The sequence below is a fragment of the Thermoprotei archaeon genome (genome assembly GCA_038881895.1).
GTDB lineage: Archaea > Thermoproteota > Thermoprotei > Gearchaeales > WAQG01 > JAVZOV01.
Genome location: JAVZOV010000004.1, coordinates 115343 through 160554, shown reverse-complemented (window position 1 = coordinate 160554; position 45212 = coordinate 115343). Strand labels below are relative to the sequence as shown.

39 protein-coding genes, 2 tRNA genes and 1 pseudogene (1 of these 42 cut by a window edge) are annotated in these 45212 nt (G+C 35.4%); 19 read left to right on the top strand and 23 right to left on the bottom strand.

Annotation, left to right across the window (positions count from 1 at the left end; genetic code table 11):
- From QW128_08250 to QW128_08240, 3 genes are all read left to right on the top strand, one after another.
- Window positions 1-212: hypothetical protein (locus QW128_08250; protein ID MEM3833555.1), on the top strand; the 212-nt coding region annotated here is incomplete at its 5' end.
- Window positions 209-334, top strand: coding sequence for a hypothetical protein (locus tag QW128_08245; GenBank protein MEM3833554.1), 126 nt, complete (start codon window positions 209-211; stop codon window positions 332-334). The genes QW128_08250 and QW128_08245, both read left to right, overlap by 4 nt.
- A 93-nt stretch (window positions 335-427) precedes the next feature.
- Window positions 428-733 carry a twin-arginine translocase TatA/TatE family subunit gene (locus QW128_08240; GenBank protein ID MEM3833553.1) on the top strand — a complete coding sequence of 102 codons (306 nt, stop codon included), beginning with the start codon at window positions 428-430 and terminating at the stop codon, window positions 731-733.
- A gap of 76 nt (window positions 734-809) precedes the next feature.
- Here QW128_08240 and hypE read toward each other — a convergent pair whose 3' ends face one another.
- From hypE to nikR, 4 genes are all read right to left on the bottom strand, one after another.
- Entirely contained in the window at window positions 810-1829 is a 1020-nt protein-coding gene (gene hypE, locus QW128_08235) for a hydrogenase expression/formation protein HypE (protein ID MEM3833552.1), read from the bottom strand.
- 3 nt (window positions 1830-1832) lie between these two features.
- Complete coding sequence (locus QW128_08230; protein MEM3833551.1) at window positions 1833-2129, bottom strand: HypC/HybG/HupF family hydrogenase formation chaperone; 297 nt, start codon at window positions 2127-2129, stop codon at window positions 1833-1835.
- Window position 2130: 1 nt separating this feature from the next.
- A complete protein-coding gene (gene hypD / locus QW128_08225; protein MEM3833550.1) occupies window positions 2131-3327 on the bottom strand; it encodes a hydrogenase formation protein HypD in 1197 nt (398 codons plus the stop codon).
- A gap of 72 nt (window positions 3328-3399) precedes the next feature.
- Window positions 3400-3825 carry a nickel-responsive transcriptional regulator NikR gene (nikR, locus tag QW128_08220; GenBank protein MEM3833549.1) on the bottom strand — a complete coding sequence of 142 codons (426 nt, stop codon included), beginning with the start codon at window positions 3823-3825 and terminating at the stop codon, window positions 3400-3402.
- A 102-nt stretch (window positions 3826-3927) separates the two neighbouring features.
- On the opposite strand from nikR, the gene QW128_08215 reads away from it, so the two are divergent.
- The 4 genes from QW128_08215 to QW128_08200 all read left to right on the top strand — a co-directional run bounded on the left by QW128_08215 (window position 3928) and on the right by QW128_08200 (window position 6592).
- Entirely contained in the window at window positions 3928-4614 is a 687-nt protein-coding gene (locus tag QW128_08215) for an energy-coupling factor ABC transporter permease (GenBank protein MEM3833548.1), read from the top strand.
- A gap of 95 nt (window positions 4615-4709) precedes the next feature.
- Window positions 4710-4889 (top strand): hypothetical protein, encoded by a 180-nt coding sequence (locus tag QW128_08210; GenBank protein ID MEM3833547.1) that lies wholly within the window; start codon window positions 4710-4712, stop codon window positions 4887-4889.
- Between the two features lie 15 nt (window positions 4890-4904).
- On the top strand, window positions 4905-5720 hold the full coding sequence (cbiQ, locus tag QW128_08205; GenBank protein ID MEM3833546.1) for a cobalt ECF transporter T component CbiQ: 816 nt from the start codon (window positions 4905-4907) through the stop codon (window positions 5718-5720).
- On the top strand, window positions 5714-6592 hold the full coding sequence (locus QW128_08200; protein ID MEM3833545.1) for an ATP-binding cassette domain-containing protein: 879 nt from the start codon (window positions 5714-5716) through the stop codon (window positions 6590-6592). The genes cbiQ and QW128_08200 overlap by 7 nt, the downstream gene beginning before the upstream one ends.
- A gap of 277 nt (window positions 6593-6869) precedes the next feature.
- Here the strand turns inward: QW128_08200 and moaA are convergent.
- The 3 genes and pseudogenes from moaA to QW128_08185 form a co-directional block, all read right to left on the bottom strand.
- Window positions 6870-7805 (bottom strand): annotated as a pseudogene (moaA, locus tag QW128_08195) (GTP 3',8-cyclase MoaA).
- Window positions 7806-8102: 297 nt separating this feature from the next.
- Window positions 8103-8378: a hypothetical protein gene (locus QW128_08190; protein MEM3833544.1), complete on the bottom strand. Its 276-nt coding sequence runs from the start codon at window positions 8376-8378 to the stop codon at window positions 8103-8105.
- 660 nt (window positions 8379-9038) lie between these two features.
- Window positions 9039-10091 carry an asparagine synthetase A gene (locus tag QW128_08185; protein ID MEM3833543.1) on the bottom strand — a complete coding sequence of 351 codons (1053 nt, stop codon included), beginning with the start codon at window positions 10089-10091 and terminating at the stop codon, window positions 9039-9041.
- A 367-nt stretch (window positions 10092-10458) separates the two neighbouring features.
- Here QW128_08185 and QW128_08180 point away from each other — a divergent pair, with 367 nt between their 5' ends.
- On the top strand, window positions 10459-11670 hold the full coding sequence (locus QW128_08180) for a winged helix-turn-helix transcriptional regulator (GenBank protein MEM3833542.1): 1212 nt from the start codon (window positions 10459-10461) through the stop codon (window positions 11668-11670).
- 49 nt (window positions 11671-11719) lie between these two features.
- On the top strand, window positions 11720-11974 hold the full coding sequence (locus tag QW128_08175) for a hypothetical protein (protein MEM3833541.1): 255 nt from the start codon (window positions 11720-11722) through the stop codon (window positions 11972-11974).
- 96 nt (window positions 11975-12070) lie between these two features.
- On the opposite strand, the gene gyaR is transcribed toward QW128_08175, so the two are convergent.
- The 7 genes from gyaR to QW128_08140 form a co-directional block, all read right to left on the bottom strand.
- Window positions 12071-13081: a glyoxylate reductase gene (gene gyaR / locus QW128_08170; protein MEM3833540.1), complete on the bottom strand. Its 1011-nt coding sequence runs from the start codon at window positions 13079-13081 to the stop codon at window positions 12071-12073.
- A gap of 467 nt (window positions 13082-13548) precedes the next feature.
- Complete coding sequence (locus QW128_08165; protein MEM3833539.1) at window positions 13549-15759, bottom strand: elongation factor EF-2; 2211 nt, start codon at window positions 15757-15759, stop codon at window positions 13549-13551.
- Window positions 15760-16549: 790 nt separating this feature from the next.
- A complete protein-coding gene (locus tag QW128_08160; GenBank protein ID MEM3833538.1) occupies window positions 16550-16750 on the bottom strand; it encodes a hypothetical protein in 201 nt (66 codons plus the stop codon).
- 183 nt (window positions 16751-16933) lie between these two features.
- On the bottom strand, window positions 16934-18997 hold the full coding sequence (locus QW128_08155; GenBank protein ID MEM3833537.1) for a TRAP transporter fused permease subunit: 2064 nt from the start codon (window positions 18995-18997) through the stop codon (window positions 16934-16936).
- 1 nt (window position 18998) lies between these two features.
- Window positions 18999-19310 carry a hypothetical protein gene (locus QW128_08150; protein ID MEM3833536.1) on the bottom strand — a complete coding sequence of 104 codons (312 nt, stop codon included), beginning with the start codon at window positions 19308-19310 and terminating at the stop codon, window positions 18999-19001.
- Between the two features lie 110 nt (window positions 19311-19420).
- Window positions 19421-20473: a TAXI family TRAP transporter solute-binding subunit gene (locus QW128_08145; protein MEM3833535.1), complete on the bottom strand. Its 1053-nt coding sequence runs from the start codon at window positions 20471-20473 to the stop codon at window positions 19421-19423.
- A 169-nt stretch (window positions 20474-20642) separates the two neighbouring features.
- Window positions 20643-21788 carry a CoA transferase gene (locus tag QW128_08140; protein ID MEM3833534.1) on the bottom strand — a complete coding sequence of 382 codons (1146 nt, stop codon included), beginning with the start codon at window positions 21786-21788 and terminating at the stop codon, window positions 20643-20645.
- 395 nt (window positions 21789-22183) lie between these two features.
- On the opposite strand from QW128_08140, the gene QW128_08135 reads away from it, so the two are divergent.
- Window positions 22184-23386, top strand: coding sequence for a pyridoxal phosphate-dependent aminotransferase (locus QW128_08135; GenBank protein ID MEM3833533.1), 1203 nt, complete (start codon window positions 22184-22186; stop codon window positions 23384-23386).
- Window positions 23387-23457: 71 nt separating this feature from the next.
- Here QW128_08135 and QW128_08130 read toward each other — a convergent pair whose 3' ends face one another.
- On the bottom strand, window positions 23458-24588 hold the full coding sequence (locus QW128_08130) for a hypothetical protein (protein ID MEM3833532.1): 1131 nt from the start codon (window positions 24586-24588) through the stop codon (window positions 23458-23460).
- Between the two features lie 443 nt (window positions 24589-25031).
- Here QW128_08130 and QW128_08125 point away from each other — a divergent pair, with 443 nt between their 5' ends.
- The 4 genes from QW128_08125 (at window position 25032) to QW128_08110 (ending at window position 27807) form a co-directional block, all read left to right on the top strand.
- A complete protein-coding gene (locus tag QW128_08125) occupies window positions 25032-25343 on the top strand; it encodes a hypothetical protein (GenBank protein MEM3833531.1) in 312 nt (103 codons plus the stop codon).
- Between the two features lie 694 nt (window positions 25344-26037).
- Window positions 26038-26754 (top strand): HAD family hydrolase, encoded by a 717-nt coding sequence (locus tag QW128_08120; protein MEM3833530.1) that lies wholly within the window; start codon window positions 26038-26040, stop codon window positions 26752-26754.
- Window positions 26751-27284, top strand: coding sequence for an archaemetzincin family Zn-dependent metalloprotease (locus tag QW128_08115; GenBank protein ID MEM3833529.1), 534 nt, complete (start codon window positions 26751-26753; stop codon window positions 27282-27284). Before QW128_08120 ends, QW128_08115 begins: the two co-directional genes overlap by 4 nt.
- A 100-nt stretch (window positions 27285-27384) precedes the next feature.
- Window positions 27385-27807 carry a thioesterase family protein gene (locus QW128_08110; protein ID MEM3833528.1) on the top strand — a complete coding sequence of 141 codons (423 nt, stop codon included), beginning with the start codon at window positions 27385-27387 and terminating at the stop codon, window positions 27805-27807.
- On the opposite strand, the gene QW128_08105 is transcribed toward QW128_08110, so the two are convergent.
- A complete protein-coding gene (locus tag QW128_08105) occupies window positions 27804-28568 on the bottom strand; it encodes a hypothetical protein (protein MEM3833527.1) in 765 nt (254 codons plus the stop codon). The genes QW128_08110 and QW128_08105 overlap by 4 nt on opposite strands.
- Before the next feature lie 108 nt (window positions 28569-28676).
- Here QW128_08105 and QW128_08100 point away from each other — a divergent pair.
- Window positions 28677-28751, top strand: a tRNA-Gly gene (locus QW128_08100).
- A 488-nt stretch (window positions 28752-29239) separates the two neighbouring features.
- Here QW128_08100 and QW128_08095 read toward each other — a convergent pair.
- The gene (locus QW128_08095) at window positions 29240-29992 is read right to left on the bottom strand and encodes a TatD family hydrolase (GenBank protein MEM3833526.1); all 753 of its coding nucleotides are present in this window, start codon (window positions 29990-29992) and stop codon (window positions 29240-29242) included.
- Between the two features lie 147 nt (window positions 29993-30139).
- Here QW128_08095 and QW128_08090 point away from each other — a divergent pair.
- From QW128_08090 to QW128_08080, 3 genes are all read left to right on the top strand, one after another.
- A tRNA-Glu gene (locus QW128_08090) sits at window positions 30140-30217 on the top strand.
- A 99-nt stretch (window positions 30218-30316) separates the two neighbouring features.
- Complete coding sequence (locus QW128_08085; protein ID MEM3833525.1) at window positions 30317-30715, top strand: PaaI family thioesterase; 399 nt, start codon at window positions 30317-30319, stop codon at window positions 30713-30715.
- A 144-nt stretch (window positions 30716-30859) separates the two neighbouring features.
- Window positions 30860-31996, top strand: a complete 1137-nt coding sequence (locus tag QW128_08080) for a TGS domain-containing protein (GenBank protein MEM3833524.1) — start codon at window positions 30860-30862, stop codon at window positions 31994-31996.
- 6 nt (window positions 31997-32002) lie between these two features.
- Here the strand turns inward: QW128_08080 and QW128_08075 are convergent, their stop codons facing one another.
- The 3 genes from QW128_08075 to QW128_08065 form a co-directional block, all read right to left on the bottom strand.
- Complete coding sequence (locus tag QW128_08075; protein MEM3833523.1) at window positions 32003-32251, bottom strand: hypothetical protein; 249 nt, start codon at window positions 32249-32251, stop codon at window positions 32003-32005.
- Between the two features lie 331 nt (window positions 32252-32582).
- A complete protein-coding gene (locus tag QW128_08070) occupies window positions 32583-33740 on the bottom strand; it encodes a glycosyltransferase family 4 protein (protein MEM3833522.1) in 1158 nt (385 codons plus the stop codon).
- A 12-nt stretch (window positions 33741-33752) separates the two neighbouring features.
- Window positions 33753-35012 (bottom strand): adenosylhomocysteinase, encoded by a 1260-nt coding sequence (locus tag QW128_08065; GenBank protein MEM3833521.1) that lies wholly within the window; start codon window positions 35010-35012, stop codon window positions 33753-33755.
- A gap of 148 nt (window positions 35013-35160) precedes the next feature.
- Between QW128_08065 and QW128_08060 the strand changes: the two genes are divergently transcribed.
- On the top strand, window positions 35161-38910 hold the full coding sequence (locus QW128_08060) for a S8 family serine peptidase (protein ID MEM3833520.1): 3750 nt from the start codon (window positions 35161-35163) through the stop codon (window positions 38908-38910).
- A 250-nt stretch (window positions 38911-39160) separates the two neighbouring features.
- On the opposite strand, the gene QW128_08055 is transcribed toward QW128_08060, so the two are convergent.
- The 3 genes from QW128_08055 to QW128_08045 form a co-directional block, all read right to left on the bottom strand.
- The gene (locus QW128_08055) at window positions 39161-41953 is read right to left on the bottom strand and encodes a right-handed parallel beta-helix repeat-containing protein (GenBank protein MEM3833519.1); all 2793 of its coding nucleotides are present in this window, start codon (window positions 41951-41953) and stop codon (window positions 39161-39163) included.
- 91 nt (window positions 41954-42044) lie between these two features.
- The gene (locus QW128_08050) at window positions 42045-42959 is read right to left on the bottom strand and encodes a hypothetical protein (protein ID MEM3833518.1); all 915 of its coding nucleotides are present in this window, start codon (window positions 42957-42959) and stop codon (window positions 42045-42047) included.
- Between the two features lie 1184 nt (window positions 42960-44143).
- A protein-coding gene (locus tag QW128_08045) for an RNA-guided endonuclease TnpB family protein (protein MEM3833517.1) crosses the window boundary here: on the bottom strand, window positions 44144-45212 show its 3' portion. 83 nt of this gene lie beyond the right edge of the window; the window shows 1069 of its 1152 coding nt (coding positions 84-1152); its start codon lies off the right edge, out of view — the gene reads right to left on this strand; its stop codon occupies window positions 44144-44146.

Genomic DNA, 45212 nt, shown 5'->3' with positions numbered 1-45212 from the left:
TAGGAAGTCATGCTTCCAGAGCAGAGGGGACACTAAAACGTATGAGCAAACCATATTTAAACCTATCTGCTCTGAAAATACTGACAAAGGCAGCTAAACGCTGCCTCTTTGAGAGTGTAAAGCTTCTCCATCAAGAAGATATTATGGCTTATGTCTATTTAACTCCATCTATTTTGAAACTGTTTTTTAAGGCGAAGCTGGAGTTGCCATGAGCAGGGCAATAAAAAATATGGTCTTTCAAGGAAAATTAAAATCGTTAAAGAAAATTAAAATCATTGCATATGGAGGAGAAGCGTTAAGAGAACTCATCAAAGAAATCGACGAACAATTGTGAAATAATTACATTGAAAAATGATGTTTTTTGTTATGTATATTACCTTAAAAAACTTATAAGATACACTGAATTATATTATTTAGGTGAAAAGTAATGGCATTAGATCCTATTGAAACACTTATGATAGGTATTATTATTTTAGCATTAATAATATGGGGCCCAAGTAAAATACCAGAGCTGGCTCGTGCGTTAGGTCGCGCAAAACGGGAGTATGAAAAAGCATCACGCGGATTAGAAGAAGAGATAAGCAAAATAACACAATCATCATCCACTGAAAGCTCACAAACAGTATCAAGTGATGACAAGCTCATAGAGGTTGCAAAGAGTCTTGGTATTAGTACTGAAGGCAAGACTAGAGATGAAATTGCAAGGGAGATAATAGAAAAAGCAAAAAGTTAATAGTTCTTTAATCCTTAAGGTTTCATAGTGCATTAGCGTGAGATTAACTAGGTCACACGCGATTGTTTAATTATGTTTAGCATATTCTGGGTACAATGTCTCCTGTGGGCATTTCAAGAATTTTGGCTCCACCTATAGCTGTTTTTGTGATTACGATTCCTCTGTTTTCCCAATTTTTTGGTTCTGTTACGTATCCTATAATTGCGGGTTGGAAATTTAACGATTCGAGGTCTTTTATTATATCTTTTTCTATATCCGGGCTTACGGAAAGAACTGCAATTCCTTCATTTGCTAGAACAAATGGATCAAGTCCGGTTATTTCAGTAATGGATTTGACTTCCTGAAGTATTGGTATTTTATTTTCTTCTATTATTATCATTTTTTTAGTTAATTGTGCCCATTCGTTTAATGTTGATGCGAGCCCTCCTCTTGTGGGGTCTCTTGCAGCATGTATTTTGCCTTTGTATTTATTAAAAATCTTGAGCAATGGTAATAAGGGTTTTACGTCACTTTTTAGGGAAGTTTGGATTCCATATTGCATTGCAGCTATGATTGCTCCGTGCGTCCCTATTGGGCCAGTAACTATTATTTTGTCTCCAGGCACTATTGCATCTATTATTGGATTTTCGGTGGTACCAATGCCTACTGTGTTTATTATTATTCCTTTCATCGAATCTGAGGGCATTACTTTAAAATCTCCACCTATTAATGGTATGTTGTATTCCTTTAGAATGTTTAACATGGATTCGAGGATTTTCTCTAGATCATTTATGGAGAAACCTTCACTAACTACTATCGAATCTAGCATGGCAATTGGTGATGCGCCCATCATAACCAAATCGTTAATTGTGCCTGAAATTGCCAATGTTCCGATATCTCCTCCAGGAAAGAATATAGGATTGACTGTGTATGAGTCTGTTGTGATGACTAATTTGTTTTTTTCTAAATTTATTACAGCTCCATCATCAGGATAATTTATTCCTATTCCTCCGATTGTTTGTTTTAATTTCTCAGGTACTTTTAAAAAAATTATTTGCTGAAGCAAAAGTTGTGTTTCTCTTCCTCCATTACCATGAGAAATAAGTATTGTGTCCATATTCTATTCACCCAAAATTTTCATTGCCATATTAAGAAATTCTTTGACTGCTTTATCTGCATCTTCTCCAGTCATTAATGCTGTCTCCCTTATTTGTTCTGCAATAAAGTTTATATTTTCTATGACGTCCTCTTTTGTTATTTTAGATATTATAACACCAGCGTGAACAATGACAAAATCACCAACCTTTAAATCATCTACTCCTATTACAACCTTTTTAAGAGTGCCGCTTAGAAAATCAACCGTTGCTGTTACATCAGAATCTATTGATATGACTCTAGCAGGGACTCCCCAACACATCTTATCTTACCTCGTCCATAATATTTAATACCTTTTGAACAGATCCAAATCGTGCCCATACAGAACATGCTCCTTCCATAGATACCATACATGGTCCCCAAGGTTTTGCAGGAGTGCATGCTTTCATAAACATTGGGCAGTCTGTAGGATACGCCATTCCAAGTGTTACCTCTGCGCATTTGCAATTTGGGGGCAAATCATAATCCCATGGCACATCTTTTATGCCGAGTTGTTCTTTAGCATCGTATTTTGAATATTTTTCTTGTAGAGCAAGCCCACTTTTAGGTATTAAGCCTATTCCTCTCCATATCGCATCTGTAACCACAAAAACTTTATTTATTGCATTCTGTGCATATTTGTTTCCCTCACGAGTAGCAACTCTTTTGTATTCAAGCTCTGTATAAGATATATTTTCAGTATAAATCATTTGTAGTATTTTGAGAATACTGGCAATGACATCCATAGGTTCGAAACCTGTAACGACTGCAGGAATTTTATATTCTTTAGGTAAAAAGTCCCAACTCATAGCACCAATTATAGTAGATACGTGTCCTGGGGCTATAACTCCTGAGATAGGAATACTCCCCTTATCTTTGTGTAATTTGATGGCGTATTCAGCTGCAGGTGCTGTAAGCCTTAATGATGAATAGAAGAGAAGGTTCTCTGGTACTTTATTCCTTTCAAAAAGGATGGCATAACTCGGTGCTGTTGTTTCGAAACCAATCCCCATAAATATGGAAGGTTTCTTATTATGCTTCGCATCGTCAACAGCATCAATAAAACTATAAACTATTTGAACATCAGCATTCATAGACTTTGCCACTGCAAGACTTCCTACCTCATCTTTCTTATAATGTTTCACTGTTGGTAGCTTAAAAACATCACCAAACGTATATATTCTAAAACCTTCCATTGCTAATTTTATTATATTCTCTATATCACTAGAGGGTGTTACACATACTGGACATCCAGGTCCAGGGATCAGTTCTATTTCTTTTGGTATCATGTATCTTAAACCATAATGCGTAGTAGTCCATTCATGAGAACCACAAAAATTCATAATTTTTATTCTTTCTCTCTTCAATTTTTGCATAGCAAGAGGGGTGATTTGATATATTTGCGAAAGAATTGATTTTGCCAGCAAAGAATTTTCTCTAAACACGGCCTCTATTTGCTTAGGAAGAAGTGAAAAATCCATGATCGAAGATCCCTCATCCTTACTTATGATTTACTTCTATTTAAAGAAGACCTTCTAAGTTAAAATTTAACACTATATTCCAATTGCGATAGTGGTTAATTTGAGCTGTTTAACACCCCTCATGCGCATTAATTCCTTTGCTAAATTTTTGATGGCTTTTATTTCTCCCTTCACTGCTATTACTAAGAGACAGTTTCTGTCATCAATATGAATATGCATATTCGAAATAATGACGTCACGCTGAAGATGCTGCACATCCGTTAAATTTTCCTCCAACCCTTTTACTTCATGATCATAAATAAGTGTTATTGTTCCTGCAATAATGCCTGTCTCTTCATATTCCCATTTATATTCAGTCAAAAAATTGCGCATTGTGAGTTGAATAGCTTTAGATCTATCATAGTCCATTCGTTTAATTATCTCATCAAACTTTGTAAGCAATTCAGGAGGTACAGAAACACTAAATCTTGTAACGCCCCTTCTAGTTTTAATCTTCATCACCTATTTTCTAAATATTCATAGAAAAATATAAATAATTCATAGAAAAATATAAATACTGGTAATACTAATTTAATAATTAGTATTACGAGGTGAACAAACTTGCATATTCCTGATGGATTTTTGGATTTGCGTATTTGTGCCTTGATGTATTTTGGTACTCTTATTTTTTGGATTTTTGCTTTTCGAAAGTTAAGACAAGGTTTAGATGAAAGGCAAGTTCCTTTGATGGCTACTTTAACGGCTATGTTTTTTGCTGCTCAGCTGATGAATTATCCTATAGTCGGCGGCACAACTGCACATTTGATTGGAGGACCTATTTTAGCTATTACCTTAGGACCCTATACTGGATTAATATCAATGACCATTATTCTCTTAATTCAAGCATTGCTTTTCGGTGACGGCGGCATTACAACTTTTGGTGCAAATGTTTGGAATATGGGAATCATCGACGTTTTCATTCCATATTTAATATTGCTCTTGGTTACAAAAATATTAAGAAGTAAGAAAGGAATGTTAGTTGGAGTTTTCATAGGAGCACTGATAGGTGATGATCTGGCTGCAATTTTTGCTGGACTTGAACTGGGATTATCTACAATATTTCCATACAATATACAAATAGCTGTTGCTGCGATGGGATTGCACCATTTATTTATAGGAATTGGGGAAGGTATTATTACAACAATGATCATCTCAATTCTCTGGAACTCAAGGCAAGACTTATTACAATTACCAAAAATTGCGCCTTCATGGATGCCTGATCCTATAATGTTCATAAGGGGGGATTAAAAATTAACAAATTAGTTGTGATAGGTTTGATTGTTTCTTTAGTTTTTGTTATTGTTGGAACTTTTTATTTCTCTTACTCTAATGAAACTTTAGATGTGATTGCAGAGCGTTTTAACGCTTCCGAATCCAATATATGGACGCCTCCGTTCCCTAATTATGAGGTACCAGGACTTGAGGGAAATCTAATAGTAGATGTTTTTCTAGGTGCGATATTCACTATATTGATTTTTGTAATAACCTTAATTGTAGGTAAAATTTTTGAAGGACGAAAGTGATTAGAGGTTGATTACATGTTACGAGATATATTGAATACACTTGAATATAGCGTGCTCTCAGAGAAATTTACAAACATCAATGGAGTCCTTCAAAACATTGATCCTCGAATAAAACTTTATAGTCTCGCATTATGCATATTAACAGCAATTAGCGTAAACTCCATAATTTTATTAGGTATTATTTTCGTGATTATTACAATACTCACTATTACATCAAAAATTCCATTGAAACTATTCTTTTTAAGAACAGCTTTTATACCTTTATTCTCCATAATAATAGTTTTACCATTACCTTTCATAACATCAGGTTCGAAATTGATTATAATAAGTTATGATAAATTTTTTGTTTCGATTACATGGGAAGGATTATATAAAGCAATACAATTCATAGTTAGAGTGTGGATTAGTGTAGCTTCGTTATCCCTTTTAATTTTCACTACGAAATTTTCTAAGCTTGTTTACTTAATGAAGAATATAAAAGTTCCAATAATTTTTACTTCTATAATAATTATTACCTACAGGTTCATCTTTTTCTTTATCAACGAAACGTACCGAATGATCTTGGCAAAAGAGGCGAGAACAGTTAATAAGGAGAGCAGATTACAGATTATGAAAACAATAGCACAAATAATTAGTACTTTATTCATAAGAGCGTACGAAAAAAATGAAAAAGTTTACTTGGCAATGATAGCTAGAGGATATACAGGTGAAATTAAATTAACCGATAACGCAAAAATAAACTACAAAGATTGGGCATTCTTAATAATTTCTTCATTAACGTTCCTCACAATCTTATTAACAGACCTCTGGTTTAGGTGGTATTTATGGTGAATGAAATTGTTATAGAAATGAAGAACATAAAATATGTTTATCCAGACGGTCATGTTGCGCTAAAAAATGTAAATCTGAGAATATTCAAAGGAGAGAGGGTTGGAATACTTGGCGCCAATGGAGCTGGAAAATCCACGTTACTAATGCTTACTAATGGTTTGTTTAAACCAACCGAAGGACAAATTCATGTATTCGGCATGTCTATGGATAAAAACAATCTACATAGAATAAGAATGAAAGTTGGACTCGTTTTTCAAGATCCTGATGATCAGTTATTCTCTCCGACGGTATTGGATGATGTTGCTTTCGGTCCATTAAACATGGGTTTACCTAAAGATGAAGCATTACAGAGAGCAAGGGAAGCAATAAAAATTGTAGGATTAGAAGGTTATGAGGATAGGCCTCCACATCATTTGAGCATAGGAGAAAAGAAAAAAGTTGCAATCGCAACAATCTTGGCAATGAACCCGGAAATTTTAATATTAGATGAACCAACTGTTAATCTGGATCCAAAAAGTAAAGTGGAAATGATAAAATTTATCAATAAATTGTATCATGAACAAAAAATAACATTAATTGTTACGACACATGATATTGACATGATTCCGATGATTGTTGATCGAGTTTACATTTTAAATAAGGGAGAAATTATTGCAGAGGGATCAGTTAGAGAAGTCTTTGCGAACTTTGAAATAATGGAAAAAGCAAACTTAGAGCCTCCAATAATAGCTCGCCTTTTTTACCTTATTTACAAGATATATGGATGCGAAGATTCAAATCTTACTAAATACTTACCATTAACAATAGAAGAGGCGCTAGAAAAAATAAAATACCTCATAAACATCAAGGATGCTTCTGTTATGGGGTTCTAATTGTGGTCTCAAATAGACCTACATAACTCTAGGGATTCATCGGTCTAAGAGCTTTCACGAGCTCATCGAGCTCCTCATCAGTTCTTTGAAGAGCTTAGGGGATGAAGAAAAGTCCTCCACCTCCAAACCTCTTTAAAGAGCTGATAAAGGGATGAGAGAGTGTTCACCCTGACAGGGGGAAGGCTGATGAACCCCAAGAGCTACGTAAAGTATAGGATTACTCTGTGCATGTATAAAAGATTCTTGATGGTGGTGTTGTGGTTGGTCCTATGCCTGGTTTGAAGAAAGGTTCACGCATTCTTACAGCTTTTTTGAATATTTCTTCAAGTTCTTCATCAGTTGCACCATTTCTCATAGCGGTAATGAAATCTACATGATTATCTTGTCGTAATAAACATGGTTTGAATTTACCATCGTACGTAATTCTTATTCTATTGTTACCCATACAAAATTCACTATTGTGCATTGGCTTCACAAACTCTAAGATAGCTCCATTAGGCAAATAGTATCTCATCCTATTATGCAACTGCCTTTTCTCTACTTTTATAGCCTGTCTAGCAATTATTTTCTCAACTTCTGATAAACTGTAATAATATTTTTTAAAGAATTGTGAACTAGCCGCAGATCCTTCAGCAACAAGTTCAATAAGTTGAAGAACAGTCTCACCTCTCCTATTTAATTTTGCAGTAAAATCTATGAGATCAGGTATTTCACTATCATTCATGTCCCGCATAATCACTGCATTAAGTTTTAAAGGTATAATCTGATTTTCTAATGCGGCATCAATAGCACTCATCATTTCATCAAGCTTATCAACACCAGTGATAAACCTATACGTATCGCGTCGCAAACTATGTACGCTAATGTTTACACGATCAAGACCTGCATTTTTTAACTCCTTAGCAAGAAGTGCAAACCTAGTTCCATTCGTGGTCATAGAAATCTCTTTAACACCAACGCTTTTAATCCGTCTTACAATTTCAATAATATCTTTACGTAACATCGGTTCACCACCAGTAAGCTTCACAGTCATTACACCAAATTTATACAGGATTCTTACTATTCTTTCAATCTCCTCAGGTGTTACTAAATCTTTAGGATCATCATAAATTCCTTCATTATGACAAAAAATACATCTGTAATTGCATCGTTCACTCGAAGTCAAAGATATACGCACACCAGTAACAGGTCGTCCCCACCTATCTACTAACACACCGGTTGACAATTGTGAAATGTCATTTGCTGGTATCAAAACTTCGACCTCCTTTCCCACTCTGGATCAGAAACTTGTATAATCTTGGCTTATCTGAAACCTCTTTTTTCACTCTTCCCATCATACATATTTTTGATAAAATAACTTAGATAAATACTTATAATACACTCAAATTGCATTCTCATAACCATAAACAAATAAGTAGTTTAAAAGAGAATTTATTAAAGATTGGTACTCTCCATGCTTTAGCGGAGAGACTCTCGCTTCTAAGACTCTCATTGGTTGTACGTTAACTCCCTATATGTTTTGATCGTTTGTTTTAATATTAAATATACGTAATTCAATATTAAACATTTCTGCTAATTCTTTATCAAGAGTTCCAAGATCTTCACTACCTAAGTCTTGTATTTTATATTTGCAAAGAGCCAGCGTTAGCATCTGAATTTCTGTTTTCGTAGCGCTCACAAAATTTTCAACACCTTTTGCACCATATCGTGCTGCCAAATGGTCGATAGGTTTATAGGTCTTAAGGCTCTGAGCTGAAGTTGGTGAGGAGGTTCGGACAATTGACACTCTCCACGGCTGAAGCCGGGAGATTCTCGGTTTGTCGTGGGGCCTCCACTCATTCTACCGAGTTCTGGGCTGTGTCAAACCAGCCCCTGCCATGAGCATATAGCCCATAGCCCGCTTGCTGGAACCATCCCCACCCGTCTTGGATGGGAGCCTTATTCCAGCTTTCGGACATCCCATCCACATGCGAGCGACCTGCTCAAGGAGATGATGGGCTTGGAGGAATATAAACTTAACGGCGATTCATCTCCACGACTGAAGTCGGAAGCCTTCTCGCCGAAAGAGTGGGTAAGGATGAGGCTATACGCTCCATTCAGGGGCTGCTTTGACACAGCCCGAACTTGACAACGAGGAACAAAAATATGATTCGATCAAGAATTCTCCGACTTCACTTGAATTAAAAAGATGAAAGAACTTTATAAGAGAATCAATATATACCAATGTTAACACAGGAATCATGATAGACTGTTAAATTCAAGCTATCATTAACGGTTGCTTCTATTGAGCCAACCAATATAGCTAATAAACTAAGTATGAGATATCGATAAGTGCATTGAGATCAGGTATTGTTATGAGTATTAGTGAGAATGTAGTAATCATGAGAGGTTATGATAGGAGGATACAAAAAATCAGCTAGCCTTTAAAGAAAGAATTGTTAATTATTTATGGTGAGTATACACCAGCGACCTTAGGATAGGGTCTAGCTTCCCATATAGCTCCTAAACCACAGATGAATCTTGTAAATCTTTCTACACCGATACCAAATCCTGCTGATGGTTCTATGCCTTCCTTAAGCATTTCGAGATACCATTCATACTTTGCTGGATTTTCACCGCTCTCCTTCATTCTGGCTAATACCTTGTCAACTATGTACTCACGTTCAGCACCTGATATAGCTTCCCCAAAACCTTCTGGATACAGCATATCAAAATCCCTTAAAATGCCAACCCTCTCAGCATCTTCCATATCGTAGAACCCTCTTGATCCTTTGGGATAGTCGTATATGAAGAAGGGTTCCTTATGTATTCCGGAAAGTATCTTTTCACCCTCCCATGGAATTTCAGCAGCATAACTTGCATTATAACCAAGACTCCTTAATAAATCCACAGCTTCTTTATGTGTATATCTTTTGAATGGTTTTTTATAGTCATCTAACTCACGTCCTAGCTCTTCAAGCTCTCTTCGATAATCTTCTTTTATACGCTTTACTACATATAAGAAAAGGCCTTCAGCAAGTGACATCACATCGTGATAGCTTGCTCGAGCCCATTCTATATCAACCTGGAAAAATTCTGTTAAATGTCTTCCAGTATAAATGGTTTCAGGAGGTTCAAGTCTAACGTTGGGTGATACAAAATATATTTTACCATGAACAGTAACCATCATCTGCTTGTAAAGGATTGCACTACTCATAACCTTGTATTCACGACCATAGTAATCAATAGTAACTTGCTTTGCACCTCTGATACCAGGATCAGTTACAGGCCCTATTATTGGTGGAAGAAGTTCCATAAAACCATTGTCATCAAGATACTCTCTTATAGCTTTGAGAATACCGGCCTGGACTCTTACAATCGTTTTCTGACGGGGTTCTCTAACTGCTAGATATGATGTAGAAAGTATTTTGGTTACATTTTCAGGAAAGGATTTATCACTAACTAATTTCTCAAATTCTAATACACTCCTATGTATCCTCAGCTCAGGTTTCAACCCCATGGTGCATCACCCTTTATACTTCAATAAACTAGTATTAAAACATTATCGACAAAACATCAATATTAATGGAAAATTTATTGAAGAATATCCATATTCTAGAATAAAAATAGTTAAAAATAAAATTACTAAGGAAAAATATTGACATTTAGATCATATGATTATAAATGATTTTTGCAGTTTTTAAATTTATCCAAAGGTATATATAAAGAGTGAACATCATATTATGTAAAAATTAAAAATATTTAACAAATTAATTGATCATAAGATATAATATAAATAAAAAATGCAAAATAATTTTCATAATAATTGTAATTTTTTTAACTTATTAGAAAAGTTTTTATACTCAGTTTCTTATAATAAAGTTGCTATGAATGTGACCGAAGCATATAAGGATTTCATAACGAACATATATGGGTTAACCATGCAAAAAATCGATAGAAGAACAGCAAAAATACTTGAATACATTTCATCATATGGCACAACTAACATTTCTGAGATCGCTAAAAATGTTAACATGCCTATTACTACAGTTTATGGCATAATAAAACGATTGCAGAGAAAGAATGTAATTCATGTGCGTGATCTGATAAATTTTACAATGCTGGGACTTACACAATATTCTGTAATATTTTATTACACTAAAAAAGAAGATGTTGAGAAAATTCTCTCAGCAAACAGGGACTATCTAATATATTCCGCAAATAGTTACTGCGATAAACCATGCGTGTATGCCAAATATGTTGTGCCAATTAACAATGATAAAGATTTCATAGAATTTCTTAATACTGCAGTAGACTTAAAATTAATAAATGACTATGAAGCATACGCGACAACCGACAATTATATTCCACCACTGAATTTTAAAAATTTTGACTTTAAACAAAAAACATGGATTTTCAATTGGGAGGAATTACTAAATAACTTATATCTATCTGAAACGCAAGAGTTTTTAAATATTCGCGATCCGATTAAAGTTAAACTTGACTATATTGATCTAAAGATTTTACTCGCACGTGAAGTTAATAGTTTTACACATTTAAGTAGTATAAAAATGATGCTTAATGGCGTATCACTGCAAAGCATATACTATCATTATTTTAATCATATACAAAAAAACAACATCATAAAAACAACTAGAATTATCCTTTTGCCATATCCATACACAATTGGTGATAAAACTATCAGTAATTTTATGATGCTCTTTATTAATTTTAGCAACACAGAATGGATGAATAAATTCGTCAATACATTAAAGGATACGTGTTTTCTTTACAGCGCTACCAGAATATTTGGCGAAAACACACTTATAGCTCACATATATTTACCGTATACAGAACAATCAAACTTTCTACAATTTTTAGACAAACTCACACAAGACAAAATAATAACATATTACAGATTTCTCATGATAGACCTTAAAACTGCGCAAATAGAACCGTTACCATACCATGCATACGATATACAGAATAACGAATGGCGCTGGTCTCAAAATAAATATATACTAAAACTTCAAAACAATGTAAAAACAATCAAAAAGAATAATATACACTATTCTGCATCTCCTACAACAATACTGTAGGGCATTATTTTTTTAAGCTTCCATAACTTTCCTATAGTTGGTGAGATCAATGCCCAGATTTTTCGTAGTAGTCGAGGTGATGGATGAATCAGGTAAACGTGAAATCTACTATCGAGAACTAGAAAACAATACAGAAGCCGAAACACTATACAATTCAATAAAACTTGGTGACGTAGATGAAATGAACCACCCGCTCACAGGTAGCGTGAAAAAGAAACTTAAAATAATATCAAAACGATTGCAACGCATTTGGATAAATCCTGAAATTTACTTTGAAACATTAAGAATGGAAAATATTGAATGAAAACCATGACAATGAACTATTCTACTGTTTCTGGGTAGATTTTTATAAATGTTTTGGTTTTGTAAACAGGTTATAATAAAGAGCAAGGTGCTAGAATTATTCAAATCCTGGTTTTCGTATGTTTACAACATCCTTATTTACGAGAGTTGGTGGTACTTTCTTTTCATAGAATGTTATTAAGTTCTCCGCAACGAGCTCAGCCATAGCATGCCTAGCCTCATAAGTGGCGCTACCAATATGAGGAACTAATACAACATTCTTAAAAGCAGTAAGTAAATTATTAGAAGGCAAGGGCTCATTCTCAAATACATCTAAACCAGCACCAGCGATCCAACCTTCCTTTAGAGCTTTTACTAGAGACTCACTATCCACAACGCTACCTCTAGAAGTATTGATAAGAAAAGCTGACTTCTTCATTAATCTTAACTTATTTTCGTTAATCAAATGATAAGTTTCCTTACTTAACGGAATATGAATAGAGATCACGTCGGAGATCTTTAATAGTTCCTCTAAATTCTTGTATTCTAAACCAAGCTTTCTTTCAAGTTCCTCGTTCTTCACAATATCGTAATATATAACTTTCATGCCAAACGCTTTGCCAATCTCAGCAACTCTTCCACCGATTCTTCCTAAACCGATTATCCCTAAAACTTTACCTCTAAGTTCAATGCCGAGCATCATTTTTGGATGCCAACCAGTTTTTAAACGTTCCCACTCACCCCACCTGACAAAATTATCCGCCTCCACAATCCTTCTGGTAACAGCTAGTATTAACGCCCATGTAAGTTCTGCAGTAGATTCTGTAAGAACACCTGGTGTATTGGTAACATAAATGCCAAGCTTTGTTGCGCACTCGACATCAATGTTATCAAAACCTACAGCATACTGCGCAATAATTCTTAACTGTTTTGCACTTTGAAGCAAGTTGCAATCAACCTTATCACTCAATAATGTTACTAATGCATCAATATTTTTAGCCTTACTTAAAAGAGTACTATAGGATGGTGCTTGATAGTGATCCCAAACCTCAACATCATAATATTCTTCAATCTTCTTAATCACATCATCAAACAGTTCTCTACTTACAAAAACGTTTGGCTTACGCATAGGAATCACTAATTCAAAATATTAACTCAAACTTAAGCTTATAAATAATTTGACCGAAAATAGAACCTTAGTTCTGGGATGAATTGTTGATAAACTTAAACATTTGATGATTGTATCAATGTTTGAACAAGTCGCTCACATATAGCGGATGTCCAAGAGTCCGAATAAGGCTCCAAGCTGAAGTTTGGGAGAAGGTTTAGACAAGTGAGAATGAGGCTATACGCTCCATTCAGGGGCTACTTTGACACAGCCCGAACTCAGTGAGATGAAGGCTATCGAAAGTCCAACAAGCCTAGAATCTCTCGACCTTAGTTGTGGAGAGTGTCAAAAAGAAATTTGTTCTTTAAGAGTAATCTCCTTCATACTGTGAGGTTTTCAGTTGTAATGAGTAATCAATAATAACCTCAGAAACAGGAAAATTTCAGCTTTAACTGAGGGAGTTAAAGGTTTAATCTAGATGGTTTCTGTCACTTAAGGTAGTCTTCAATCTTCGGTAAACTCTTTGGTAATCCTTTTCTTTCTCTGATTTTCATTATAATGTCCATAACTAAATTCTCAGGAACGGGGAACCATTTACTGAACTCAGTAGCCCAAAAAGCTTTACCAGCAGTAGCGCTCCTCATTTCATCAGCTAAACCTTCGCTTTCAGCAACAGGAATCTCACCTTTTATAATTGCAATTAAACCTTGTTGTTCCATAGTGTTAATCTTACCTCTTTTAGAGGTGATGATCTTAATCACACCACTTAAATAGTCTTGTGCAACTTTCACTTCAATCTTGTAAATAGGTTCCAATAACACAGGTTTGGCAGTTAGAATGCTAGCTATTGTGGCATTCTTTAGTGCAGGCATTAACTGAGCAGGGCCTCTGTGAGCAGGATCTTCATGAATGGTGGCATCTAATAAACGTACCTTAACGCCTCTCATAGGCTCATGAGCTAAAGGTCCAGCACTTACAGTCCACCTAAAACCATTGATGAGGGTATCTGCAACTTCATTTAAATACTGAACACCTTTAGTAGCATCAACAAAGATGTTCAGGTGTTCATCAATAGCCCAAATATTCCTAGCTTCATCAGCATCCCAGTCAGCCTCATCTCTTAAGATTTTAGCTCTAGTCCTCCAATCCATGTCTTCGGTCACTCGACCTTCAGCCAATAGTCTTAACGTTGCTTCATTCAGAGGTTCAACTTCAGCGACAATTCTATTATGCCTATTGGGACTCTTAGCCTCGAATGTCTCACCACGATTGCGAATGCCTTCTCTATAAATAATAAGAGGTGCCGAAGTAACAAATTCTAGGTTACCAGTTCTCTGTTTCAAATCCCACAATGCAATCTCTAAATGCAAAGAACCCATACCACTGATCAGATACTCACCAGTTTCTTCATTAATCTTTACATGCAAAGTAGGATCTTCAACAGCCATCTTCTTTAAAGCATCGACTAACTTAGGTAAATCACCGCTCCTCTTAGGTTCAATAGCAATAGTAACAACAGGTTCACTAATATAACTTAAGCTTTCGAAGGGTACCATGGAGTCTTTCAAGGGGACATCAACAATAGTCTCACCACTCCTAGCATAACTTAAACCTAGCATAGCAGCAATATTACCAGCACTCACATTCTCGACGACTTCTCTATAAGGACCCATGTACATACCAACTTGTTGCACACGCTCGATAATTCTACCACGCATCAGATAAACATCAACGCCCTCTCTTACAGTACCACTAAATACCCTACCAGTAGCAACTAAACCAGCATGAGGATCATCAACAACTTTTGTTATGCCGACGACAAGAGGGCCATCAGGGTCACATTCTAATAGAGCTTTACCAATCGCAGAACTCACATCACCTTTCCAAATCTTAGGAACCCTGTAGCGCTGGGCAACGTTAGGTGGTGGAACATGCTTAATAACCATATCAAGAATAGCTTCATACAAGGGAGCAATCTTAGCTAGCTCTTCAACGCCCTCTTTACTTCTGTTATAAGCTTCTAGCACATCGCTAAATTTCAAACCCTTAAGCTGAGCCATAGGAACTGTTAAACCCCATTTACCTAAAGCACTTCCAAAAGCAACTTGACCTTTAGAGATGTCAACCTTCCATAATTTCTTGAACTCGCCCTCGCCGTATAATTCTATTAAAGCATTAAAATCTTTCACAATTTCAACGATTCTGTTCTGAATTTCATGAGGAGATAAACGTAATTCTTTAATTAAGCGATCAATCTTATTAATAAACAGCAAGGGACGCACTCGCTCCTCTAAACCCTGACGAACAACAGTCTCAGTTTGCGTCATAACGCCTTCAACACTATCAACTACAACAATAGCACCATCCATAGCACGAAGACTACGAGTTACATGACCTGTAAAATCAACGTGCCCAGGCGTATCAATCAAATTAATAACATATTGACCATTTTCAAATTCATGGTAAAGAGAAATGTTGGCTGCTTTGACGGTCATTTGACGCAATTGCTCTATCTCTACATAATCCATCGCTAAAGCTACTCCAGCAACTTTTGGAGAAATAATACCAGCTGCCAATAGCAGCGAGTCAGATAATGTAGTTTTACCGTGATCCACATGAGCTAACGTGCCTATATTACGAACTCGCTCAACATTCCTCATCAACTTAACGATCTCTTCAGTTTGTTTGTATTTTACCACGATGCACCACCTTTTTATTTGTAATAAAACTGCGTGTAATATATTTCTTTCTCTAATAATTAATTATCATGACAGGTTTAACTTTGACGGCGGGGAGTCTCCATCCGTAGGGGTGGGGATGAAGGCCGATAAGCTTATATTTTTTCTCGTTGTATTTATCATTGTCTGCTTGGTTGGCAGACCTAGTAGGCATGGGACAGGCCGAAAGAGAAGCCTGCTGAGGGCAAGACCTCCGTAACCCACCTTCCACACGGGATTCCCGAAACGGTCTCACCTGCCGAGACCTCCGCTGTGGGTGAGTGGAGATCGAGTCTGTCCGTGGAAGCAGGAAGCCACCTGCGAAAGCTGGTGGTAGTTCACTCAAACACTATGACATCTCCTACAACTAAAATAGAGAAGTTTTCTATTCTTCAGCCTTAAGACTTCTTTTTCCTGAGCACTATCAAGAGAACCTTGGATAGATTATATATTTAGTCCTGGCTTTTCACAGCCCGTTTTAAAACACCATAATAGTTTGTTTAGTATTTCTTAGGGTTCTCCCTGAAGGACCTCCCTCCATGAAACGTTTAGCACAGAGAGGAAAGGACTAAGTATGTATTCTACACATACCCATACTTAGTTCAGAATCCGTAGTAAACAACATATAGGCCAATCCAACACCTATGATAACTCCTATAACACTGTGCATAGTGGATATAGGTGGCTGACTACTATAGCTACTGTAATTCATATGAAAGCTGTTGATGATGCAGCAATTGCTCCAATTACATCTATTTCAAGAACGACATTTTTACCTAAAGTTTTCATAACCATATAACTCTAAAGCAAAGCCACCTATTAATTGAGAGACAGAAAAAAGAATAAAAGCAGTTCTAAACCTGAGAACACCCGAACCAATAACACTTGTTGAATTTGCCACATCATTAGACCCAGTTGACCAACCAAGCGTTGTAGCCGCAATTAGAATAGCAAAATAGAGAACTAGAAACATTCTAAGCCTTTAAACCAATTTAAGATAAATAACTCTAACTTTATAAAAACTATGTTTCTCTTTAAATTTTTAGTAACATATTGTGGCTAACAGTTTCGTAATAAAGGTTCATTATTTTATATGAATAATCATTTCTGAGCTGATATCCACTTTATAAGAAACAAGCTATATCCAAAAAATATTTTAAAGTATTTTTTTAACGTCAGTAAATACTAATGCTGCTAATGCCATTATTCCTATAATGTTTAATGTTGTGAATGGTAACATAAGCATAACCCCTAAGACCAAATATAGAATTCGTTTCCATGATGCAATGTTTTTATTTAAATACCCTGCAGTCGCTATATTTATAGATATTATTGAGAGTATAACAAATATGATTCGCAAAATTATGTCCAGTGGATCATTTAGAAATGGTATTATAAGTATAGCAGCTCCTAATGGGGCTGCAGCAAACGAAAATCCTAAAAGATATTTTGGTAGTGCAATTTTAGCGGCGGTAATTCCTACTTCAATAGGATTTCTTCTTATTAATGCAGCCGCAGCATATGCAGATAATGCAACTGGTGGTGTCACATCAGCTAAAACTGCATAATAGAATGTGAACATGTGGACGGAGTATTTAGCGATTCCCATTGGAAACCCACTTTTTACTGCTAAACTTATTGCTGATGGGGCTACTAATGAGGAAGCTATTACATACGATGCTGTAGGTGGCACGCCCATACCTAATAAGAGTGTAAAACCAGCTAATAGTATGAGCGTTATGTAAAAGTTGCCTCCACTCAAAAAACTAATCACTTCTTCCATTTTTAAACCGAGCCCTGTGATTAGTAACGCATGAAGCACTATGCCTGCTGAGCCTGTGGCTAAAGCTACTGGTATAACGTCTATTGCTCCTTTGGCGAATCCTTTTAAAAGATTAACTAAGGTTGGTCGGGTTTCTTTACTTATGATTCCTAAAGCTACTGATAGAAATGTTGCTGAAATTACAGACGTTGCTATTGTGTAACCGTATGCTACCATAGCGATCAAAAGTGCTATAGGTATTAGTAGATAGAGAAATTTTACTTGAACCTTCGAACCTTTTATATTAAGTTCTTTAACGATTTTTAGTTTTCGAGTATAAAGTTCAAGATAGGTCTGTAATGAAATGTAATAGAGAACCGCGGGAAGTATTGTCATTATTATAAGTGTCTTATAATCTATTCCAATGACTTCCATCATTATGAAGGCGGCTGCACCAAGAACTGGTGGAGTGATTAATGCGGCAGTTCCTGTTCCTGCCGTGAAACCGGCAGAGAAAACGTCATCATAGCCTGCCTTTTTGAATGCTGGTAGCATTGTTGTTCCTACTGTTGTGGTTACTGCAACGCCTGAGCCTGACACCGTTCCCATTAATGCAGAAAATATTGTTGTAGCTCTACCTATGCCTTGAGGTTTTTTACCAACGAGTGAGAGTGCTATGTTTGATATTAATTTTGTTATCCCTACGGCCTCTAATACGCCACCTAATATTGTAAAGTAAATGATGTACTTAGCAGAAACTCCTAAAGGAAGCCCATAAATTCCTGCTTCAGTCTCCATCCATGATTTGCCCAATGCTAATGTTATATCTATTGGGGGATGTCCAAGTGGGGGTGGTATGTAATTCCCATAAACTGTATAATCGAAGAATATTAATATTAATGCTGATAATATCCAACCTATTTTTATATCCGTTGCATAAGACAGTGTTAACAGTAATATCCAGCCGATTAACATATCAGTTGCTGTCGGACTAACGACCCTGTAAAGTATTGCCTCATAATTTATAATGAGATATAACGTTGCTGGCACTGACGTAAGCAGAATAATGCCTCTAACTAATCCTATTATTTTTGTATTTACTATTCGCTGCAGGAGGTTTATCGGAAATGTGAAAATCCATGTTAAAAATGTTAATAGTGATAATATTAGGTTTATGTTAAGTTCGTACATCATTATAGCTAGCATTATAGGAAATGATAGTATTGTGAGGATTATTTCGCCCTTTATGCTTATAGGTTGTCTAAAAGCAAATAGTGTTAAAATTGTTATGGAGAACGACAAATGTATTGCTCTTATTAAATGTTCTTGATCAAATATGTATCTAATCCACAAAGGCATCCATGTTAGGTATGGTATAAAATACGAATAAAATACTATAAAAATACTGTATACAGCAAAAATAAAACCTATCGCTAATCCAATTTTTTCGGTGTTCACCTTAATTCACCACACTTAGTTCTACAATTCCATTGTTTAATAACACATATGTTTGGTTATTCACAATGAGCTTCCATCCACCGTTAATAAGGATCTTATTCAATGTTTCTCCCTTAAGCTCTGCTATGAACATCGTTCCATTAAAGGTATAATTATCAGTATAATATGATATGCTAGCCTCATCTTTACTTGCAATTTCTAAAGGTATAAAACCGCTATCTGTAATTCTATATTTCACAAAAACTTGTCCTCCATGTATTGAATGCACAAACGATAGTGTAATATTTTCTCCAACTTTAATAGGAATGTTCATAATATTATCACCATTGCTTTTAATCTGTATATAACTATATTTATGATAACTTAGCCTAGTCATTATGAATAAAAAAATTATTAAAGCAAATAGTATAATGTATAGGGATCTTAGCCACTTGGCCACACTTTTGCCTCTTTATAGAAACGTATTGCACCTGGATGATACGGTGCTCCTTTGTATAATGGTGCAGATTCTAGTGTTGTGTCTTTGGCTGCTTGATGAACAGCCTGTAATTCATCTAAATGTTGAAATACTGTTTTCACTAATAAATAAGCAGTATCATCGGCCATATCCTTATGAGCAACTATTAAGTTTGGCACAGCCATTGTTTGAACATCTTCAACAGCATCATAAACCTCCTTCTTTAAGGTTGCTAAGACGTATATTCCAGGTCTCTGAGCATCAAGTTTATTAAATACCTCAGTTGGCACAGCTATAAAAGCAATTTTTAGTCCCCTTTGTTTTAAATTAACTGAAAGTTCAGATATAGAACCAGTTGGAAGTCCCCCAGACCAGAAGAAAGCGTCAAGCTTGCCATCTAACAATGCCCCAGCTGATTCTGCAGGTCCCAATTTCTGCCATACTGCTAAATCTGTTGTTGGATCTATACCAGCAGCCTTAAGTATTGAAAGTGCAGTAAGTTCAGTACCACTTGCAGGAGGCCCTGTTGAGACCCTCTTACCTTTAAGGTCATAAACAGTTTTAATACCACTGTCTGATCGAGTAACAATATGTATATAATTATTGTACATAACCCATAATATTCTTATCCATTGTTGAGGCGTATTGTTAAAAGCGCTTAATTTACCATTCCATGCATCATATATTGTGTCTGAAAGAACAAGCCCAATAGTATTAGATGGACTTTTAGCAATATAGAGAAGATTATCAACACTTGCTTTAGTTTGAACAGCAGCAGCTTGAATGCCTAAATATTTCGAATAGATTGTTGCCATTCCTCCACCATAGTAAATGTAAACACCACCAACAGTTCCTGTTGCTATTGTAAGAGATGTGATTGGCATCGTTACCGTCGTAGTAGTTGTGGTAGTGGTTGTTGGTGTTAGTTGTGGTAATAAAGTTACTACTGCAACCGCTATTATAATTAATATAACTATTATCCCAACTATAACAAAACGACTTATGGCACGTTTATTCATAGAGCCTCAGCGAAATAGTGTTCGTATCAAATATTTATACTTATCTATTTTTATCTTATGCTGGTTTTTAGATCACAATGAATGCTCATTAGTCGTTAAATATTGCTCATGATCTTATGGTAAATGAGAATCATTAATTAGCGTATTGCTTGGTTAAGTTTAAGTTTGTTTATCTGGTCTTTATATATCCTAATTTTTCAAGTATTTGTGATGTGTGTTCTCCAAGTGTTGGTGGAGGTAAACGAATTTCAGGTCTTTTATTATTAAATAGTGCTGGGTATGATAATTGCTTTATTTGTCCTAAGGTTTTATGATCAATTATATTTATTATACCAGAAGATAATACGTGAGTGTCTTGAAAAACCTCGTTTAATTCATAAACCGGTGCACATGGTACATCTGCCTGTTCAAGCATATTTAACCATTCATTCCTAGTTTTTTCATAAAATTTCTTTTCAAGTAATTGTATTAGTTCATCTCTATTTTTAACTCTGTCTGGGTTTGTTTTAAATCTTGGATCACTGTATAATTCTTTCATATTTAATGCATTGCATAGATTTTCCCAGAATTTCTCATTCGTAACTGCTATAGCTATGTATTTATTATCTGCACATCTGAATGCCTGGTAAGGAACTATGGATGGATGTGCGGAGCCCATTTTACTCGGTATTTTATTTGTAAGTAAGTATATCTCGGCTATGTAGCTCATTGAGAATACTGCACTATCATAAAGTGAGACTTCTATGAATTTACCGTGTCCTGTCCTAAACCTCTCAATTATTGCAGCAAGGATAGAGTTGGCAGCAATTAAACCAGCTATGATGTCAAACAGTGCAAATGCAGCTCTAATTGGCGGACTGCCTTTTTCACCTGTAACTGTCATGAATCCACTCATTGCTTGTACTAATAGATCGTATGAAGGCTTATGTTCATATGGGCTTGTTGAGCCGAATCCTTTAATACTACAATAAATAATATCACCTTTTATGTTTTTCAAACTGTTATAATCGATCCCAAGCTTTTCAGGAACCCCTGATCTAAAATTCTCTATGACTACATCACTTTCCTTTACTAATTTATACACTATCTCTTTAGCATCCTCCTTTTTAAGATCAAGCACTATACTTTTCTTATTTCTATTAATACTTAAGAAATATACACTCTCATTGTCTAAGAATGGAGCCCACAGTCTAGTCTCATCACCCGATGGAGGTTCAATTTTAATAATTTCAGCACCTAAGTCACCTAAGATCATTGTAGCAAAAGGACCGGCAAGTACGCGTGTAAAATCTAAAACTCTTATACCATTTAACATGAAATAATCACCAAGTTATATACTCTGAAATCAAAATTTATAAACTTATATAGCAATTTTTAATCAAAACTTCTTATATGTTAAACAACTTAGAAACACATTTTCAAGTAACGTAAGTTATGCGGTAACCGTGCCGTGTTTTGTAAATCTTTTTTAACAATCATTTTCTTATTTTATCGAATTATTATAGTTTCAGAAGTGAAAAATGCTTTATAAGATTACTTTATTCATTATATGAATTAGTACATTATGTTTTGCATGGAAATGGTATTCTTCTTATTTTTAATAGTTCTGTAAGGAACTCAGTGTTCTTTATATTACTAGTTCTATTGTTTTTATTATAATAATAGAACATAATCTTTAAATACTAATTTTTCTTATGGCTCATGATCAGCATGCGTAATATTAATTGGAGAAGTTCGTTGTTGAAGGAGTCTCCAACTAGAAGAATTGATAGGATACGTGAGATGATTTCAAAAGAGGGGCGTGATATTTATTTACTTTCTACTGGTCAGCCTAGCATTCCGCCTCCTAAGGAAGTGCGTGAATTCTTGTCCAAGTTGCTTTTTGAGGAATCTATGAAGCTTTATGGTTATACTCAGAGTCAGGGTATTAGAGAGCTACGTGAAGCTATTGTTAATGATTTAAAAGAGCTTGGCGGTTTAGATTTGGATCCAGATAAAAATATTGTTGTTACAGCTGGTGGTCAAGAGGCTATGTTTACTGTGCTCTCTGGTATTTTAGAACCTGGTGATGAGGTTGTTCTCATGGATCCAACGTATTTTGGATATCGTCCTCTTATAGAGTATTTTGGTGGAAGTATTAGGTATGTTTTTGTTAGTATGGAGGATGATTTTCAACCTGATATCGAAAGCGTAAAGAAGGTCGTTGGTCCTAAGACAAAGGCTTTAATTCTTGTTTCCCCTGATAATCCTACTGGTAGGGTTATCAGAAACGACGTTGCCAAGGGGTTGGCTGAATTAGCAAAAGATTATGATTTTTGGTTGATTGTTGATGAGGCCTATAAGACGTTAATTTATGAGGGAGAGCACTCGTGGGTATGGCATTCTGCTCCTGAAAGAGTTATTGGTATTAATACTTTTTCTAAAGATCCTGGGATTCCTGGATGGCGGCTTGGTTATGTTTATGGTCCCGAAGATTTCATAAAAGTAGCAAAATTGATTAGTGAAGAGATAGTATACTGCCCGCCCTCTATAGCCCAGATTATGGTCGCCTACTATTTGAAGAGTGGCCTAAGAAAGCACTTCATGCCTAAGGTTCTTTCTGAATATCGCGCTAAAAGAGATGTATTAATCAGTGCACTTCAAGAAAATCTTTCAGATGTAAGGTTCGTTAGACCACAGGGATCAATGTTTTTGTTTGCTGACTTTTCAGAGTACTTAAACAGGTTGAATATGAATGGTGAGGCTTTTAGCGAAAAATTACTCACTAGTGTAGGTGTTGCTACTGTTCCTGGTAATTATTTTAGTTCTGCAAAAGATTTTATCAGATTGTCATTTGTTTCAGAATCTCAAGAGAGAATTCGCCGTGCTATTGAATTGATAAGAAAGTTTGTAGACGGACTGCTTCATCATTAATTTTAACAAAATTTCTATAAAAATTTAAAAATAACAACCTAAATTTATATAAATTTAAAAAGAGATTTATATTATGAAGCTAATCTTATTTCTGGGATTTGTTTTTTCCAATTCCATGTTTCTGTGGATGGGTTATATAGATGGTATGGTGTAGATTTTTCTGTAATTTGATCTGCATAAAATGTCTTGTATTCTCTTATGAATTTTTGGGTTTTAAGTTTTTCTAAAAGATTATCTAGTCCTTCTCTCATTGTCACATGTATTGGAAGTTCTATTAGCAATGATGGCTCACCGATCACTCTGGATACGCTGTACACATAAAGTTGACTGGTCAGTGCTTCTATGAATTTTGCCATGTCATATGACCCACTAAAAGTTGCATATATTACCGCATAATTTATTGGTTCCTCGTATGGTATGAATTTTATTCTAAAGCTTAATATCATATTCTTCTTTGATATGTGTTGTGTGTAATGATAGTATATTTTTTGGAATTTCAACGCACTAAGTTCTCTCTGGATTTCTATTAGCTCCATGAACGCGTTCGTATCCAGCAACTTTAATATTTCTATGTCAACTTCATCCAACCATTGCTTTGTCTGTTTAATAGTCTTGAGCCTTTCATCCAAATCCGCAAATGAGCCAGCATTTATATCATCTATGATAGATTCCCAACTGATTTTCCACAATTTCTTTTCCTCGTCATAGTTTTTAAAAGATATCGGTGGTTGTATATGAGATGTTGTAGCGTGAAAATCGTAATCCTCCACTTTTTCAATGGATTTTAACTTTTCCAATAATTCTATTAGATCTTTATCCTTATCCTCTGGTGTGCAAATTTTCATAATCGTAGTATTTTTTTCATTTATAGTGCCCAGTAATACATAATAATCTTCGAGGAAATCTGTAACTGCTTTTATTGCTGTCTGATCAGGATTATAAAGTGTCAAAAAATATGGTTTCAATCCTATAACATGTAGATCTACGTATATTCCTATTCTTACTGGAGATTTTAACAGTTGTGCTATAAACTTATGCAACGTACTCACCGGAATATTAGACCTTCTAGAAATCTCAGCAACATTTGATATCTGGTATTTAGAGATAGTCTCAAGAGTTAGAAAAGCCTTTGAACTTAGATCTTCTAAGTTTTGACGAATTTTAATTGATATATTGTTAATATTTTTAAATGATTCTGACATTTTATATTCACTATATAGCAAAATTATTTAACTAATATATAAATATTATTTAATTTTACAGTGAAATTTTTACGAAAAAATTTTAAATATTTCCAAAATATGTCTCATAAACTCACTTAGTTATAATGGAAAAATTCAAAAACTAACCCAATTTTTGCAAATCCTAAAGTAATGCACATGATCACACTCTATCCTAAAGGATAAAATTTAGCTCATTACCATGCAACACTATGATAGATGTACCGTTCTGATACACATTTATAAAACAAAGTTTTAACTTAAGTTAAAGATTTGATTAAAATTTTTGAACAAAAAATGAATAAGAATTTTGAAATAAAAATTTAGCGTATTTGTTGTATGCTTACAGATTCTATACTTATAAAACTGATTTTTATAAATTTGTAATTAAATTTAAATACAACTAATAAATTTATAATAAATGTATGCAAAAGACAAAAAATCGAGTAACAAAAACATTAAACCATAAGTTTCAAGTAAAACCGCTTACTGATATTAATGGTATTATTGGATGGACCGTAAATACATTCGCACAAGCAAAAGATTTTGTTGCTGAAAAATTAAAAAAGCGAGGTAATATTAAATACATCATGGTTGATGAAACTGTCATACGAGAAAAACAGGTTGTCCGAGGAGAAATCATATGTGTAAGTGAGAAAGAGCACAGGATAATTGCTTCTGCAATAATATATGCACACTATAATGGGAACGTCGATTTAATCATAGAATACTATTAAAATTTTGCTAAAAATACAAACACTAAGTTTCACCTTATTAAGGCCCATATGATCAATAGATTTATATACAACTTTATATATAAATATTATGGAGCCTCTCCTCAGGATGCGCACCGTAAAGGTGTAAGGTATGATGGGGAGAGGAGAGGGGAGAGCCCTCAAGGTTCATGCGTGCCGATATAATTATTTTCTTTTCAAGTGAAAAATATTTTTCATAAATATCGACTGGGCACTAATGGGTACTAAAGCCGTAGCTAGCAGTTTCGCGATAGAAAGACTCAAATAGAGTTAAGTTGCAATAAGTATAGATACGAGATACGTATCTCTAACCTGTCCCCTCTGCTCCAGAAGCAATAACATCCTATGGAGACATGTTAAAACTTCGGATGTGGGGATTCATTGATTCTCCCGAAAGTCCTCGATGAAAAATCGAGAGGAAAAAGCTATGTATGTCTATCAAAGACTACATAGCTTAGAACCCCAGTTTAACAATATTTTGCAATCATTTCAGGTATTAGGACTAAAGTGGGAACCCCCTCTGATCTTAACGGAACTTAAATTCGTAAGAAATAAAACACCCTGATAACATATCTTAAAGTAAATGGGAACCTAAAAGGGCAGTGTTTTGACCCCCAGATCTCCTCTCCCCATAGATATTTATTTATGGTTGTTGTATTCATTATTATGGATAGATATGGTAGTAAGACTAGTGTTTGTTGATTTTTGGGGTACATTATTTAGGCTTGAAGTATCCGTTAATGAGTATCTTAATGAACGCAGTATTCTTTTTAGAAATGTTTTGCATGGTTTTGGTTATAACTTTTCTGTTGAGTTTTTGAAAGAACGTTATCAGATTGTCCGTACTGTAGTAAATAGTGTGAGATATTCTTTAAACGTGGAAGTACCTTTGTTGGTTGAGCTCAGATCCTTGATTAGAGTTCTCGGCATAAGTGATAGTTATGAGATAGAAAGGGCGTTAGTAAGGGTTTATGAGAGATTAATTGTGAAATATTTGAAGCCGGTTAGTGATGTTGAATATTTTCTCTCTGGATTAAAAGGAATGAACTTATTATTGGTTTTGGTTTCGAACACGTCTGATTCTAGAATTTTGAAGTTGGTTTTGAAAAAGTATCATCTGGATAAGTATTTTGATTTCATGGTTTTTTCTGATAAAGTAGGATATACAAAACCTCACAAAATAATTTATAAGAAAGTTTTAAGGAAATTCCATGTAAGTCCTAATGAATGTGTAATGGTGGGTGATGAGGATGTTGATTCAATGGGAGCTAGATCATTAGGTATTACTTCGATTATTTTAAATAGTAATGTTAAGGCTGATTATAATGTGAATAATCTGAGGGAGGCGTACCGTGTGATTGTAGATCTATTAAATAAAGGTGGTTTAGTGTGAAAATAGTTGTAATTGCATTAAATGATGTCGATAAAGAAATATTAAATTATGTTTGTAAATATTTGCGAGAAAGAGTATTTGATTGTGAGTGCGTTGTGGACAGCTCATTAGAGTTGGGCTTGAGATTTTATAATAGTGTGCGTAAACAGTATAATAGTGATTTAATCCTTGAATGGATCAAGCAGAACATGGCATGGTACAATGCTGACGTTATTGTTGGGATTGGCGATTTTGATGCTTATGCTAATGGTCTGAATTTTATATTTGGCGAGGCCTATCCAAAAAATCGCGTGTGCTCAGTTTATTTAGAGCGTCTTAAAACAGAAGACCGTGATTTATATAATGAGCGCATAATTAAAGAGGTTATTCACGAGATTGGTCATGTACTTGGTTTACAACATTGTGGAAACCCAGAATGTATAATGTATTTTAGCAGAACGATTGCTGATACGGACCGTAAGAAACCGATGTATTGCAAAAAATGCTCACAATTACTATTACGAGATAGAGTCCCCCTTAAAATTTCTTAAAATGTAATCCAGCTTTCATTTTTAAAGAAAGTAAAAATAGAATCATAGAACAATACACTAAAATTTATATTGCTCAATATTATGATTATTATTGATCATCATGAACGATTTCCGAGTCCAGTTTCGAGTCTCATGGGTTGAAACCGATGCTGCACAGGTTGTGCATTTTACAAATTATTTTAGATATTTTGAAAGAGCAGAAGAAGCACTCTATAATAAACTTGGGTTTGATTTTCTATCTCTCTCTAAATATGGTGTTTGGATTCCAAGAGTAGAAGCACACTGTAAATATTTATCATCATGTAGGTTTAATGACCTAATAGAAGTTTCAATACGTGTTGAGGAGATTAAAGAGAAGGCAATAAGATATGGTTTCATGGTTAATAATTTAACAACTGGTAAAAAAGCTGCTGAAGGATATGTTGTGATTGTTTCTGTTAGCATTAATGAGAATCGTGCTGTACCTATACCAAAGGAAATCGTAGAAAAAATAAGATCATTTTTTGAAGGAAACGTAGTTTAGTGCTTGAAGAGTTGATCTAACTCTTTTCTTATCTCGTCTTGAAGTTCCTTTATACGCGTTACTCGTTCATTAACTTTATCTAGTAATTCCTTACTTGATTCTATTCCTTTATGCACGAAAAATGCTAATGCTTCGTTTCTACTTCTAAAAAGCCCTGCATTAACTAATTCATCGATTATTCTTGCATCACTTTCCGGGATTCTTACCGAGGAGATCACTGTTGTTGCCTCTTCAATACTTCTCTTAGCAATCTCCATAGCATCATTGATTATTTTACCTACATCTGGTAGTGATCTTATTCCTACGCTTATAATACCTTGACCTCTTCTAATGGCACGCTTAATTCTAGCTCTCGATTCCGATACTAAATCCCTCAGATCCTCTAGAGATTCTCTAATGTTTTCCGACATATCTCTTAATAAATAATTTAACTCATTAATCATATCATCTAATTTTATTTTCTCACTATAACCTAAATTAGAACGTTCTACATCTATCCTAAGATCACGCATTTTTGATCTGAATTTATGCTCAAGCTTCTGCAATTCTAATCTGAGGTTAGACAAATTTTCCCTCACATCCAGCAAAAGATTTCTTAACTCCTCATAAGTCACCCTATCCCCCTTCACCTTCAGTTCATCAAGTTTTACCGAAATATTTTTGTTTTCATTTCTCAACCTCTCCATAATACTCGATAGCTCCTTCTCCATCTCATCTTTTAATTCTTTAATTCGCTTCTCAAAATCATCAATCGCGCTCATACCAAATATGTAATAAAAATACTTGTATTTAAGTATTTTTGTACTTTTGATACATTAATTAAGCAAAGTTTTTAACCCATTTAATAATTAAATAATTATGAGACTAAAGCGGGCGTCGTCTAGTCTGGTTAGGACACAGGCCTCCCGAGCCTGGAGTCCCGGGTTCAAATCCCGGCGCCCGCACACTCCCAGACAATCTCATTACAGCAATAATCTTCACTAAATCCCATCAATATTAACAATGTTACTTAATGTCAAAATTTGAGAAAAGTAAGTGTTTTTCTTTAAAGAATGGTTGAAATTTCGAGCACTTGGTCAATAGTCTGCAGGATGAAGAATTGTGAGCTTTCTAAACCAGTAAATGAGCCTAAATACGTAAAAACCCCAGACGAACAACTAGAAAAATTGTCCTCAGTCACAGGAACGTGTTTCATTAGCAGTTTTCATAGTTAACTCTATACCTTTCGCGATGAGAACAGTGTGTGAGAGAGCTCGAATGGGCTGTTAACCGGATGTGTGGTGATGATAGATAGACTCAGGATGAGATGAGCCTCCGTTACCACGAAAACCATCCATGACGCATTTACAACTAAAACAGAACAGATAGATAATTAACTTCAAACTATCCGACAACGGTAGCTTAGTGAAGATTATCTTTGATTCTACATTAATTAATATAATTTAAAAATTTTTCTTGCATTTTCTGTTGTTTTTTCTATGACAGTATTTATACTGATGTTTTTGAGTTTTGAAATCCATTCTGCTGAAATTTTTATATTAACGGGTTCATTACGCGCATCTTTAATTGGAGCTAGCACTGGCGCATCTGATTCTAATAGTAAAGATTCTATTGGTAATGCTTTAACCAGTTTTTGTTTCTGTTCTGATCTGGCTATTGAAGGAGGTATTGAAAATAGATACCACTTACTTACTACATTCTTAACGTAACTTGCTTTCCCATCAAAAGCGTGCATTATAACTCTCTCAGCATTATTTTGGATGAGAGACTCTAAAGCATATTTTCCAGCACTCCTAGAATGAACAATTAACGGGAGGTCAAGTTCTTTAGCAAGATTAATCCAATTTATAAAGAATTCTCGCTGAATTTTCCGTTTCTCTTCATCCTCAAATACATAATAATCTAAACCTACTTCCCCAATTCCTACTATGGTATTCCTATTCCTTTCTATATAGGAAACGATTTCTTCGAAGAGTGACTTATCAAGTACTGTATAATCTAATCCTATTGTCCTATAAATGTATCCATTATATTGTACTATTAGTCTTTCACTAAATTTTATTCCATTATAATCTAATGCTGACGTAATTATTGCTTTCACACCATTTTCTTTAGCCCTACGAATAACTAAATCTAGATCATCAGAAAATTCTTTTGAATCTAAGTGACAATGAACATCAATCATATACAAAATATTACATAAATCGTTATTAAACATTTCTTTGAATCTAAGAATTTAAGGTTCGTTTAGTGTTCTCAGCCTAATGGGAAAAGTTAAAGTTTTTATCATAAAATTTTTAGGGAAGGTACGTCTATTCAGATTGAGGAGAAAGCCTCGGTAGTATAGTCCGGTCAAGTATACAGGCCTCTCGAGCCTGTGACCCGGGTTCAAATCCCGGCCGGGGCACCATCCTCCTTTACATTAACTTTCATAACCAAACCAGTCTTAAACTAAAATACAGAGATAAATCTTTTAATTTTTCTAGATAATTTGGTAATTGTGATTGGAATGGATTACAAAGAGATTATGGAAGTTATTAATAAGTCGCCGTTTGTGTCTTACGTAGGACTACGTGTAGAAGAGATCTCAGATAAAGAGTCAATAGTTTCTCTGGTGGTTGATAGTAGGCATAAGCAACGATTAGGGATGGTTCATGGAGGTATTATTGCTACGATGGTCGATGTTGCTATGGGATCCTTAGTGATTGCTATCACAGGTAAAGCTAGCGTTTCTGTAGAAATTAATGTGAATTATTTATCACCGGCTTCTGATGGTGTTATAAAAGCAATAGCTCATTTGAATCGTTTGGGAAGGAAAATACACTATGCTGAGTCCAGGGTCATAGATGATAAAGGTAACCTTATAGCAACAGCAACCGGTATATATTATTCTCTTGATAATGACTAGTTGTGTGAGTGTTTTTATTTAAAGTTTAAATAATTATCATAGGATATTTTAGTAGAGTAAGGGTGAAATGTATAAAATCTCTTTTCTCAGGCGTATGTTATCCTTGGTTGGAGACTAGTTATTCTTCTTTGGAGGGTTCAGTTTATGCCAGCTAATCTTCCTGCCGAGGCTAGAGCAAAATGGGCTAAAGTTCTTGAGGCAAAGACTAAGGAAGAGAAGATTAAAGCATTGCAAGAATATTTAGCTGCAGTTCCAAAGCATAAAGGTACTGAGAAAATAGTTAGCCAAGTTAGGCATCAAATTGCTGTTCTTAAGCGTGAGATCGAGGAGGAGAAGAGTAGGAGGGGTAGTGGGTACGGTTTTTCTATTGAGAGGGAGGGTGATGTGCAGGTCGTCATGGTGGGGTTTACCGGTTCTGGTAAGAGTGCACTTTTGTCAAGGCTTACCGGTGCTAAAGTTGAAATAAGTAATCATCCTTACACAACTACAAGGCCTGTTCCAGGTGTTTTCAAACATGGTGGTGTTCTGATTCAGTTAGTTGAGGCTCCTGCAATTATTAAAGAGGGAGGTAAGTGGAATGATATGGTTTTTTCCTTGGTTAGGAATGCAAATGGCGTTCTTCTCGTTATTGACGGTTCCTATAATCCTAGAGACCAACTGAATAAGCTTCTTTCGATGTTCGAAGATTATGGTTTGCTATTGGGTGATGAGAAGTGTAAAATTGAGATAAAAAGAGGTCCATATCCCCATGTTCAGGTTATTGTTCATGGTCGTCTAATGGATGCTACCATTGATGACGTCAGAAGGTTACTTAATGATTATAGGATTACTAATGCTCAAGTTACTATATGGGGCGAGGCAACACTTGATGATGTAGAGCGTTTTATAACAGGTAATGTAATGTACAAACCTGCTATTGTTCTCGTGAATAAGGTTGATATGATAAAAGATAATGTAGAGTTATATACTCAATTACCAATATTGTACGTTTCTGCTGTTAATGGTACTGGTTTGAATCTCCTTGGTGATCTTTTGATTAAAACATTGAAGCTTATTAGAGTTTATACTAAAGAACCTAATGAAACGAAGCACTCTTCTAGACCGTTAGTATTAAAAGAAGGATCAACAGTCAAAGATGTTGCTGAACGTATACATAAAACGTTTACTCAAAGGTTAAAGTATGCAAAAGTATGGGGAAAGAGCGCAAAATATCCTGGAGAAAAAGTTGGGGAAGATCATGTATTACTTGATGGTGATATTATAGAACTAAAAATTGATTAATTATGTTTAGCTGAAAAGAGACATTGCTCTGAGAAGCCCAGATTGCGTCACATAGTAAAGGCTGTTATTTTGTGACAAATAGCCTTGTTGGCGTAGTTTCTCTATTATTGGTAACAATTCATCCCTATTTATGGATAATACTGTGCTTAAATCATCTATAGATTTAGCTTTGTCGAGTGTAATAGCTCCTACTGCTACTATCATGAAGAGCACAGTATCTTCATTAATCTCCATTTTCGATTGTATTCGCTTCATTGAATCCCCATATTATTTGTATACAAATGTTTATAAATCTATTTACCACCCATATTTTCTACACACATATCATGTTAATACAATTGTCCATACGAAAATTATTTTTCTTTTACGTCTGTTAAGAGTTCTTATCTTAGACATCTAACTAACAAAAATATTCGCTATTCTTTTCTTTCACACTTTCTTGTCAATGGTATACTAAAGTTTTCTGACTTTCTTAACAGAAAACGCTGTTAGAGGAGAATTCTTCACACCTGAAAAATTCTTGTAATCAATATAGAAAAATCTAAGATAATAAGCATGAATAGCATATCTCTCAATACTTCGATAACTAGGTAATAGCCTTTTTGTATACTTCAATTGTTTTGAGTGCGATTACGTCCCAATTATACTTTTCTTTTATAGTATTAAGTGCGTTTTGTGCCATTGATTTAGCCCATTTCGGATCAGAAAGGATGGTGTTGATGCCCCATGCAATAGAGTCTGGGTTTGCTGGATATACTTTTAAACCTGTCTTTCCATGTTCTACGATTTCACTCAATCCTCCCACATCACTTGCAACTAATGGCGCCCCGGAAATCATGGCTTCGAGTGCAACGATGCCGAACGGCTCGTATATTGATGGTATTACTATTACATCGGCAGCTTTCATAAGGCTTTTAACAGCATGATCAGGCAAAAATCCCAGCGTTTTTACATAATTTCCTAGGTTCATTGAGGAAATCATATTTTTAACTGTCCCTAATTCCCAACCATCACCAACTATTAGGAAGCGCGCATCTGGATGCATGTTTATCACTTTAGGTACTGCTTTAATAAGATATGTTACACCTTTTTGGCTTGTTATACGTCCTACGAAAAGAACAAGCTTTTTATCTTCCCCTATACCTATATTACGTTTAACATCCAGTGGATTAACTTGGATATCAAACTCAGCCGGATCAATACCGTTTGGTATTATTGAAATTTTATACTCTGGTATCTTGAATGAATTCGCAACTTCATTCATCATAGACCTACTGGTAACGATGACGCTGGACGCCTCATATCCACACCACCATTCTAATCCATCTATCGTAAAAGAGTCTGGCGTAGATAATGTTCCTACGCGCCCACGTTCAGTACTATGATACGTGAATACGAGTGGTTTATTGATGAAATGTTTTGTGGATATTGATGCCAACGAGACGAGCCAGTCGTGACCATGGATTATATCTACTGATTTTTTTAATAATGCAAATCGTTTTTCCATGAAATGGTTAAAAAGGAAAATCCAGGAAAGAAAACTTGGATGCCCAACCTCAACTCTTACTCGTTCAACGTTTACATTATCGGTTACTTCACTCCACGATGCTCCGGGAAATTCTAGCGTAATTACTGTTACTTCAACACCTTTTCTTGCTAACGCCCTAGAAAGATGATAGACATGACGTGCTAGACCTCCTACAATTCTTGGAGGGAATTCCCACGTATACATTAAAACGTGCATAAAAGTAGGCTCCTATGTACCTAGTGACCAACTTTTAAGATACTTCTCCTGCTCTTCCGTTAATTTTTCAATGGTTACTCCCATAGATTGCAGTTTAAGGGTCGCAACAAGTTTATCAATATCCTCAGGTACGTTATAAACAGCTTTTTTTAATCTATCCTTATTTTCAACTAAATATTTTACTGACAAAGCTTGTAATGAAAATGACATATCCATAACTTCACTCGGATGTCCTTCTGCAGCAACTAGATTCACTAACCTTCCCTCAGCTATTAGGTAAATACGCTTTCCATCTTGCAGAACGTACGCTTTCACATTCTTTCTTACCTCATAACTACTTTTTGAAAGCAATTCTAGATCCCGCACAGAAACCTCCACATTAAAGTGACCCGCGTTCGCGAGCACAACACCGTCTTTCATTTTTCTCATGTGTTCAGCACGTATTACGCTAGTATTTCCAGTTGCTGTAATGAATATATCACCGCGAATTGAAGCTTCATTCATGTTCATAACTTCATACCCATCCATAACAGCCTCTAAAGCCTTTATTGGATCTGCCTCTACAACTATAACTCTGGCACCTAATCCTCTTGCTCTCACAGCTATACCTCTACCAACCCATCCATAACCAGCAACAACAACAGTTTTACCAGAAATGAGCATATTAGTAGCCCGCATTATGCCATCAAGAGCACTTTGCCCAGTCCCATACCTGTTATCAAAAAGATATTTAGTCTTAGCATCATTTACAGCTATTATTGGATATAATAAAAGTCCTTCGCGTTCTAAAGCTTTAAGCCTATAAACACCCGTAGTAGTCTCTTCAGTACCTCCCCATACATTACTCGCTTTATTTTTATGGAGCAGTACAGTTAAATCTCCGCCATCATCCATTGTTATGTTAGGACTAAACTCATAAACCTTATTTAAAGCCCAATAGTACTCGTCCTCAGTCTCCCTCCTCCAAGCATAAACATGAACACCTCTCCTAACAAGCTCTGCAGCAACATCATCTTGTGTAGAGAGCGGATTTGACCCTGCAAGAGCAATCTCAGCGCCACCCATTAATAGTAACATCATCAACACACCAGTCTCTTTAGTAACGTGCAAACAAGCACCAATCCTTACACCCTCTAATGGTCTTGATTTAGAGAACTCCTTTTCTAAACTCCTAAGCACAGGCATATTATATCTTGCCCATTCTATTTGTCTCTCTCCTTCGTCCGCTAAGCTAGGATCCTTAATCTTATACACAACCCTACACCTAAGAATTATACAGTCTATAATTTATTATACTTTATCCTTTCAAAAATAAGATCAATCAGCAAAAACTAAAACAAGTATAAAAATCAATGTACATTTAAATCTTTAAGTTAAATTTATAAACTTTTAACAACAAGAAAAAATTACGGTGAATTAAATGAAACAATTAAAATTATTTGAGATCACAACCATAATAATGATTATAATATTAGTATTACAGTATTACTCAACACCAGCATATGCTTTTTCTAATGGTAACATTGTTAATACCTCATTAAAAAGTGTTGAGAAGCTAGCTGGAAGTTTTGTAGGAGAGAACCCAAATCCACGATTTCAAGGAAAATATTACGCGACGGTAACCGTTGATGCTAATGGATTAAAATACGTTATTAGCAAAGTTGATGAACATTCAAACCTATACTATCTTGGTAACAATCTTTATACCCTTAAAGTATTAGCATCTAAAGATACATTAGAAGAACTATCAACATATACCTCAGTTAAAAGTGTTTTCGTGAAACCATTCATAGATTTACCAAAAGATAGAAGCATTGAACTACAAAAAGAGATAGGCGTCGATATGTTTAGAGTCAGGGATCTACTTGGTGTAAATAAAGTGGTTAGCGAATATGGTATTACTGGTAAAGGTATCAAAGTTGCAGTTGTCGATACCGGAATAGATTATGCAAATCCCGACATAAAAGATTCACTTACCTATGTTACTTTACCTAATAATGGAAGAGAACCCCTGATATATGATCCTGACGAAAGCCAGGTATTAATAATGAAGTCTTACAACGCTACACCAGTCTTGCCTACAGCCAATAAGAATTTTACAGTCCTTGAACCGGCACCAGTTAACATAACCGCAGAATATAATTATGTAATTAATCCTGGATGGTCAAGGAGTGGTATAGTAAAATTTGGTATGACTGATTTATACATGCTAGGTGATATAATTAACATTGGAATATTGATGGTTGATCCAGTGACTCCGGGTCAATATACTAGGGTCTATGTAGATTTTAATAATAACGGCAACTTTACTGATGACCCATATTACGATTATAATGGTGATAGAGTGACCGTTTACAACGACTATCCTTATACTATAGGCACTCTTGGAGGTTTCTTCTTTGATTTCTGGCGTTACTTCTCGTACCCAGGTAAGGTTATGCCAGGATGGGATTTAGATGGAGAATACTTATCGATATTCTATGATTTCTATGGTCACGGAACTAGCGTCGCAGGCGTGTTAGCGTCTAGAGGCAAGGTAGCATATTATATACCAGGTTACGGTTATCGAACATTACCCGGCATAGCACCTAATGCCACAATAATAGGTATTAAAGGATTATGGACCGGCGATGTAGAGATCGGAATGTTGTGGGCAGCAGGGTTTGATCTAAGAATAGGACCAAAAGTTAAGAAAGCCCCAGGAATTTATGACTACAATGTAACGTTCGTATATACTGGACAGAAAAGAGCTAACATAATAAGTAATAGCTGGGGTATTTCCGCTCAGTGGTATGATCGCTTTGGCTTTGGATTCGATATGGAGAGCATGCTTGAGAATGGTCTGACAATTCCAGGATTTTTAAACTCAACATATCCAGGTATAATTATAACTCATGCAGCCGGTAATGGAGGACCCGGATATGGTACGATCACATCACCGGGTGCCGCCTCATTTGTAATAACAGTGGGAGCCTCAACACTTACCCATATATATGCACTTTTTGGTTGGAACCCGTCCGGAAGTTATGATGAAGTAATTTCATGGAGCGCAAGGGCTCCCTCTCCAGTAGGTGAAATAAAGCCAGATGTAGTAAACGTTGGTGCCTATGGTTGGGCTATCGCACCTCTAATAGCTGGTGGTTATGGTATATTCGGTGGCACAAGTATGGCAACTCCTGTTACGGCAGGTGTGGTAGCACTAATGTTAGAGGCTTCGAATAAAACACTTTCACCGTCAGATGCTAAAACAATATTACAAAGCACTGCAAAAGATTTAGGCATTGAACCCTTTATACAAACATCAGGACGCGTTGATGCATACATGGCAGTAAAGGCATCTAGACGCATGATACGCCCAGAAACAGGACAATCAATAGCAATTATAAGCTCTACCGTGACAGCCAAAAACCTAGAAACAAGACTACACGATGCATGGTCAGAGCAGTGGAGTAACGACTTAGATCAGTGGTTTATAGGAATACCTGCAGTACTAGAATATGAGATAGGAGGAAAAGTATACTTACCATCACACGTACCATCATTTATGTCCATGCAGTCCTCTAGCATGTTTCTAGGAACCATTGATCCAGGAACACAAACACAATTCTCCTTCACAATTAAGAACTTAGGTAGCGCAAACTTACAAATGGTGAATACAACAGCATTAACTTACACAGCGTTCAGTAAAAGTATTATTTCAGGCGTTCTTAATACAGCATCTAGACCGGTAACATATATTCCATTGACCCCGTCTTGGTTCTCTAATGTTGATATGGCACGCTTTATTTTATCATACAGCTTTTCAAAGTTCGATCCAATGTATAGTTACAGTTGGAATTACAGAATAAGCCTCTTCGTATTTGAATGGTATGATGCAAATCATGATGGCATAATACAACCTAGGGAACTTTATCTGCTTAATGCTAATTTTGTAAGAGGAACAACAGCCGAAGTAACGCTTAGCAACGTACTAAGCAAACTACACAGTCCTAGTTCACTAATATTACTTAGGCCTGCAATAACAAAGAGCAGCCCATCATTACCTGACATTTCTGTCGCTTTCACACTAACGTTAATAAAATATAAGAAGACGCCAGACACATGGGTTACAACATCATCACCATCAGCTAGCATTGCCCCATATTCGAATGCGACGGTCACGGGAACTCTTACTGTTCCAGTGGTTGCTTCTTCAGGTGTTAGGGAGGGATTAATATCAGTTACATTAAACACGACCTATGGCTTATTCCAACGCATTGTTCCATACTCATACTTAGTTGTGGGTAAACCTGGTGTAGTTTCAGGTCTGCCTACCGTAGTTTCAGGTCCGCCTACCCTTGGCACTACACCCTATGATCTTGGAGCAACGTACGGCGACTTTGATTGGAGTTGGAGAGCAGAATCAGGCGACTGGAGAGTTTTTGCAGTAAAGGTTAGCGATCCTAATGCTTTTGCGTTGAAAGTAAAGCTTGAGTGGTCTCAGTACAATTCATCATACAATGTTTATGTACTAGGTCCAAATGGTGAATTTGCAGGTTGGTATGGAGGAGATGGTATAGGATATCCATTCTACATCAGCTCTGGTAGATACTTTATGTACAATACGTTCAACCTCACTTCAAACGAAAAACCCCTCACAAGAAGGATCGTAACGTATCCATCTTTCAGGTATGAGTGGTATGTTCCTAAAACACCAGCTATATTTACAATATACATACACCAAACATTACATGGCGGTCTTATACCCATTGAACCATTCTTATTAGAGGTAAGTGTTCTGACCACATCACAACGATTACCATCATCCATCACCGTACCAGTAGGGAATTGGACATCCTTAAATACTTCAGTGAATTTACCATTCCATGCGAATGCAACATTATTAGCTGCAGGCTTCTATGGTAATAATACAGTATTACGTTTCAAGACATCAACCACACCAGAAAACAAAACAGCTGTACTTCCATTAGGTTTATTACCACCAGGAGAAATATTCACATCATCATATGGGTTACAAGTAAAAACCACAGAGTCAACAAGTGAAAAGGCAATAGTATACATTTATGGAACAACAAAAGATAATGCAATAGTATTACGATTCATGTCAAGATACTATGTATTCGATGGCTTTTTCGTGTTTCAAGATTGGGCAACAATAAATGGACTTTAAATTACTACATTATTTTTTTAAAATAACAATTTTTTGGAACTCGAAATCAAATCATGACGCATGCTACAATAAACAGTGTATTTTAACCTCCTAGATCTGCTGCTGATTTTGAGACATCTCATAGCACAGAAACTTTCAAAACAAGATTTTAAAGGTGTAAATATAAAATCTATAGACAATAAGAACTCAAATTAACTCGCAATTATAACTGTATGCAACATGCAAATAATTAGTTTATATCGTTTATGGGTTATCGTTTTGGCTTATTTTTCTTTTTAAGTATTAGAAGGGCAAGAGCCAGTATTGCTGCTCCAATGACAATGATATAAATATAGTTTTCCCAGTTTTTAGCTGATGTTGAAGTTTTTTGTTGAAAGTAAATTGTTATATCGTGTTTTGAGTGCTTGTATGTAAAATAGATATTTATATAGTCTATGTTCTCACTTTTATTAAATGGTATGAGTTTTCCATCAAGTAATACTTCTGGGTTACTGTTAAAAATGGTTTTAGGTATATTGATGTTAACAAATCCCTGTGTTCCGTTTCTCCAATAGACGTTAAAGGATATTTTCTGGTTTACTAGATCATGGGTAAAGTTTAGAACTATAGAATTGGAGGTTAATTGTATCGAAGCGTTTTTTGGAAGTTTATAATTATAGGTTATTGATAGGAGTTCACCGTAAGGTTCCATTAAAGGATACCTATCCATGTTTTGCTCGTCGATAATATATGGCGTGTCGCTTATACCATCACTCCCTGCAATATTTTGATTCACTCCGCTTTTTTCATCTTTTCCGTTATATTTTCCCCAATAATTTCCTCCAGAAGGGTAACCATTATCCCATGAGATTGATATTCCAGATACAAAATATATTTTTCTGGCATCTCCATCAATGAAATTATTATGGTAAACAAGAATGTTTAGGACCGATGATCCAAAGAAGAAATTATATGTATTGTTCATCATGTTATTCTCAAATATGGTGTTATTTTCTGATACTTGAGCATCGTCTTTAAAATAAAAACCATTAACATTAAACATAATGTTGTTGATTGAAATTCTGTTATTAGATGTTCCTTCAAGACATACTGCATAGCTAAAGTATAATACATGATTTCTTGAAACATTGTTACTATAAGAATATCTTCTAAGATAAATGCCTATTGGACTACCAAAAGAAGCTCCCCCAACTATAATGTTTTTAGTAATCTTGTTTTTTCCTCCACCTATACTAAGTCCTTGCTCACTACAGTTAATAATATTATTTTCTGTTACATAATTATTATGTGATGGAAAGGTTACATCAACGCCTGTGCTACAATTCACGATGTTGTTTTTTAAAACGCTGTTGTTATATGAAAGCTTTTCCATAGATATTGCTGTTGCACAGTTTATTAATTTATTTTCTGAGATCATGTTTTGAGCGGAGTCCCTTAAATGTATGCCTATACCAGTAGCTTTTATGTGATTGTTTGAGATGTTGTTTCCAAAGGACCAAACAAGGTATACGCCTTCATGAGTGTTGATAATTTGATTCGCAAAAATAGTACTATTTGAGGTAGAATCAAGATATATGCCTATAGCAAAATTCTCTATTCTTAGAGATTTTATAATGACATTATTTACGTTTATCATTCTTACGGCATGGCTTCCTATTATCGGACTACGTCCGTTAATCGTGTGGTTTTTTCCGTCTAAAACAATATTCCCTTTTCTTATTTCAATTCCTACATTTAAGTTGTCATGAAGTTCATAATTAATGTAGTCAAGTGTTGTGAATGGGGCTGTGAATGGATCTACTGTGCCATCAGATCTTATTGTAATATAGCCTTTTTCTCTTAAGTCTGGATTATGATAATCAAAAAGAATACCCCCTATTTGCATTCCACCATTAGGTAAGTCAGTTACACTAACAAGGTTATACTGATCAAATATTGAGGAACCGAACGGAAATTTTCCCCAGAAATTCACTATCTCACCACTAAGCCCTACAGATTTTATTTGACTGTAAAAGCTGAACCACGCATAAAATTCCTTCCGTGGATCAATGTGCACATTTTTAAAAACTAGGATTTTACAATGCGAAACAGTTTCATCAAAACCAAGACTCGATATTATGTCTACAAGATCAAGAACAAAAAATGCATAATCTAATAATTTAAAGAGCGCTTTTCCTGCTGGTGATTTAGCCGTTTCTTCAAGAATCTCGAGCAATATATCAATCTCTCCACTTGCCATGTTGTCTGTTACAAGCGTTGGATAGTTGCCCTTCCTCACCTTATAAACTGTTTTACTAAACCCTGAACTAACCGCTTCGTTTAGTTCATTACCAATCCCAATTCCTGCATTAATTTTACATGTATAATTTCCCGTACCAATAAAACTTTCTGGAACTATGTTTATCCCACCCGCATATCCAACTTCAACGTATACATCAGGATTCCACAGAAGTTTTGGCGGGCTTATCATTCTACTAAAATACCAAACCAAACCGGACTCACTTGGCCGATCTCCGAACGAAGCACCAAAGGATACAAGAGAAACACGCCCTATATAATCTTGCGTAACATTATACTGATACCAACCTGTCGCCCAAACACTCTGTTGAATAACATTCTCCACAAAATCCCATTCACGTATATAGGAACGAGAAATATCCAAGCGCGGATTACTATAAAGAGCATGCAAAGTAATGTTTATATAAGAGACAAAATTCTTTTTTGGTAAAGCATAATAAATCACATGAAGACCCCCAACACTCTTCTCATTGTCATTATTATAACCCACTTTCGTCAGCCCGATTATTGGCTCAACAATGTAATTTCCATGAACTGTAGCTATCTCAAACGGTTCCCCTACAAGTTTAAACTCCATCCAATCGTCATTAAAACTTCTGGGATCATCAATAGCATTGATGTAGAGTATCATCTCTAAACCTGAAACTTCTCTACTGAGGTTAAAACGATAGACAGATTCATTACTTCCTTCATAGTAAATACTCCATCCAGTCACTTTAGAAGCTACAATTCCCCATCCACTCATGAACGAAAAATTTGGAAAAACCATGATAAAGATCAGAAAAAGTGATAAAAGAATTTTAAATAGTGAAATCATTACTCTTACACCCAACTCATTAGTAACTCGCAGGAAAAGTCACATCCATTTCTATTGGATAATATTGTGAAACCCCTACGGTATCAATCCAAAAACTTACGAGAATAGTTTTCCCCTTAAGGTTAGGCTTAAAATCATCTCTAATCTCTACTGCCGCTGTCCATTTCAGAGTTTCTTTCGGCATGATAACATTTTCCGTTGTTAAATTTACTGCATGCGCCCACCCTATTATCCCTACTGCTATACCAGTCTTGTTTACGATAATACCAATATCACGACCTATAATTATTGGTACATCTCCTGTGTTTGTCAATGTGAACGTCAATTCTTGATTCCAAGAATTCCAAACCGCAGGTGAAACTGTTGAATTATATGAGAATTTAAAATTAAAAATCTTCTCAAAAAGTACAGTAAAGTTTTTATAAGGTCCATGAAGCCATACAATAACCCTATAAGTGCCATCTAAAAGTGGATTTTCATACCAACGAGTAGGTACATAGACATCTATGATTTTCACTCCAGAAATTTGGAGGAATTGGGTATGTATATTCACATAATCACCTGGATCATAAAATTTATTTTCTACTTTTCCATTTGGAAGAGTCACATTAATATGACCAAACCAAAAACCATAAACACCATTAATACTTATCTTGTCGTGCAAATATGCCTCACCATAAATTTTTAACCGTAAATAAAGGTCTTGCTTCTCTTTAATATAGACAAACTCCGTTGTAACATTTGTAACTATTGGACCACCCTGTGTAGTTGTTGATGTTAGCGATGTTGTCCGCGTAGTTGTAGTTGATACAGGACCACCACTCATTAACCAAAAATAAAAAACAGAACCAACCACACCTAAAACTATGAAAGTTATAATGATTAATGTTATAATTTTCAATTCAAGAACACCCGTTAAAAAAGTGTATTTCACAATATTTAAATTTTATCGTGATCCAGAACAATTCTCTTTCGTCTTATTATCTTTAGCTCATAATATATTATATTACCACAAAATGACTAAGCTACTCCACATCTTTAGAATTATTTCATAGCTAAAACATCATGAACCTAACAAAAGCTCTAGAGATTCAGACATCCAATAAGCGTTACCTAAGAAAATGAATCAAAGTCACTATCAGAAGCATAGAATGAAAATGGAGTAAAAAACTTGAAAAAACAATACTAGAAATATTCAAAAAATCCTACAACAAAAATGGAAATGCAAAAATTGTGAATTTAAATAAGAATGCGAAATTTCCAAAACATAAAGTAAACATTAGCCCCACTACACTCATGAAACTTAGTTTACCTTATCTTCATTACTTTTGTCTCTTTTGCTTATTTTCCTATTGCATCGGTTTTCCTTAAAACTGCAAGATAAACTTTATATCACAATCATCCATTACCTAAATTTTGTTCTAATAATGGAAACATAACATAATTTTCTTGTCCTCTGACTTATCACAGTAAAACTTTTGGCTCATCCTACTTTATCACAGAACATAAACTTATGAATTCTCAGAAGCGAGACGCTTCATTAAATTACATATACTTTAAATTTTAAGAACTATTTCGACACTAAATTTAAAATTGTACTATACATTTTCATGATAAAATATGGAATATATTGAAGTATCTAAAATTTTAGCGGTGCTTTTAGTTAATCAAGAAAGTTATGCTTATATTGACAAATTATCGCAAGCTTCTTCAAAGAATCTTACCATATTAGAGAAACACTTGGGGACATACCCTTCTAATGTATCATGAATGAGACTATGATAAGTATGCTGCATCACTAAGTTTAATTTACATATCCCAAAGAGCAAGAGAGCATTTGAAAATCTGGTTAAGGAGTACTTCCGGAAGTTTTCGGAAATGATTCACTCTACTTTGATATTAAGCTCGGTTTGAGGAGTAGTTTCATGGGTTTAGTTTGTTTTTAGTTTACTATGAAATGTTTATGATTTATTTATCTTAAGACATTGATCTTTGAGATCTGTTATGTTATATTTTATGTTACGTGTTTTTTGTACAAATTTTGCAAGGATGTTGGTATTGTTGACATAAATTACCTTTAAGGGTTCTGAGTTAAGTAGGAATGAAAGTAACAATTCACTATGTATTCCTACTTAACCCTTCCCTCTCTATTAGTTCATCGAGAGCTTTCGGGGAGAACCATTTTCCCCACATCCTGAGTATGTTCACACAAGCTATAAAATGTCTGTCCGCCCCATATCCGCAACTTTCACATTTAAAGACCTGCCCATTTGTCTTGGACAAACGCCCGCATCTTGGACAGGTCTTGCTCGTGTTCTTAGCTGAAACATAGTGTGTTTTGTAGCCATGCCACGCCATTTTGTACTCAATGAAGTCTTGGATTTTCTTGTAAGGTAGGGAGGAGACTTTTCTATTCTTACGTTTAGCGTATCTATTCCTCGTTGCGTTGTAGCTTAACCCTTTTAGTTTCTCAAGGATCGGGCTAACGCCGTTTTCAATGAATTCTCTAACGATTGCCGTGGTTACTTTATGAAGGATGTCGCTGACCCTTCTTTTCTCACGCTTAGAATATTTCTCCATAAGCATCTTTGAAGTCTTGGGCTTGAATTTAGATAGAGACTGGATTTTTCTACGTTTCTCAAAATAATGAACCCTTACGCCGTACAGTTTCTTAAGGTCGATTTTCCGATATTTTAGCTCATCCTTTGCTTCAAGTATATCTAAGCTCATTAGGTTGATGTCTACTGAAGCGTAGCCATTAGGCTTTTTCTCTTCAACCTCTTTCTTGAAGGTTACAATCGCTCTATCGTTGAGTAACGTGATTTCCCCAACCTTTAACTTTCCCTCTCTCCATCCCTCAACAAATTGTCTTTGGTAAGAGCCTGTGGCCAGCGGAACTTCGATCCAGCTGTAAGGCTTTATTGTAACGACTATTTTATCTCCTCTGAAACGCATAAGCTCCTTCTGAAGCCTCATGGCTGAGGCTTTAAAAGTTGGAGGTTTATTGGAGTCGGCTCTTCCCCTCTTCACAAGCCTCCTCCAAGAACGTATTATTCCACATGCTACTCTACAAGCTGATATACAATAATGGGTGGCGAATCCATATCTTTGCTTGAAATAATCATACAACGCCCTCTCAAGCCTCATTGGAGAGCTGATATTGTTCTTTAAGGCATAAGCCATGCAT

What these genes read in the sequence shown, in the direction of transcription:
- QW128_08245 (MEM3833554.1), top strand. Translation starts at nt 209, where the DNA reads ATGAGCAGGGCAATAAAAAATATGGTCTTTCAAGGAAAATTAAAATCG.
- QW128_08240 (MEM3833553.1), top strand. Translation starts at nt 428, where the DNA reads ATGGCATTAGATCCTATTGAAACACTTATGATAGGTATTATTATTTTA.
- hypE (MEM3833552.1), bottom strand. Translation starts at nt 1,829, where the DNA reads ATGGACACAATACTTATTTCTCATGGTAATGGAGGAAGAGAAACACAA.
- QW128_08230 (MEM3833551.1), bottom strand. Translation starts at nt 2,129, where the DNA reads ATGTGTTGGGGAGTCCCTGCTAGAGTCATATCAATAGATTCTGATGTA.
- hypD (MEM3833550.1), bottom strand. Translation starts at nt 3,327, where the DNA reads ATGGATTTTTCACTTCTTCCTAAGCAAATAGAGGCCGTGTTTAGAGAA.
- nikR (MEM3833549.1), bottom strand. Translation starts at nt 3,825, where the DNA reads ATGAAGATTAAAACTAGAAGGGGCGTTACAAGATTTAGTGTTTCTGTA.
- cbiQ (MEM3833546.1), top strand. Translation starts at nt 4,905, where the DNA reads ATGTTACGAGATATATTGAATACACTTGAATATAGCGTGCTCTCAGAG.
- QW128_08200 (MEM3833545.1), top strand. Translation starts at nt 5,714, where the DNA reads ATGGTGAATGAAATTGTTATAGAAATGAAGAACATAAAATATGTTTAT.
- QW128_08185 (MEM3833543.1), bottom strand. Translation starts at nt 10,091, where the DNA reads ATGGGGTTGAAACCTGAGCTGAGGATACATAGGAGTGTATTAGAATTT.
- QW128_08180 (MEM3833542.1), top strand. Translation starts at nt 10,459, where the DNA reads ATGAATGTGACCGAAGCATATAAGGATTTCATAACGAACATATATGGG.
- QW128_08175 (MEM3833541.1), top strand. Translation starts at nt 11,720, where the DNA reads ATGCCCAGATTTTTCGTAGTAGTCGAGGTGATGGATGAATCAGGTAAA.
- gyaR (MEM3833540.1), bottom strand. Translation starts at nt 13,081, where the DNA reads ATGCGTAAGCCAAACGTTTTTGTAAGTAGAGAACTGTTTGATGATGTG.
- QW128_08160 (MEM3833538.1), bottom strand. Translation starts at nt 16,750, where the DNA reads ATGTTTCTAGTTCTCTATTTTGCTATTCTAATTGCGGCTACAACGCTT.
- QW128_08150 (MEM3833536.1), bottom strand. Translation starts at nt 19,310, where the DNA reads ATGAACATTCCTATTAAAGTTGGAGAAAATATTACACTATCGTTTGTG.
- QW128_08145 (MEM3833535.1), bottom strand. Translation starts at nt 20,473, where the DNA reads ATGAATAAACGTGCCATAAGTCGTTTTGTTATAGTTGGGATAATAGTT.
- QW128_08140 (MEM3833534.1), bottom strand. Translation starts at nt 21,788, where the DNA reads ATGTTAAATGGTATAAGAGTTTTAGATTTTACACGCGTACTTGCCGGT.
- QW128_08135 (MEM3833533.1), top strand. Translation starts at nt 22,184, where the DNA reads ATGCGTAATATTAATTGGAGAAGTTCGTTGTTGAAGGAGTCTCCAACT.
- QW128_08130 (MEM3833532.1), bottom strand. Translation starts at nt 24,588, where the DNA reads ATGTCAGAATCATTTAAAAATATTAACAATATATCAATTAAAATTCGT.
- QW128_08125 (MEM3833531.1), top strand. Translation starts at nt 25,032, where the DNA reads ATGCAAAAGACAAAAAATCGAGTAACAAAAACATTAAACCATAAGTTT.
- QW128_08120 (MEM3833530.1), top strand. Translation starts at nt 26,038, where the DNA reads ATGGTAGTAAGACTAGTGTTTGTTGATTTTTGGGGTACATTATTTAGG.
- QW128_08110 (MEM3833528.1), top strand. Translation starts at nt 27,385, where the DNA reads ATGAACGATTTCCGAGTCCAGTTTCGAGTCTCATGGGTTGAAACCGAT.
- QW128_08105 (MEM3833527.1), bottom strand. Translation starts at nt 28,568, where the DNA reads ATGAGCGCGATTGATGATTTTGAGAAGCGAATTAAAGAATTAAAAGAT.
- QW128_08095 (MEM3833526.1), bottom strand. Translation starts at nt 29,992, where the DNA reads ATGATTGATGTTCATTGTCACTTAGATTCAAAAGAATTTTCTGATGAT.
- QW128_08085 (MEM3833525.1), top strand. Translation starts at nt 30,317, where the DNA reads ATGGATTACAAAGAGATTATGGAAGTTATTAATAAGTCGCCGTTTGTG.
- QW128_08080 (MEM3833524.1), top strand. Translation starts at nt 30,860, where the DNA reads ATGCCAGCTAATCTTCCTGCCGAGGCTAGAGCAAAATGGGCTAAAGTT.
- QW128_08075 (MEM3833523.1), bottom strand. Translation starts at nt 32,251, where the DNA reads ATGAAGCGAATACAATCGAAAATGGAGATTAATGAAGATACTGTGCTC.
- QW128_08070 (MEM3833522.1), bottom strand. Translation starts at nt 33,740, where the DNA reads ATGCACGTTTTAATGTATACGTGGGAATTCCCTCCAAGAATTGTAGGA.
- QW128_08060 (MEM3833520.1), top strand. Translation starts at nt 35,161, where the DNA reads ATGAAACAATTAAAATTATTTGAGATCACAACCATAATAATGATTATA.
- QW128_08055 (MEM3833519.1), bottom strand. Translation starts at nt 41,953, where the DNA reads ATGAGTGGATGGGGAATTGTAGCTTCTAAAGTGACTGGATGGAGTATT.